The sequence below is a fragment of the Texcoconibacillus texcoconensis genome (genome assembly GCF_014202575.1).
Taxonomy (GTDB): Bacteria; Bacillota; Bacilli; order Bacillales; family Salisediminibacteriaceae; genus Texcoconibacillus; species Texcoconibacillus texcoconensis.
Window position 1 is genome coordinate 1 of record NZ_JACHHB010000010.1, and the last position, 57,671, is coordinate 57,671.

A 57,671-nucleotide genomic window follows, 5' to 3' on the forward strand; every position below is an offset into this window, starting at 1 on the left:
CTCACGGTGGACACCCTTGCCATTCGCTAACAGTTCCCACTGCCAAGCCTGTAGTGGACTTTCACCACCTAGCTGTCAGACATGCCGGGCACACCAGAAAAACAGCCATGTGCTTAGCATATGGCTGTTTTCTAAAAGGGTTGGATTGGGTGTTACTCGATAATCTCTCCAGGCTCATAGTCTAATTCTGCTAATTCTGCAATTCGTTGTACAACGTCGGTGTTGTCCATAACTCCGTTAAATGATTCAGACCCAATGCCGTCTGCAAATATAGGGACCATGTTCCCGGTATGTCCCCCTGTTTCATAACTATTAGCCCGAATTTCTCTATCCATCACACCTGCACCGTAGTGGCGAGCGATGAAACTTCCTAATTCCCATGCCTGTTCATGAGGAAGAAGTAACTCTCCTTCTTGATTATAGATATACTCGTTGAAGTTTGCGATCTCTTCGTCTGTTAAGGATACGCCTGCATACTCTTCTACAACCGATTTGACGGATTCCGACGCATATTCGCCTGCCTCATCGTCAAATTCCATCTGGTTGACCATATACTCCGGAGAAGCGCTTACCTCTCTTAAACCTTCCTTATCCATCGTCTCAGAAGCCGCAACGCCCATTGTTTCATGATCAGCCAATACGACAACGAGTGTATCATCACGACCTTCAGCCCAATCCATGACGTCCCCTACCGTATAATCAAACTCAATCGTTTCTTGCCAAATGTTTGTAAAGTCTGCTGCGTGTGATGCATGGTCAATTCTGGCACCTTCGACCATTAAGAAGAAGCCGTCTTCATTTTGTGATAAAGAATCCAATGCAATTTCCGTCATTTCGTTTAAACTAGGCTCGTTTGAATCGTACAAATCATAATCTGTTTTATAGTTCATAAACGATGGGTGGAACAATCCTAATAATTTCTCAGTATCTTCTTCTGCTAATAACTCATCGCGATCTTCAACAAATGCATAACCTTCATCAATAAATTCCTGGATGAGATCGTTACCACCTTGATTTTCAGGAATGAAATCTCCTTTTCCACCACCTAACAACACATCATATTCATTTTCAAATAAATGTCGGGCAATTCCAGGTGTTTCTGATCGGTGATCTACACTTGCACCAAATGAAGCAGGGGTTGCATCTGTGACTGTATTATTCGAAATAAGCCCAACGCTCTTTCCATTTTCTTTAAACAAATCAGCTACACTATCTAACGGTTCACCATCAGGTCCAGTACCGGCTCTACCGTTATCGGTTTTCGTTGAAGATGAGATTGCTGTACCTCCTGCTGCTGAGTCTGTTGCCCAATGGTCATTAGAAAATGTATTCATCCAAGCCGCGTCCGTTAGTTCTGCCATATGGAGTTCACCTTCCATTCCATGTTCCAATAACCTGGCAACTTCCATCTGGCCTGCAGCCATTCCATCTCCGATCATCATAATGACGTTTTTAGGCATGGCATCATTACTTACTTGCTCAGCTTCTTGCTCTTCCTTCTCGTCCGTACCCTGTTCGTCTTCTCCTTCTCCCTGATTATTACACCCGACTAGTAGGGTCCCACTTAAACCTAATAACGCTAAAGATGTAAACCATCTATTCATCTCAACATTCCCTCCTTTATTTGTTTTGTGTTTAGATTCTCCATCGTTATTTAGACATATACATCCATACAAAAAGACTCATTCGCAACGGCTGACTGTTGACAGCTGCGAATGAGTCTTTATGGTGGGGGCTGTAACGTTTCTAGCTGATGTTCAATGAGCATCATCACTTGAAGTATTACACCCCAAATTCATTTACTTTTAATGGTGCGGGTGCGTTCAAGTTTTCTAAACGTTCTTCTACGTCTGTGACGCGTTCAATATCTGCACCAAGCCCTTTTAATTTCTCTGCAAAGTCAACGTACCCACGGTCAATATGCTTGAGCTCTGTGACACGTGTGTAACCTTCTGCAATCAAACCTGCAAGTACCAATGCTGCACCAGCGCGTAAATCCGTTGATGATACTTCAGCACCTTGCAATTGACATGGCCCTTGAACCATTGCACTACGTCCTTCGACTTTAATATCTCCATTCATGCGACGGAACTCTTCTACATGCATGAAACGGTTCTCGAAAACTGTTTCCGTGATTACACCCGTTCCTTCTGCTTTGAGTAAAAGTGCCATCATTTGCGCTTGCATATCCGTTGGAAACCCAGGATGTGGCATCGTCTTTAAATCGACAGAAGATAATTTCTCTGGCGCAGTGACCTGAATGCCATCTTCTACTTCTTCGATATTTACGCCCATTTCACTCATTTTTGCGATTAATGGTCGTAAGTGTTCTGGTTCAGCATTCTGAATCAATACATCTCCAGCTGTAATCGCTGCGGCAACCATAAACGTTCCCGCTTCTACGCGATCAGGAATAATATGATGGTTGGCGCCGGTTAATTTATCGACCCCTTCGATACGGATCGTTCCTGTTCCTGCGCCTCTTACTTTCGCTCCCATCGCATTTAAATAATTAGCGAGGTCAACAATTTCTGGTTCTTCAGCGACATTTTCTAAAACAGTCGTTCCTTCAGCCATTGTTGCGGCCATCATAATATTTTCTGTTGCGCCAACACTTGGAAAGTCGAGGTATATCTTCGTCCCTTTTAGACGATCTTTGACACTTGCTTCGATGAAGCCGTTTCCAATTTCAACTTCTGCTCCCATCGCTTCAAAACCTTTTAAATGCTGATCAATTGGTCGAGAACCGATCGCACAACCTCCTGGTAGCGCAATACGAGCGTGACCGACACGAGCGAGAAGCGGTCCCATAACGAGGAAGGACGCTCTCATCTTGCGGACGTACTCAAATGGGGCCTCCGTCTTCAATTGCTTTTGTGCGTCGACGGCTACTGTTCCGTTTTCATATTGAAGATCAATATTTAAATTCCGTAAAACTTGGTTAATCGTGTATACGTCAGCAAGAGCTGGTGCATCATAAATCTTGCTCTTCCCTTCACTGGCTAAAATGGATGCAGCGATGACGGGCAAAACGGCATTTTTAGCACCTTCCACTCTAACTTTTCCGTTTAATTGCCTGCCACCGCGGACGATGATTTTTTCCAACGTATTCCCCTCCGCGTCCAGTTTCTATATTATTAGTATTCAGTCGTTATAATTGGTGTTCCTATTGTAACGTTTGTTTCGCCGCCCAATCCTCTACCTTCTTGCCTAACAGCAATTTGCAGATTCATGTCTTCGCCGTTCGTTGTCAGGCCTGTCTTAGGCAAATTGGAAGAATGAGCAGAGATTGATGCAAATGTTGATTCCGATAGTTGCTCGATATGATTTCCATCATAGGCATTGAGTAACTCTTCAGCTTGGTCTGTTACCGAATCCCCTTCTGCAACTTTTGCTTCACCTTCTATACGTAGGTACGTATTTTCGGGTGTTTGCCAAGGATAAATGGCTTCATCAATCATTTCTATTTGTTGTCCGATTTGATTTTCATTTAAGGCGTTTGTATGTTCTTGTTCAACTAGGACATACGCTGTGTAAGTTGAACTGTTTGGCGATGGTTGATAAGCAACGAGCGTCATGCGTTCTTGCATACCTGTAGAGGCATCCTCATTTTTACCAATTCGCTTAATGCCGTGATCTTCGTTCCAGTTAGGGTCTTCCTTCCAATCTAATTGTGGATAATCACGGCTCATTTCGTTCAACCAATTTTGAACATCACGCTCAGACGCCTCTTTATCAACGACTTCACGTGTATACGTATGCCAAGAATTAACTTCAATGTTTTCTTGCTCAGCTGTATCAAGTAACGTCGTTAGTGTATGTGTAATGGGTTCTGATTGTGATGAAGATTCACTGTAACCAAAATTAGGATTAATGGTACTAACAATAACAAATGTTAAGATTGCGATTCCACCAAATAATTCTTTTTTACTTACCATGATAACTCCTCCCCGCTTTCATCATTCAATGAACGTTTTATTTATTAGCAGTTTTGCTTTTTTTGCGGAGTGGCATACATGGAAGTTGCAGTTAAAAGGTGACATCTTTTGCAGGTACCATCTTAAAGCCATTATATACAGTTTTTTAAAGCAAATGCCTAAGCATTAACGACCAATTGAAATAATTTAACACAAATTGGCTAACTAAATGTGTTAACGCTAAAGTGACAAGGATCATCAATAATTTTGCCTTTGGACCTTCTGGATCTTTGACAAAGAGGTCGAATTTAAATGATTGAATTGCCCACCAAACGAGGATCAGGACAGCGAGCGTCACTGATATGTTAAAAATCGCATCTTGTCCTAAATCTTGAAGCATTCTCTAGACCCTCCGAGCGTGTCTTTTCTCTTCATCGTTTTTTGTCCGTTTTTAGCATTTAAGAAATCATCTTGTCGAAAATGTTTAGTACATTATGATTTCTTAAATCCATAAACGTCTTTTAAAATAAACGATCACAAAATTAATGATATCGAATTTCTACTAGGAATGCTATAACATTTTTGCGAATGTTTAGCTTTTGTTACCATTTTCTTAAATTTTTCCTTTGTAAATTTGAATAAACAAGCCAGTCACTCGACTTTTCACCTATATTTAAAGCAGATAAAATATTGTCGAAACATATTTCATAAGACTTCGACAAATTAAAACACCCCTTGTCGCTAGGAAGCGTTCCCTAGCGGCAAGGGGTGTTTTTTTCTAGCGGAAGGTCGCCGATGAGCGAGCGCCCTGGACGCCTTCCGCTTTTCTTACTGTCTAGTTTTAGCGCCTACGAGCTCGAGGTCATTTCAGACCGTTAATGAAAGCCATAAAGCGGCTTTCTGCTTCTCTGCGTTCCAAAGAGCGTTTACTTCGGCGCATAGGCTTCGATTTGCCTCGACGGATACGCTACAAAGCAACGCTAGAAGAGGAAGAGGCAATGCTTGCTCCTGCGCCGCAATGCTTGCTCGTCGCAGATAAACCGTTGTCGCTCGTGACCGAGGCGCTTTCGCTTTTCTTCCTGTCTAGTTTTAGCGCCTACGAGCTCGAGGTCATTTCAGACCGTTAATGAAAGCCATAAAGCGGCTTTCTTTTAACGGTCTTCCAATGCTTGCTCCTGCGCCGCAATGCTTGCTCGTCGCAGATAAACCGTTGTCGCTCGTGCCCAAGGCGCTAAAACTTTTCTTTGTCCAGCTGCGGGCGCTATCGGCTCGAGGTTGCTTCAAAGCGACATTAGAAGCAAAAAGCGCTTCTTTATGTCGCTTCTCCAGCACTTGTCGCCGATTACCGAGCGCCCTCCGCTTTTCTGTCTAAAAGAACCATTGTAGGTTGTTGAAGTAATTGGTCAATACGTTGGCAAGGAGTCCGAATCCGATTGTTCCGACTAAAGAAATTGTTACGACAGCTGATACCGGTTTTGGTACCGATAACGTTTGGTCATCGTTTGGCTTTGGATCACGCATGAACATTTGTTTCATGATACCAAAATAGTAGAAGAAAGATACGATACTTGTGAAAATCATGATCACTGCAAGCCAGAGCATTTCAGCTTGGATTGCACCGACGAAAATGTAAAACTTACCGAAAAAGCCAGCGGTAATCGGTAAACCAGCTAAAGACAATAAGAAAATCGTCATTGCAATCGCCAAATATGGCGCTCGCTGGTATAAACCTGAAAAACTCGTCAATGCATCATCTTCGGTGTCTTCAGTGACAAGCGTAATAATCGCAAACGCTCCTAGCGTCATAAGTAAATATGCGACAGCGTAAAACGTGATCATGCTCATCGTCATGTCTAGTGATACCATCGTTGCGACAGGCACGAGCAAGTAACCAGCTTGCGCAACTCCTGAAAACGCCATAAGACGCTTCACTTTTCTTTGTACAATCGCAATCATATTACCAACGATCATCGTGATCGCAGCAAGCAGCGCAAAGATGAAGGCCCATTCATCATAAACAGACTCAAAGCCTACAAAGAAAACGCGCAACACGATGCCGAAACCTGCAATTTTCGAAACGACCGATAAAAATGAAGTAACTGGTGTTGGTGCACCTTCATAGACGTCTGGCGCCCACATATGGAATGGTACAACGGAAATTTTAAACCCGAAGCCTGCGATCATGAACATAATCGCCATCGTCATGATGTATGGATAATCAGCAAACAGTGTTGGCACTGCTTCATTAATATCTACGAGGCTCGTCGTACCAGTTAAACCGTATACAAACGACATTCCGTACAAGATAAACGCAGATGCGGTTCCACCGAGTACAACATATTTAATTGCAGCCTCTGTCGACTTTCCGTTATATTTCTTAAACCCTGCCAAACAATATGCAGAAATACTTAGTAATTCTAAGCCAACAAATAAAGTGATCAAGTCTGCTGAAGACACCATAAGCATGGCACCTAAAGTAGCAAACAATAATAAGGAATAGTACTCACCTTGGTAGACGTCCCGATGGCGATCTACATAATACATAGAAATCGCGATGACACCGGCGACGCCTAAAAGGATAACAATTTTCAAAACCATCGCGAAGCCATCAACAACGAACATGTCACCAATTTGTCCTGTTTCCCGATTAAAGACAGCAACAAGTACTGTTGTAGCTAATAGCGAAAGAATGCTCAAACGCCCAAGAAACGGCTTGTTTCGGCTCATCCCCGTCATAAAATCTAGCGTAAAAATAACGAGGGCTAGGATCATTAAGACGATTTCCGGAGTCATTAAAGACCAGTTGGCATTATAGGCTGACATGTCTTTAACCCCCTATCTTCGACACGATGTCGATTACTGTAGTGTTAATTACGTCACTGAGAATGGATGGATAAACACCAATGAGGAGGCTTAGTCCTAATAAACCGATCATCGGTATATATTCCATCGGTCTTGCATCCGGCAAGCCGAGGTATTTCTCATCCATTTTCCCAAAGGTCGTACGCTGCATTGCCCAAAGAAGGTAGGCAGCCGTAAAAATAATACCGATCGCACCGACAACAGCGATGACGCGTGCTGCGGGAATGATTTCTGCTGATGCACCGAAAATACCGATGAACGCGAGCAATTCACTAACGAAACCGGACAGCCCTGGTAACCCTAAGGAAGCCATTGCTGCTGCAAGCATAAAACCTGCTAATACCGGTACCGACTTCGAAAGGCCACCCAATTCGGAAATCGTGCGCGTATTCGTTCGTTCGTAAATCGCACCGACCATGAAAAACAAGAGTGCTACGATAAAACCATGTGAAACGAGTTGAAAAACTGCACCTTGTATACCCGCCTCAGTTACCGATGCGACACCTAAAAGGACGATCCCTAAATGGCTAATACTAGAATATGCGATTAGCTTCTTCAGATCGGTTTGTACCAAAGCTATAAAGGCTCCGTAAAGAATATTCACAACCCCTAATATGGCGATAAACGTCGCAAAGTTCACTGCTTGATCTGGTAAAATACCATAGCTAATACGGAGTAGTCCGTATGCACCCATTTTTGACAGGACACCTGCCAACATCATCGATACACCTGTAGGGGCTTCTACATACGCATTGGGTAACCACGTATGAAGTGGAATGATCGGAAGTTTAACTGCGAAAGCAATAAGCAGTGCCAAGAAAATACCTGCTTTCAAACTATCAGTTAGAACGCCTGAAACTTCCGGATTTGAAAAAATGTCCGCCAAAGCGCTTATATTAAACGTCGCATGAGAAAAGGCTGTTGCTTCAAAAGCTTTATATGCCAAGGCTATAAAAGCCATCACCATAACAGCACTTCCGAGTCCATTGTAAATTAAAAATTTGATAGAAGCAGGCTCTCGTTCTTTTCCTCCCCATATACTTATTAAAAAGAATACAGGGATCAATGTTAATTCAAAGAATAGGAAGAAAAGAAATAGGTCCTGTGCTACAAATACACCCAATAAACCCGTCATCAATATAAGTATCCAAGTAAAGTATTCTTTCACTCGTTCTTTAATGTTAAAAGAAGCCGTGATAGATAGTGTTGTTATTAATGTGACCAATAAGAGTAGTGGCATTGATAAACCATCGACCCCGAGGTCATAGTAAATCTGAAAATCACCGAGATTGATCCATGAATAACTTTCTACAAACTGCATTCCTGATTGTGAGCGGTCAAATCCAATCCAAGCAAGAATTGATAAAATGAGCGTGATGATCGATGTCCCCGCAGCGATAGAACGAATCGCATTCTTTTGTTCTCGCGGTATTGCTAAGATTAATAATGCGCCAACGAGCGGGAAGAAAACGATCCAAGTTAATAGATTTGGGATCATCCGAAATACCCCCTTAGCATGAAGGCAAGTGCCACAACCGCAATTCCTCCGATGATGGTAACAACACCGTACGTTTGAAATTGACCAGTTTGTCGTTTACCAAGTCCACTACCGACTGAACGTGTCACGACAGCTAATAAGTTAACAATGCCATCGACGATGAAGCGGTCAATTGCGTAAAGGGCTTTACCGATACCAACACATGGACGTACAAATACGACAGTGTATAATTCATCCATAAAATACTTATTCATTAATAATCTATGAGCAGCACGGAATTTTCCTGGTAAGAAATCTTCGGAAATACTTCTTTTTCCGTAAATGACCCACGCTAGAAAGATCCCACCTATAGCTATGAGTAAGGAAACAACTGCAAGTCCAAAACCTCCGTGTGCTTGTTCTCCGACAGCTATACCTTCTGTTAAAAAACCTTCTAAAGCATGACCAGTAAATGGTGCATTCACAAACCCTGCAACAACAGCGAGTATACCTAACACAATGAGAGGTAATGTCATGAATCCATTGTTTTCATGCGGTTCATGGTCACCTCGAAACTCACCTGTAAACGCCTTAAAGAAAAGGCGGAACATATAAAATGCGGTCATGAACGCAGTAATAAGTGCGATAGCGAACAAGAAAGGATCACCATTTGCTAAGACAGAAGCAAAGATTTCTTCTTTACTCCAAAAACCTGCGAGTGGAAAAATCCCTGCGATCGCAAGTGCACCAATTAAGAACGTCACTGATGTCACTTTCATGCGACGCCAAAGACCGCCCATTTCACGAATATCTTGCCTATGGTGAACCCCATAGATCACGCTTCCAGCACCCAAGAAGAGAAGCGCTTTAAAAAACGCATGCGTCATTAAGTGAAATAAACCTGCCACATAACCAGCCGTTCCAAGTGCGAGCATCATAAACCCGAGTTGACTGATCGTGGAATAAGCCAATATTCTCTTAATGTCATGATTGACTAGCGCAATGGTCGCCGCGAAAATGGCTGTGATTGCACCGACATAGGCGACGATTGTAAGTGCTGTGTCAGATGCTAAGAAGAATGGATACATCACACCGACGAGATATACACCTGCTGCAACCATCGTTGCTGCGTGAATCAAAGCACTGACAGGTGTTGGACCTTCCATTGCATCAGGAAGCCAAACGTGCAGCGGGAATTGCGCTGATTTACCAACTGCACCTAAGAAAATACAAAGTGCAATAACAGTTACCATTGTGTCACTGATGAGGCCTGCTTCAACGGCTGCAAATGCGTCTGCGTATTCAAACGAACCTGTCGCATTAAATAGAAGAACAATCCCGATCAATAAACCAACATCCCCAACGCGCGTCGTTAGAAACGCTTTTTTCGCAGCGGAAGCAGCTTCTGGTTTATAGTACCAAAACCCAACGAGTAAGAAAGAACAAAGTCCAACTAATTCCCAGAAAATAAATAATTGTAAAATGTTCGGTGCAAGGACGAGCCCAAGCATTGAAAATGAGAAAAGACCTAAGTAACTGTAGAAGACATGGATGCGATCGTCTTCATGCATGTAATCACGGGAGAAGATATGCACAACAAGGCTAACGAGTGTGACAACGATAAGCATCATTGCATTCAGTGGTGTCACTTCGTAACCCATTGTTACCGTGCTTTCTCCAAATGTGATCCAATCGACAACAAATGTGTAGGTTTCCCCTCCGATCCTTTCAAACAAAACAGCAACCGCAAAAATGAACGATAATGCAAGTGCGGTGATGCCGACGTATGCGGCTTTTTCTCTAAGAACACGTCCGAAGAGTAAAAGCACGACAAAGGCGATAAGCGGGAAAACCGGGATTAACCAGGCGTTTTGTATCATACCATCACCTTTTCCTCTCTTAGTCTTTTGCTATAGCCTTATGAAGAGCGCAATAAGTCATGTTTAATCACGTCAATTGACGCTCGATTACGATAAAGAGCAATTAATATGGCCAACCCGACAGCCACTTCGGCTGCGGCAATGGTAATGACGAAGAGCGAGAAAACTTGACCGGTCACATTGGCAACAGGACCGACACTTGAGAAGGCCACTAAATTAATATTTACAGAGTTAAGCATTAATTCAATACAGACGAGCACAACGACAATATGTCTTCTCGTTAATACGCCATAGAGTCCGATACAAAACAGGATTGCTCCCAATGCTAAAAACAGTGTCACCGGCATCATTGTTCATCAGCCTCCTTCCGGGCAATGACGATTGCACCAATGAGTGCTGCAAGTAAGAGGATACCGACACCAAGGAAAGCGATCACATAATTGCCATAAAGCTCTAGACCGATGGCTTCCGCTGTACCGATAAACGGCTCCGTGCCGGCTGGGAGGTCCATCCCCAAAATCCCGATTAACATGATAGAAAGAAGACTACCAACGCCTATAAAACTAACAAATTTAAACACTTTGCTACGTTCAGGAACAAACGTTGTTGTACGGTGGTCTGTCATCATGACAGCAAAAACGAACAATACTGTAAGACCCCCAACGTAAACCATGATTTGTATAATACCTAGAAATTCAGCTCTTAATAAAAAGTAAAGACCTGCAATAGCAAAAGAGCAAAATGCCATTGAGAGAACACGGTGAGAAATTCGTTTTAATACGATGACGAGAGATGCACAACAAATCGCGATAAGTGCAAGGATGATAAACATGATCTCTTGACCTGTCACTTTTCCTCACCTGCCTCATCTTCATCGACTTCTTCTTCAATCGTGTAATTTCCGTAGACTTCGTTAGATGATAACCAATCGATATCTTTAAAGTGATTGGCACGGTCATATGACGATAGGTTATCGTAGCGGGCCGTCATAACAATCGCAGCTGTCGGACAAACTTCCGTACAAAAATCACACAAAATACAACCTTGAAAGTCGATGTTATACGTATCAATGACTTTCTTTTTTGGGTTATCGGGATGCGGCTTTCCTGTCAATGTAATGACATCTGTCGGACATGCGTTGACACACATGTTACAGACGATGCATTTATCAGGAAAAAAGCGGTGGATTCCACGAAAGCGCTCTGGCATCTCGACTTTCTCATCAGGGTAAAGGATGGTGAATTTTTTACTCCCAAAGAATTTAAGAGTTACACCGAAGCCTTTTAATAAGCGGAACATTTAATCACCCCATCCAAACTTTAATGATCGATGTAATCACAATATTTAACAGTGCCAGTGGAATGAGCACTTTCCAACCGAAGTTCATTAAATGGTCCACACGAGCACGTGGTAATGTTGCACGTAACCAGAACCAGACGAACATGAAGAAACACATTTTGAGTAAGAACCAAAATTCACCTGGCAAAAAGTCTGGGCCGAGCCAACCGCCGAAAAATATCGTTGTAGCAAGGGCCGAAATCGCAATCGCATAGACATACTCAGCTAGCATAAAAAACGCCATCCGAAAGCCTGAATATTCCGTGTGATAACCTGAAACAAGTTCAGATTCTGCTTCCGGTAAGTCGAATGGTGAACGATTTAATTCAGCAATAGCAGAAATCATATAAACAACAAAACCGAGAAACTGTGGAATGAAAAGCCACAAACCAATACTTTCCTGGAAAAAGACGATATCTCGTAAATTGAGGGATCCGACGAGAATCACGACGCCAACAATCGAAAGTACAAGTGGAATTTCATAACTAATCATCTGGGCCACGCCGCGCATGGAACCAAGGAGAGCGTATTTATTGTTTGAACTCCAACCACCCATAAGCACCCCGAGTGTTGTCACAGATGATAAACCAATGAAATATAGAACCCCAATATTTAAGTCAGCGGCATATAAGTTTTCACTCCATGAAACTGTAGCCAAAATCGCAAAAGAAGGAACAAATGCGATGATAGGAGCAAGAACAAATACTTTCCGGTCCGCTGCATGAGGAATAATGTCTTCTTTTATTAATAGCTTCAATACATCAGCAACGGTTTGAAGGATCCCCCATGGACCATGTCGGTTTGGGCCTGTGCGAAGTTGCATATAACCAATGACTTTTCGCTCAAACAGGATGGCTGCTGCTACCCCTGCAAGGATCAGTTGCAGCAGTACCCCGGCATATAATACCATTGGCATCAATTCCATCAGGCATCTACCTCCCCAAGTACGACATCCAAGCTACCAAATATTGCGACGAGGTTAGCAATCGGTTGACCAATTAGCAATTCTTCGAGTATTTCGACATTAACAAACGAAGGACGCCTTAGTTTAACGCGGTAAGGTTCTTTCTTTTTATTTGAAACGAGGTAAACGCCAATTTCGCCTTTGGATGCCTCAGCTCGTTTGTACACTTCACCTTCAGGAGGCTTAATCATCATGAGACGTTTTCCTTTTTTATGGATAATTTCACCTTCATCTGGGATTTGTTCACATGCTTGCTCAACAATTTTCAAAGATTCGTAGATTTCAGCGATACGAACTTTATAGCGCGCGAACACGTCCCCTTCTTCTCGTGTTGGAATATCAAAATCAAAACGATCGTAAATTGAATACGGCTCATCTTTACGAATATCAAATTTCACACCACTAGCGCGAAGTGCCGGTCCAGACAGCCCCCAGTTAACTGCGTTTTCTTTAGAAATGTAACCGACACCTTTGGAACGAGCCTGAAAAATCTCATTTCCTGTGACAAGTGTGTCATAGTCGTGAATGTTTTCACGTATCAATTCTACAGTCTCTTTGACGCGATCGATCCATCCTTCAGGTGCATCCCACTTCACGCCACCGATTCGCATGTAATTGAAGGTCATTCGCGCACCGCTAATTTCATTGAGACGATCAAGAATGTGGTCACGATCTCGAAACGCATACAAGAATGGACTTATTGCCCCCATATCGAGCATAAATGTTCCCCACCACAACAAGTGACTGGCGACACGGTTTAATTCCATTGTTAAGATACGTAAATATTCCGCACGTTCAGGAATTTCTAACCCCATTAACTCTTCCACAGACGCACAATAAATATAGTTATTAGTCATTGCATTCATATAATCGAGGCGATCTGTATATGGGATAAATTGCGAGTAAGCAAGGCCTTCTGCTAATTTTTCAGATCCGCGGTGCAAGTAACCAATGATTGGTTCAGCACTTGTAATCGTCTCCCCGCGAACCGTTACTTTTAAACGAAATACTCCGTGTGTACTCGGGTGCTGCGGTCCCATGTTCAATGTCATCTCTTCTGTATGAGTCGTCATTTAAACCTTCACCCCCCTATTCCAATCCCATAGCTTTTTTATCTGTAACGTAATCTTTTCTGAGCGGGTGACCTTCCCATTCGTCTTGAAGCAAAATTCGTTTAAGGTTCGGGTGCCCCGAAAAGTTGATCCCTAACAAGTCGTAAGCTTCTCGTTCGTGCCAATTTGCCGTTTTCCAAAGCGGTTGGACAGAAATGACCGACGGAGACGTTCTTGGTGTCTTAACTTTGAGATATAAATACTGGTCATGCGGAAATGAGTAAAAATTATACACAACTTCCATATGTTCTTCATAATCTACTCCCGTAAGACAACTTAAGAAATCAAAGCGGAATTCGTCACCATCACGAAGGGTTTCAGCAAGAGAGTGCGTCCAATGTTCAGACCAAATTGTAATAAACGGTTTTTCAAAATTCATGTCCGCCTCTTCAACTGCTTCTTCCCCATGCTGGTTTTGAATTGTTTCTTTCACAAGGTTTAAAAGGTGTTCACTCATGATCTGTCACCTTCTTTCCGCTTGCCTCCAAACGAATCTTTTGGCGAAGTTTATCAACACCGTCTAACAATGCTGGTGGTGTCGGCGGGCAACCGGGGATATACACATCGACAGGTACAACTTTATCAACACCGTTGACGACGCTGTAAGAATACTTATAAGGACCACCACATGTTGCACATGATCCCATCGCAATCACCCATTTTGGCTCAGGCATTTGGTCGTAAAGTGTACGTACAACCGGTGCCATCTTACTTGTCACTGTACCTGCAACAATCATCACATCCGCGTGACGAGGCGATGCTCGGAACATAACACCAAAGCGGTCAAAGTCATAGCGTGGCCCACCTGTTGCCATCATTTCAATCGCACAACATGCAAGACCGAACGTCAACGGCCACATTGATCGTGTTCTCGCCCAAGCTTTAACTTGCTCAACTGTCGTTAGAATAACGTTTCGGTCTAATTCGTCTTTGACACGCGGATCATACTGCACTGATTCTTGAAAACCTTTTAGTTCCATTCTAGCACCCTCTTTTTCCAAGAATATCCGAGACCTAGCGCAAGGATCAAAATAAAGATAAGCATCGCATTCAGTCCCACCCAACCTAGTTGACCAAGTGAAACAGCCCACGGATAAAGGAAAACGGTTTCAATATCAAAGATAATAAATTCAATTGCCACAATGTAGTAGGCAACATGAAACCGAATCTGGGCTTCCCCTGTAGGTTTAATCCCACTTTCATAGGTTGATAACTTATCGTCATATGGGTTTTTTGGACGAAGCAACCTACCGAATGTGAGAGAGACTACAGGAAGGGCAACACCAAAGAGCACAAAAATAATCACGTACGTGTAATTTGAAAAATATAAATCTAGCTCCATGCGTTCACTCCCCTCCATTCCCTTACTGTTTTATTATCACTTACATAACAAATTATAACAAAGTCGTTCACACAACGTCCATATTACTTAGGTTTTTAAACTTTTCATAGTTTCAACTTTCTGAATAGTGCAAAACGACTTTAAAGTATAGGTATTCAATATAAAAGTCGTTATTCCAAGGTTTGGACATTTCCTTTTAAATGATTTTATTTATAATTATTATCATTAAGAAAAGAATTAATTTTTAAATTATTTATTTTTCTTTCTTCTACTAACCCTTTTATTAAAGTATTTACAATGAAACAGCATGTCCAATTGTCATCACAAAGCAAATATTCCGTGGGAAATGTTTTGGACAGAAGTTTAATTGGGGGATCACTTCAAATACAATCACACAAATGTAAAAAAGCGTAAACTCCCTGCCTAATCATAAGGCATATATCATCGTTAAATAAAATGATATAAGTGACCTTATACGACGGTGTTTACGCTATATGCGAATGAATTTCATAATAGATAATGTAAATCTCATATCCGAACATGGATTGTGATTTTCACTGCAGGCGGACGCTTTCCCAAGGGCTTGTCTTCAGTTAAATTCAGCTCCACAAACCGTCGCTGAATTGGATCTTCAGACTGCGCTGATCCTTTGGGAGTCGCCGCCTTTCGTTTCAATCAGTTTCAAAAACGAATGTTAACCTTCGTGATAACTGATTAAATTCGTGATGTTTGTTAAAACCCTTCATTATGAAATTGGTTCATGCATTAAAACATTTTTATTTTCAACGATAAAAATGAGGCTGACATCGTCAACCTCATCTTATGGACCACATGTTTATTTTTCGGCAACGTCAAGTCGATTGATGGCACGCTTAAGGGCTAATTCTGCTCGTTTAAAATCGATATCGTCTTTTTTTGCTTTATCGAGTCGGCGCTCTGCACGTTCCTTCGCCGCTCTAGCTCTTGCAACGTCGATATCAGAAGGAAGCTCCGCTGACTCAGCAAGAACGTTTACTTCGTCTGAGCGAACTTCCATAAAGCCACCGTTAACAGCGATGAGCTGAATGTTCCCATCCTTTTTGGCACGAACAGCACCAATTGTAAGGGGCGTAACGAGCGGAAGGTGACCTGGTAAAATACCGAGACCTCCTTCTGACGTTTTGACACTCACCATTTCCACATCGCCTTCATAGACTTTGCCATCAGGGGTGACGACGTTTGCTTGCATCGTCTTCATCGTATACCCTCCTTCAACGGTGACCTAAGCGTGATTTACGCTTCGATCATCTGCATTTTGTAGCAGCCGTTTAGTCCATGTCCTTCGCTTTTTCGACCACGTCTTCAATCGGTCCTACGAGACGAAATGCGTCTTCTGGAATGTCGTCATGTTTTCCATCCAGAATCTCACGGAAACCTTTGATCGTTTCTTTAACCGGAACATATGAACCAGGTTGACCTGTGAATTGTTCCGCAACGTGGAAGTTTTGCGATAGAAAGAATTGAATTCGTCGAGCACGGTGAACGACGAGCTTGTCTTCTTCTGATAGTTCATCCATACCCAAGATGGCGATAATATCTTGTAGCTCTTTATACTTCTGTAACGTCTGTTGTACTTCACGTGCAACGTCGTAATGCTCTTGTCCGACGACTTCTGGTGATAGTGCTCGCGATGTTGATGCGAGTGGGTCAACGGCTGGATAAATCCCCATTTCAGATAAACGACGCTCAAGGTTTGTCGTCGCATCCAAGTGCGCGAACGTTGTCGCTGGGGCTGGGTCCGTATAGTCATCGGCAGGAACGTAAATGGCTTGAATTGACGTAACAGAACCTTTTTCTGTCGATGTGATTCTCTCTTGGAGCTGTCCCATCTCTGTCGCTAGTGTTGGTTGGTAACCAACTGCGGATGGCATACGTCCAAGCAAGGCAGAAACTTCTTGTCCGGCTTGTGTGAAACGGAAAATGTTATCGATAAATAACAGTACGTCTGCACCTTTTTCATCACGGAAATACTCTGCCATCGTAAGACCCGTTAATGCTACACGCATACGAGCACCTGGTGGCTCGTTCATTTGTCCGAACACCATCGCCGTTTTAGTAATAACGCCTGAATCTTTCATTTCAAAGTATAAGTCATTTCCTTCACGTGTACGTTCACCAACACCCGCGAATACGGAAATACCACCGTGTTCTTGAGCGATGTTATTAATAAGCTCTTGAATAAGAACGGTTTTTCCAACACCGGCTCCTCCGAAGAGGCCGATTTTACCACCTTTTATGTACGGTGCGAGCAAATCAACAACTTTGATCCCTGTTTCAAGGATTGCATCGTCTGTCGACAACTCTTCGTACGCAGGTGCTTCGCGGTGAATTGGGTCACGTCTTACACTTTCATCCACGGGTTCGCCAAGGTCAATTTCATCCCCTAGGACGTTAAAGACTCGGCTTAGCGTTTCGTCACCGACTGGTACCGAAATTGGAGCACCTTTATCGGCCACCTCTGTTCCACGCACAATTCCATCTGTAGACCCCATCGCAATCGCACGTACTGAGTCATCACCAAGGTGAAGCGCAACTTCCATTGTTAAATCGATGTCTACTTCACCGGGTTTCTCAGCTTTTTGCTTAATGGTCAGGGCGTTATAGATCTCAGGTAGCTCTCCCCGGTTGAACTGGACGTCTACAACCGGACCCACAATTCGTGTGACGCGTCCTATGTTCATCTTCTTTCCTCCTAACTTCCCTTATGAAGCACAGTTCAAGTTATTCAAGTGCAGATGCACCGCCGACGATTTCGTTGATTTCTTGCGTAATCGCGGCCTGTCTTGCACGGTTGTATGACAAGTTCAGTTCTCCGATGCGGTCGTCTGCGTTGTCTGTTGCAGAACTCATCGCAGTCATGCGCGCACCGAACTCACTCGCTTTCGCATCGAGTAACGAACCAAATATGATACTCTCCGCATAATGTGGTAATAACTGTTCAAGGATGACTTCTGCCGAAGGTTCATAAATGTACTCAAGCTGCCCTTTGTTCTCAGCTTCATCTTCTCCTTCGGTTTGAGTGGTATTCTCCTCACCATTTGTTACATCAGTCAATGGCAACAGTTTTGTCTCAGTCACTTTTTGACTAATCGCGCTAATGAAATGGTTGAAATGGATATAAATTTCGTCAAAAAACTCATCTGTAAACATTTCAACGGTTGTTTCAGCGATGTTTTTAATTTCGGCGTACTCTGGTTCATCGGCAACACCGACGATTTCTTGAACAACAGGCATATTGCGCTTCTTAAAGAAGTCACGCCCTACTCGCCCCATGACAATAATGCCATACTCATCTTGAGACTCGTGTCGTTCTTGAATCGTCTGATACGTATGTCGTAACAATGAACTGTTATAAGCGCCGGCTAATCCACGATCCGACGTGATGACGAGATAACCCGTTCGTTTAACTTCTTCCCGATCTTCAAGCATCGGGTGGGAAATCTCTTGATCTCCTGCGGCGATGCTACTGACGACCTCACGGATTTTTGCGGTGTATGGCAAAAACGATTCGGCCTTATTTTGCGCTTTCGTTAACTTCGCCGCCGACACCATTTCCATCGCTTTTGTAATTTGTTTCGTTTTCTTCGTGGAATTAATCTTCGTTTTGATATCCCGTAACGAGGCCATCGTTCTTCACCACCTTTTTATCTCGTAAAAGTCCGATTACGAAGCATCGAATGATTTATGAAACTCATCCATAGCTTTAGTCAGCTCTTTTTCGTCTGGAAGGTTTCCTGTATCTTTGATTTCATCTAATAGTGACTTATAGTTAGAATCAAAGAAAGTGAACAATTCTTGTTCAAAACGACGCACATCCTCGGTTTCAATTTCATCGAGATAACCTCTTGTTAAGGCGTAAAGAATGATGACTTGTTTTTCAACAGGCAGTGGTTCGTGGAGACCTTGTTTCAGTACTTCAACGGTGCGTTGACCGCGAGCAAGTTTCGCTTGGGTCGATTTATCCAAATCAGAACCAAACTGAGCAAATGCCTCTAATTCACGGAATGATGCCAAGTCTAGTCGTAGGGTTCCGGCTACTTTTTTCATCGCTTTAATTTGTGCCGAACCACCAACACGTGAAACGGATAGACCTGCATCAATCGCTGGGCGCACACCCGCGAAGAACAAGTTAGATTGTAAGAATATTTGTCCGTCTGTAATCGAAATGACGTTTGTTGGTATATAGGCAGAAATATCCCCCGCCTGTGTTTCAATAAATGGTAGCGCAGTTAAAGAACCTGCTCCTTTATCATCACTAAGCTTCGCCGCTCGCTCAAGTAAACGAGAGTGAAGGTAGAATACGTCACCTGGGAATGCTTCACGACCTGGTGGACGACGTAAAAGTAATGAAAGTTCACGGTAAGCAGACGCTTGTTTTGTTAAATCATCATAGATAACAAGAACATGCTTGCCGTTATACATAAATTCTTCACCCATTGATACACCAGCATATGGTGCTAGGTAAAGCATTGGCGCAGGCATCGACGCACTTGCGGAAACAACGATTGTATAGTCCATTGCTCCGTGCTTTTCTAGTGTATCTACTACACCTGCTACTGTTGATTCTTTCTGACCAATTGCAACATAAATACAGATCATGTCTTGGTCTTTTTGATTGATGATTGTATCCATCGCAATCGATGTTTTCCCTGTTTGACGGTCACCGATTACAAGTTCACGCTGACCTCTTCCAACTGGAATAAGAGAATCAATTGCTTTTACACCTGTCTGCAATGGCTCATGAACAGATTTACGGTCCATAACGCCTGGTGCTGGGCTTTCAATCGGGCGTGTTTTTGTTGTTTCAACAGGTCCTTTTCCATCGAGTGGTTGACCTAGTGAATTGACAACGCGACCGAGAAGCTCTTCACCAACAGGGACTTCCATAATACGTCCAGTACGTTTTACCTCATCGCCTTCACGAATTTCTGTAAATGGGCCGAGGATGACGATACCGACGGTGTTTTCCTCAAGGTTTTGTGCCATACCCATAACGCCATTGGAGAACTCTAATAATTCTCCGGCCATAACATTTCCTAAGCCATGGGCTGTAGCAATACCGTCACCGACGCGAATGACCGTTCCGACATCATTCACTTCGATTTCAGATTGATAGTCTTCAACCTGCTTTTTAATCAGCGAGCTGATTTCATCGGCTCTGATGCTCATTTCCTTCACCCCTATCTGCTTACATTCCCGTGCATCATACGTTGTTGAATTTGATTCAGTTTATTAGCGACGCTTGCGTCATAAATGCGGTCACCAATGCGAACTTTAACACCGCCAATGATTGATTCATCGACGATATTTTTAACGATCAACTGTTGGATCCCTTCGCGCTTCGCAAATGTATCAGCCACCGCTTGTTCCTCATCAGGTGACAGTGGTTTAGCAGAATATACATCTGCTTCTGAAATGCCTTGCTCTCTTTGCGCGAGTTGTTTAAACTCATAGGCTACGCCTGTGACATAAGCCTCTCTGTTATTGTCAATGAGTAAAAACAGCAAGTTCATCGTCGCTTCACTTACATCATTTTCAAAGTTTTTACGAATCAGCGTTTTCTTCTCATCCACGCTAACTTTTGGATGTTTGAAAACTTTATTAACGATATCAGTTGAAGTAAATACTTTGCTGACACCTTTTAATTCTTCATTGATTAGCTCGAGGTTGCCTTGCTCCTTTGCCAATTCGAACATCGCTTGCGCATAACGGATGGCTACAGGGTCTCGGCTCATAAGTCTTCGCCTACTTCTTTTAGTGTTTCTTCAATCAGCTTTTCTTGCTCTTCTTCGTTCAGTTCTTTTTCAATCACTTTCGAAGCGATGAGTACAGACAAGGACGAAACTTGCTCGCGAAGCGCGGTAACCGCTTGGTCCTTCTCGCGATTGATTTCAGCAAGGGCATTTTCTTTGATTCGCTCAGCTTCTTGACGAGCGTCTGATTTTATATTTTCTGCTTGTTGTTGACTTGTTTTCTTAGCATTCTCAACAATTTCTTTCGCTTCTTTACGTGCTTGTTGTACAGCCTCTCGCTGCTCTTCTAAGTATTTTTCAGCCTCTTCACGGTTTTTCTCCGCTGAGGAAATTTGTTCAGCTACATGGTCCTCACGCTTTTGCATCATGTCCATGATTGGACCGAAGGCGAACTTTTTAAGGAGCAACAAGAGAATAAAAAATGCAGCTAGTTGGAACAATGCATCCAACCACGTAAACTCATCGATCATCGGTTTTTGCCCCCTTTACGATCATACATAAGGAATGGCGAAGATTGTATCTAGACGTTCTCCGCCATAACAAATTGTTGTTCTTTAAAGTTAGAGTAATAGGAATGCAATGACGATCGCAAGGATCGGTAATGCCTCAACAAGTGGGATACCAATGAACATAACTGTTTGTAGTGGGCCACGGAGTTCTGGTTGACGAGTAATCCCTTGTAATGTACTACGTACAACGATTGCCACCCCAATTGCAGCACTTAATGCTGCAAAACTTGCTACGATTGCTACTGCTAAAGCTTCCATGAAAACATCCTCCTTTAATAAATCTTTCTTTAATGTAAAAGTGTTATTTTTTATTGAACGCTCTTAATGAGCTTTGTTCCTAAAAACATTTAGTGTTCTTCATTTACTTTGTGGGACATGTAAACCATCGTCAGCATACAGAAGATAAAGGCTTGCAGGCTTCCGATGAATACACTGAACCCTTGCCATACAACAAGTGGTAGAATCGCACCCGCTGCAGCAAAAAAGCCAAATGATCTTAAACCGACGAGCATTCCCATCAACACTTCTTTAGCGTATACGTTACCAAATAGACGCATACCGAGTGTCAATGTGTTGGAAAAGTCTTCGATGATTTTAAATGGAAATAAAAACCAAATTGGACGGAAGTAGTCTTTTCCATACTCTTTAGCACCTTTTAATTTCAGGCCATAATAGTGAGTCAATAGAATGACCATAAGGGCTAAGGAAATCGTTAATATTGGGTCAGACGTTGGTGATTTCCACCAAACTTCGTGTCCAGGTTCTCTTACTAACTCAAATGGAACACCAAGCATATTCGCTACAAATACGTAGAGAATAATCGTAATACCTAGCATAACGAAATGTTTTCCTTCTTTCCAATCCATCACGTTACTAATAATGTTTTTGATGAATTGAATGAGATACTCCAAGGCATTTTGAGCTCCTGTTGGGTACATCCTGACGGTCCTTGACATGAAAAAACTAACAAGAAAGACTATAATACAAGCGACCGTAATCATGAGGATATTTGATAGATTAACAGCTAACCATGGTACATCAAATAAGTAAATCACCGGACTTGAATGATCCAAACGCTTTCACCTCTTTCTCCTGTCTGGCTTCTTACTCTAGCTTTCTAATCATTATTAGAAAGCTTTGAACCTTCTTCTTTCATCCATTTATTTCTATGAAAGAGTGGTCCAAACATTATAATGATATAGGTTATCATTAAACCTATGATCACACCGTGAAGATCAAAGTATGTATAAAATTGAACAGCAATATATATGGTGATGAGTGCTGTTACAATGCGAAACACCGATCCTGGTGTAAAACGAATCCTCTTTCCAACCGCAGCATCACCAATTTTTTTTACTTGTCGGTATGTAGTAATTAAATGAAGCAGACTGACTCCTGCTCCTAAGGCAACACCTAAGAAGAAAGGTTTATTTTCTAATGTTAGCGCCAATATAAGCGCTAACAAAATCACTAAGACCGTACACAAGCTGAATCGCTTCGCCATGTCATGAAAATTGGTCATGATGAGTTATCTCCTAAAAAATGCCGAATAACTTGGGTGATGCCAAAAATCGCTCCACTCAAACCAACAAAAAAACCAATTAACAATAGCCAAGGGTCCGTATCAAAACGAGCGTCTAACCAATATCCTAATAGCACCCCACCGACAACAGATCCTATAAAGTAAGAGCTAATCGTCGACATGAGGGCGACCTTTTTTACAGTGTGTCTAAACTTCCCTTGTCCAGACATCGCTCGTCCACCCCAAGTCAATGACTTTTATATTGCTATAGGTCATTCATACCTAATGAAGGAATCGATTCATGATTTTACTTTGTCATCGTACAATAGAGGGGTTGTGATGTCAACGATTTCTCATACTCTCCCCCCTCTAATCACCGGTGTGAACACGCTTTCGTAAGCGTTATCAATACCTGTTCACAAAACTGTCATTGACTCGTCTCTTTCGATAGTTATTATTATACATAATTTTCTATGATATGTCTCTAAAAATTTGATGATTTTTTATAATCTAAATTTTCTGATATTATATTTTAACTAGACACATTTTCTTTCGGTTCTTGAATTAAAATTTCTCGTTCAATGGCATCTTCTTTTCCATCATTGATTGCATAGATGAGCGCTTTATACACCCCTTCAGGAATATCTTTATTTTCTACTTCTGCTTCTAACATCCCTCTTTCTAAATCATGTTTTGTATCTAAATAATCAATGAACTGAAAAGTATCTGGGTCATATAGAGCAATACCAAATTCTTCGGCACCACCAGGTAAATAGACTTCGTAATGGTATGTTTCTGGATTTGACGTTTGTTCAAATAAAAATGCCATCAACCTTGGATATTCCGGTTCTTCAACAAAGAACAAATAAGGAATACGATGTGATTCACTGCCACTTTCTAAGATGACTTCATCATGGTACATGCCTGATTCAAAAAGAGCCGGCCAAACATCCATTGTTAAGTCAATCGTTCTCGATTCTCCTGGTTCTAATTCGAACGAATACGGAACTTTCCACTGCACACCGTCTGGTACTTCAAATGGTGGTTTCACCGAGTACGTCTTTTTTTTATCAGATTGATTATCTACGGTAACTGAGGCTGTTTTTTCCAAACGTCGATCTTCGCGCATCCATTTCCCAAACGAAGCTGCGCCAGGATAGACGAGCGTTTCTAATTTAAGCGCTTCTTGAATTTGCAGTCGTCCTGCTCCTTGTACATGTGGTGGATATTTCATACCCGCTTCGTCTATTAATGGTTTTGCGGAGTTCATGAGCGCTGCTTTCACTTGCTCCGGTGTCCAATCTGGATGTTTCTGTTTAATAAGCGCCGCTGCACCTGCTACATGCGGGGCTGCCATACTTGTGCCATTTAACCCTAAGTATCCGTCTGGGATGGTGCTTTCAATGTCGACACCTGGTGCAACAATGTCTGGTTTAACTCCCCATGTATGAGTTACAGGACCTCGCGAACTAAATGGTGCGATCGCATCCTCTTCTTCACGGTATACAGTTCTTATATCTTTATGACCGTTTTTCACATGTTCTTTTAACCATTCGCCGTCTTCATGTGACATAGAGACGACTGGAATATCGACAGGTTCTTTTAGGGATCCAGAAAATTCCCCTTCATGTTGGTTGTAAATAATTACCGCTTCTGCCCCGGCTTCAAGCGCATTTTTTGCTTTCATCGTAAATGAAGTCACACCACGTTCTAATAAAACAATCGCTCCATTCACATCCACTTCTTCAAAATCTTCTTCACGGCCCCATTCAGCATACTGAATTCGGTGATCGCGTTTAAAATTCCACGGTGCAGCTTGTTGAATCGGTTGTATACTCATTTCTCGTTGTCTTTCATCATCTAAAACGAGATACGGTATTGTTAATGGTGGTGTAGATGCGCCAACTGAAATCGCGTTCGTCGATGTCCCTGGTGAACCAACTGTCCACAAACTTGGACCACTATTTCCATTAGAAGTGACTGCAACAACCCCTTCATCAACTGCTTTATCCAAGGCCGTGCTCGTGGGCCAATCCGGTCCGTTTACTGTATTGCCTAAAGATAAGTTAATAATGTCAACCTCATCTTCAACAGCTCGCTCAATCGCTTCAATAACTTGCTCGGTCGTCCCCATTCCATTTGGTCCAAGGGCTCTGTAACCGTATAACTCAGCATCTGGAGCAACACCTTGCAAGCGTCCATCTGCGGCAATAATGCCAGAAACATGTGTGCCATGCATCGTCGGTGGACCTTGTTTTTTCTTCGTTTCCATCGGATCACTATCGTCATCAATCACGTCATAACCACCTTCTAAACGTCCAGACAAATCAGGGTGCTTATAGTCGATGCCTGTATCGATAACAGCTACTTTCACCCCTTTTCCTGTAAGTTTTTCTCCCTGACCATCTTTCTGACGGTCTTTTTCTCCTCCGCCGATAAAAGGCACACTCTGGTCTAGGGCTGGTGCATATGTAACGACAGGATCAACGCGTTCTATTCCAGGCATTGCTTGCAGTGTTGTAATATCTTTTTCATTAAGTTTCATTGAAAAGCCATTATATAGGGTTTTATACGTTTTTCGAATTTCTGCTGTCGGTAATACTTCTTTAACATATTCTGCTGTTTCAATCGGGTTATCAGAGGCTTCAATCATTGCAACAATTTCAGTATCGTCATCATCTGGTATCGGTGGTCGTTCAGGAAATTCCACCGCATTTACGTGACTAGGTAGGATTGAAAATAAGAACAGAAGAGTGACGATTGCAAGCTTAGCCATAGTTTTCATCCATTTCACGTCCTTATGCAAAGGGTCTCAATCCTATCCTGTCCCCAAAAATAACATTTCATGTATGAAAGAGATGCGGAAGTTATTGGAAGGAAGACGATAAGCAGGGATGCGGTGGTGGTGATGACGGGGGCAGTGGACATTGAATCCGTTATTTGTGACAAAAGGTGCTTTTTTTAGTATTAAAAAAGCTGACCCACTTTATGTGAATCAGCTTAATCAGCTTACTTTATTTCGGATCAAATAACTCTGGGCGTTCTGTACGAAACCCGTAATAGTAATCCATTGCTTGTACAATCCGTTCAGATGCTTTGCCGTCACCGTATGGATTTGATGCTTGCGCCATTTGGTTATAGGCCTTGTCATCATTTAATAATTCCTTTGCTAAGGAATAAATGTTTTCTTCTTCTGTTCCTGCCAATTTTAACGTTCCTGCCGAAACACCTTCTGGTCGCTCTGTTGTGTCACGCAACACAAGAACAGGTTTTCCTAATGACGGCGCTTCCTCTTGGATACCGCCTGAATCAGTCAATATAATCGTCGATCTGTCAGCAAAGTTATGGAAATCTTCCACACCTAATGGTTCAATCAAGTGTATTCGTGGGTCATTGCCTAGTTCCTCATCGGCTACCTCTCTTACTCGAGGGTTAAGGTGAACAGGATAAATGACTTGTACATCTTGTTCTTCTTCAACGATCCGTTTAACTGCTCTAAACATCCCTCTCATTGGCTCACCTAAGTTTTCACGTCGATGCGCTGTTAATAAGACGATTCGGTCATGACCGACTTTTTCTAAGACAGGATGTTGGTAATCAGCGTTCACCGTTGTTTTGAGGGCATCAATCGCCGTATTTCCTGTGGTAAATATATCGGACTCTTCTTTTCCTTCTGCAAGTAATTGGTTTTCTGCTTTACTTGTTGGGGCAAAATGAAGATCCGCTAACACGCCTGTCAGTTGTCGGTTCATTTCTTCCGGGAATGGAGAATATTTATCCCATGTTCTAAGCCCTGCTTCTACATGCCCGATAGCAACTTGATGATAGTAAGCCACTAATGATCCGACAAATGTTGTTGTCGTATCACCATGCACTAAGATGAGATCAGGTTGTTCTTTTTGAACGACCTCTTCTAACCCTTGCAGTATGTTTGCAGTTACGCTTGTTAACGTCTGTTTTTCTTTCATTATGTTTAAGTCGTAATCAGGGGAAACATTAAATATCTCTAATACTTGATCAAGCATTTCCCGATGTTGACCTGTCACTGTTACAATCGACTCAAAACGATCTGAATGCTTTTGAAGTTCTAAAACGAGAGGGCACATTTTTATCGCTTCAGGTCTTGTTCCAAACACGGTCATTACTTTCTTTTTGCTCAATATTCACCCTCCTTTCAAGTAAGGCAGGTCTTTATTTTGTCCCGTATAAACGGTCGCCTGCATCCCCAAGACCAGGGACGATATAACTCTTTTCATTTAAGCCTTCATCCATCGCCGCTAAAAAGATATCGACATCTGGGTGTGCTTCTTGGACGACTTCGACGCCTTCAGGTGCAGCGACAAGACACATAAGCTTAATATTTTTAGCGCCTCGCTTTTTAATACTTTCGATTGCTACAACAGCCGAGCCACCTGTAGCGAGCATCGGATCAGTCACGATAAATTCACGTTCATGTGAATCCTTCGGTAACTTCACATAGTACTCGATTGCTTCAAGCGTATCTGGGTCACGATAAAGTCCAACATGACCTACCTTTGCAGCAGGAATGAGGTCAACAATTCCGTCCATCATACCAAGGCCTGCACGTAGAATTGGTACTACGCCTAATTTTTTACCTGCTATGGTCTGACACTTTGCGGTTGAAACAGGCGTTTCTACTTCCACTTCTTGTAGAGGTATATCGCGCGTAATTTCAAAAGCCATTAAAGCTGCTACTTCATCGACGAGTTCGCGGAAATCTTTCGTTCCCGTTGATTTATCACGAATGAATGTCAATTTGTGTTGAATAAGAGGATGATCAAAAACATAGACTTTACCCATAAATTATGCGCTCCTTTATCGGGGGTGATTTTGTTGAAATATAGACGTTTTCCTTTTAAAACTCTTTGCGTATTCTACAGAAATTTAGACAATGCTGCAAGTTGCATTTATGCCATTTTCCTTCTTTATCGTATCACAAAATACGAAGCATCTAGATGACATTTTTCGAAAACGTTCTTTAAAATTTTATTGTCGAACTTTTCTTGAAAACATCTGCCTTTTTTCTAGGATTCAACATTCAACACTACACTAAACACCCTTTGTTTTTTTGAACAAAATACAAAATCCCCATGCCTTTCGGGTATTGCGTTATTCATAAAATACGCGCTTTAAGCGAAGGCACAGCATCTCGGTGCTTATATTCAAACAAAAGCGCCAATGACCGCGTACTCCATAAAAAAGCCCTCTTCATACAAGAAAAATACTTGTAGATAAGAGGGCCTTTTCGTGTTTCTGACTTAGACAAAGTTTACTTCGTATAGAGGGTGACGCTTCGTTAATGCTGAAACACGATCTTTGGCTTCTTTTTTTACACTTTCCTCATCTGGATTTTTTAAAATCAGTGCCAGTATTTCAGCTACTTCTTTCATATCTTCTTCTTTAAATCCTCTTGAGGTAACTGCAGCTGTACCGATTCTCAGACCACTAGTCACAAAAGGACTTTCTGGGTCAAACGGAATCGCATTTTTATTTGTTGTGATACGCACATCATCTAAAAGTGCTTCAGCACGCTTACCTGTTAAGTTCAAACGACGTAAATCGAGAAGAACGAGATGATTGTCTGTTCCACCCGAAACAAGATCGACACCGTTATCGGAAAGGGTTTGTGCGAGTTGTTTGGCATTGTCGACAACTTGTTTTGCATACGATTTGAAATCTGGCTGCAATGCTTCACCTAAAGCGACCGCTTTCGAAGCGATGACGTGCATAAGTGGCCCACCTTGTAAACCTGGGAAAATCGCTTTATCTATTGCTTTAGCATAGTCAGCTTTACAAAGAATCATTCCACCACGTGGACCACGTAACGTTTTGTGTGTCGTCGTCGTGACAAAGTCAGCATATTGAACAGGGCTTTGGTGTTCCCCTGTTGCGACAAGACCCGCAATATGGGCCATATCGACCATTAAATACGCATTCACTTCGTCTGCGATCTCACGGAATGCTTGAAAATCAATGGCTCGTGGATAAGCACTTGCACCAGCAACAATCATTTTCGGTTGCTCTTTGCGTGCTTTTTCGCGGACGTCATCGATATCGATGTAGCCAGTATTTTCGTCAACACCGTACTCCACAAAGCGATAATGCTTACCACTAAAGTTAACAGGACTTCCGTGTGTTAAGTGACCCCCGTGTGATAAATTCATACCGAGAACGGTGTCACCATGATCAAGCGCTGCATAATAAACTGCCATGTTCGCTTGCGCACCTGAATGAGGCTGTACGTTTGCATGTTCAGCTCCAAATAATTCTTTCGCGCGGTCTCTAGCTAAATCCTCAACAACATCGACGTGCTCACATCCACCATAATAACGTTTGGATGGGTAGCCTTCTGCATACTTGTTTGTTAATACTGATCCTTGCGCCTCCATCACGGCAGGTGTTACAAAATTTTCTGATGCAATTAACTCAATGTGGTCTTGTTGACGTTTTCTTTCATCACTAATCGCTGCAAAAACTTCTGGATCTTGTCGTTCAATGCTCATCGTTCTTCCCCTTTCATGGCAATGTACACAAAGTACATGTTTTCTCATTCATTTACGTGAACTAGTATATGACATTATTCATAAACTGCACGAGCTCCGCCAATCAACTTTGGACGCGTTCGCGCCAAAGTGACATGTGCAGAACCTATGGAGTTACACGAACTGCGAACGGGAACGGCCACATGCTTTAAATGCATACCTATCAATGTGTCGCCAATATCGACTCCTGCATCAGCACGGATATGTTCGACGACAACGGGGTGTTGAAATTGTTGATATGCATGTGCCGCCATTGATCCACCAGCTTTTCGGACCGGTTTTACGTTTACTTCATCTAAACCTAATGTCGCCTTCGTCTCGTTGTCAATAACGAGTGCGCGGTTTAAGTGTTCACAACATTGGAAGGCGAGCGCAACGCCCGTTTTTTCGTGAAAGGACGCGAAAACATCATACAAAGTACGTGCAATATCATCAGTGCTTGCGGTACCAATATGATGGCCGGCCACTTCACTCGTGCTTGTACCAATAACGAGTAGATCGCCTTTTGTCAACTGCGCGTCCGCTTGTAAGTCGGAAAGAATCGTCTCAAGTTGAGAACGCCATGCTTTCGCCTCTTCATGCACTACGCTCACCCCCTGACATCTTAAAGATTTTCACCTTCGTATTGCTTAATCTTTGTGATTCGCTGACCATGTCTACCTTGATCTTCAAACGCTGCATCGAGCCATACTTTTGCTATTTCTTGCGCAAGGCCTGGGCCGATAACGCGTTCACCCATTGCTAACACGTTGCTGTCATTATGCTCTCGGGTCATTTTTGCACTATAAACGTCATGAACAAGTGCACAACGAACGCCTTTTACTTTATTAGCAGCGATCGACATTCCAATCCCTGTTCCACAAATAAGAATGCCTCGATCGTACTCTCCATTTGCTACTTTTTCTGCTACAGGAATCGCATAGTCCGGATAGTCTACGGATGTACTGCAATTACAACCGAAATCGTCATAAGCAATCCCTTTTTCATCCATCATTGATTTGATTTCTTCTCGAATATTTCTTCCACCGTGGTCTGAACCAATTGCTATTTTCATGTTTGTCCCTCCTAAATGATGTTAAACGCTCTACATTGAGAAGCGATTGATCGTTTGCTTTAACTCGTTTGCTTGTTCTGATAATGATTCTGCTGATGCGGCGATTTGTTGCATGACCGCAGTTTGCTCTTCTGTTGACGAAGTGACCTCTTCCGTACCAGCCGAAGTCTCTTCTGCAACCGCAGCAACATCTTGCGAATCTTGCGAGGTTTGCTTAAATGCTGACATTTGTTTATCGACAAGTTGTAAAATTTCCGAAATCGATTGCGTGACTTGTTCAACAGATGTATTTATTTCAACAATCGCCTCGTTTGTTTTTTCCCCTTTTTTCGCCTCATCATTCGCTCGTTCTACTTGTGCAGTAATTTGTTTGACGACATTAGATACTTCGTCCTGAATACTTGAAATCAATTCCGATATCCCTTGAACAGATTGTGAACTTTGGTCAGCAAGCTTGCGAACCTCATCGGCAACTACGGCAAAACCTTTTCCGTGCTCTCCAGCTCGAGCTGCTTCAATTGAAGCGTTTAGTGCTAACAAGTTCGTTTGTTCTGCCATATCTCCGACGACCGAGATAATTTCTTCCACTTTCTTCGCCTGATTCTCTAGACGATAAACAGCTTGTAACGACGTTTCATTATCTGTTGCTAATGTTTCAATACCGTTGACGAGTGATTGAATGACTTTTTCACTTTCTCCGAGTGTATCGACCATTTGATGAGCCAGTTGATCAGATGATTGGGCATTTTTTTGTACTTTTTCAGCGACGTTTGTTACATCTTCAATGGACTGTGCTGTATTTTGAATGGAATGCGCTGAATTATCAGCTCCTATCGCAATTTGCTCAACGGTTTGACTAATCGTCTCTGACTGTCTTGCGGCTAAATCAGATGCGCCTTTTATATCTTCTACTTTTTCGTTTGTCTTATCGAAATTATTTTGAATATCAGAGACCATTTCACGCAAACTGGTTACCATATCATTATAAGCAAGCGCTAGACCGCGTAGTTCGTCATCTGATTTAGGAACTTTGACATTTTCAGTGATATTTCCATTGGCGACTTTGCGAGCAGAAGATTGCAATTCACGTAAAGGTTTTACAAAGACCGTCGCACCGATAAATCCTAGAAGACCTGTCCAAAAAATGCCTTTTGCAAGCGTTAATAGTAATAATGCAGCTTCACTTATACCTAATAAGTCCGTAAGAAAATCGTTTAAAACGAGAATGAAAAAGGCACTCGTCCCATATGTAATCGAAGCAACAACACAAATCCCGACTACGATCTTTTTTCTAATTCCGTAACGATATTTTTGTTCCGCCATTTTTCCACCTCTTCATCGTCAACATTTAACCCTCTAATAACTTCGATATCAATTTTTCGATCTCCTTCTCCATTTCACGATAAGTTTTTTGATAAATATCGACATTTCCTCCAAATGGGTCAACGATATCATATGACGGTAATTCACTTTTCAAGCGATCGATGGCTTCTTGGTGGGGTTTTATTTGTTCAAGTAATTCCATTTCCATCTTTTCTTGATCGCTCACATTATTCGTTTCATTGTATTCATCGACTTCTTTTTGATTGTTGGCGAGGTATTCTGATCGTTTTAATTCAATTTCTGTTAAGTGTTGGTGTAATTCTTCCCGTTTTTGCTTCGTATGTGCATCTTCATTTACGTACTCTTTAAGCGTGTATACATGGTCGCTATTTTTAGGATATTGCTCTTTAACCATCCTTTTATGTGATTCGGTCATCGTCAAAACAAGATCAGCCCACGCTAATAGTGTCTCTGTTAGTGCACGACTCTCGTGATCAATAGATAACCCTTCTGTTTCTAGTACCTGTTTCGACCCTTGAGAAAGAGGCATTCCATCCATTGCGTGAACGCCTGCTGAACGTATATCCATCTTATCATTTGACAGTTTTTCCTTTAATATTGCTTCAGCCATCGGGCTTCTACATGTGTTTCCAGTACAAACAAAAAGGATGTTTTTCATGTATGAAACCTTCCTTTCAAACCGATTCTTGTTTTCACTTATTTCATAGCCGAGTTATAGACTTAAGTTTATTTTGCAAAACATTTTGTTCAATTGCAAACCTTTCCTTTTTCTTCATGGCTAATGCACATTAATATGTTGATATGTATCTATCATAACTCAATTTCAAAGTGTAAATAAAATTTTCAAACCGAACGCAATAAGCACACCTCCCCCTAACATTTCACTATGTGATCCAAACCAATGGCCCACATATCTTCCAAAACCTAAACCAAACCACGTCAAAAACATACTAATGAGACCAAAGCTAGCGACCGTAACAACCGTTTCTGCACCGAGCATACCGAGGCTTAAACCGACCGAGAAACTGTCGATACTAACACTAAAAGCGAACAACATCAGTCCCCAACCGAATGGTTTTAAGACTTGGACATCAGAATTAGAGAATGAACTGGCAATCATTTGTATGCCAATCAGCAGTAAAACGAGACCACTAATTATATAAGCAAAAACCCCGATATATTGCGATAAAACTTGCCCCAAAACAAGGCCTATTAAGGGCATGATCACGTGAAAAAGTCCGACGGCCACTCCGACGTTAAACACTTGTCTATAGTCGATGCGCATCATCCCTAGGCCTACCGAAAGTGAAAATGCATCAAGACCCAACGCCAATCCCATAATAATGAGTGTAAACCATTCCTCCATGTGCAGACGCTCCTTTGAACAAGCTACTCTACTATATGCATGTTCAAAGGGGAGTCATGCCTAGAATTCTTAAGATCTGTTACTCTGTCGGTTCAATCACTTTCTGTCCTCCAGCAGCTTTAAGTAAACGGTTCATAACTGCTTGTCCTATCTCTTGTTCTGCAAACACTTCTCCATAAATGACATCAACTTCATATTCATCAAACATACGAAGCGTGTTGTAAATTTCGCGAGCAACCGTTTGTAAATCGCTGCGATTTCCTGCGGTTAATACGACATCACTATCAAATTGATCGGCATTTCCTTCTGTCGTCATAACACCTACCTTCAATCCCTCGTCTCTCGCTTCATTTACGTAAGATTGTAGAAATGAAGGTGAGCCATCAACGAGGACAAAACGCGCATTAGGGGCATAGTGCGTGTATTTCACCCCCGGTGAGCGTGGACGCTCTGATGATTCTGATAGTGCTGGGTCAAATGTCACATCACCAACGACATCACGTATCGCTTCAGCAGTAATTCCACCGGGACGCAAAATCATCGGAATAGCGCCCGAACAATCAACAACCGTTGACTCTAAACCAACGCCTGTAGGCCCACCGTCCACGACACCTGCGATTCTCCCATCTAAATCATCTAAAACATGCTGAGCTGTTGTAGGACTCGGGCGACCCGAACGATTTGCACTCGGAGCTGCAACAGGTGTTTGGCAAGCTCGTAAAAAAGCGCGTGCGACAGGATGATCAGGCATCCTTACCGCGACTGTGGATAACCCCGCAGTAACCGCAGGAGAGACATTTCCACAGTTCGGAAGCACAAGTGTAAGCGGACCTGGCCAAAATGCTTTAATTAAAGCTCGGGCTGTATCATTAACCTCATTCGTTAAAGATGTAAGTTGATGTTCATCAGCAATGTGGACAATGAGTGGATTATCACTCGGTCGACCTTTTGCTGCGAAAATTTTCTCTATTGCTTGTGAAGAAAAAGCGTCCCCTCCCAAGCCATAAACCGTTTCTGTCGGAAATGCGACGACCTCTCCTTGCCTTATCCACAAGGAAGCCCTTTCAACCTGTTGATAACTTTCGCGGCTATCCACACCTTTATCCACAATCCACAATTGCGACTGTTGTGCACTCATTATTCTCCCTCCTCATCGTTTTGATTTTCTTATCTGTTTTCTTCCTTGTCAAATCAATGTTTTATTTATCCACGAAAACAAGGGACTTATCCACAGGTTGTGGGCAAGTCCCTTTCATTTACACTTCTCATAACAACAGAAAAGTTATTCACAACGGGGCTGTTAGCTAGTTAAGGAGCAGACACAAACCTTTATATCCTCTTCTTCATGTTGTTGATAATGTGTTGTTTCTTTAATATGTTGAGGAATATTTTCTCGCTCTAGCAATTCAAATCCTGTTTTTAAAAATAATGAAGCTTGTCCTTTCGTAAATAGATACAATTGGCGATATTGTTCTTGTTTCGCATAAGCAATCGCTGCTTCGAGAAATTCTAACACGAATGTGCTCGATACACGCTGACCATCAATGACGAGTGATCGTAGCATGGCATCTTCTTGAACGGGCACGATGCCAACTGTTGCAAGAATTGATTCGTCTTCTCCTTCTGCGATAATAAAATTTCGCCAAACTTCATCTAAATCTTCTTGTGGTAAACCAACTTGTGCAAACTGCTTTTGCATACCTAGTACATCCGCTTGTTTTGCTTTTCTTACGACGACACTCATTTGACCATCTCCCTCATCGTTACTGTATTTACTACGAACATATGAGAGGGTGTCGTCATTTATGAATAGGTTGTCCACATTTTTCATTTATTCGAATGAATTCCATAATTAAAAATAAAATGTTCAACTCCGAATAATTAAATGTGGCTTTCACTTCAGACGGACGCTTTCCCGAGGGCTTGTCTTCAGCTAACTTATGCTCGGCTAGGCCTTGCATAAGTGGATCTTCAGACTGCGCTTGAACCTCTGGGAGTCGCCGTCTTTCGTTTCAGCCACTTTTCATCATCCGTATATGAAATAGAAATTTAATATAAATTATTCGTTTTATTGCTCGTGATACTTCATTATGAAATTAATTTATTCATCTGTTGAAAATAAATTGTTAAATAAATCAACGAAGAAGAATCGAACCTCTGTCTCTTCTTGCTCACTTTGTTCGGTAGATGCTTGTTCACCTTCTTCATCAAATACTGCATCTCCATTGGAGAAGTCAAGGAAGCATAATGGTGGAAACAATACGCACCACCAATTATCTCCTAGTCCATCGCCGATTTCAATCACAATTGCATCGTACACACCAGCTGAATACACATTCCCACCATAGACTTTCGTCGGAAACTGCGCTTCATCAAAACGGACTTCATAATCATCATTTAAATCTGCTTTTTCTAATGTTTCTCCAACGATGTCTTCAAGAAGTCCGATACCTTCTTCTATTTTTTGCTCAGCAACATCTGGATCTCCGATACCTTGAAGCCATTCTGTCACATGTTGATTCACTTCATCACGAACCGTTCTTTTCACTTCTTGATCCAGTGCTTGATTACTGTTGGCGAGAATCCGTAAGCGAACAGCATCTTCAGGTATAACCTCTTCAGAAGCACCAGATGCATTGGCTTGTTTTTGAATGAGTGCCATTCGGTCTAATTCCCACGTTAACGTTAAAACAATTAAACATGCCATAAGATAAATGATTGCTTTTTGATTCATCGTTCTCCCTCCCTGTTATCCACCAGTCTCGGTTTTCAGGAAGGGATATAAACGTAGGATCGTATGACAAAATTCGCACGTTACTCGATGGTCAATCAAATTATCATTTACTGAGACAAAGGCTCGACAAACACCATACGCTCACGCCCGTTTAGATCATTCTCAATATTTACTGTACGGTCGGGAAACGCTTTTTGAAAAAGAGATTGCACTTGTTTCCCTTGTCCATCACCAATTTCAAGGGCGATGAACCCAGTTCGGTTAAGAAGTTCAGGTAACCCTTCTGCAAGCTGGCGATAACACCTTAAACCGTCTTCTTCAGCAAACAATGCTTGGTTTGGCTCATGATCTTTCACGTGTACTGCAAGGTCATCTCGCTCTGCAAATGGAATATAAGGTGGATTACTAACGACGACATCCACGAAATGACCACTTTCCTTGATCGGCGTTAATAAATCACCTTGTCGAAAAGAAACCGTGGCATCAAGTTGGCGCGCATTGTGTTTTGCTACATGTAATGCTGATTGCGATAAATCTGTCCCTGTAACATTGCATTGTGAAAGTTCTAGCGCTAACGTTATCGCAATCACACCGCTACCTGTACCAATATCAACCATATCCAACGGCCTTTTCGCCCCCATTGCCTGTACGCGTTCAATCACGCCTTGTACGAGCTCTTCTGTCTCGGGTCGTGGGATCAGTACGTGCTCATTCACATGAAATGTGCGTCCAAAAAAAGATTCTTCTCCAGTAATATGTTGGACAGGTCGTCCGGATGCGACTTCTTGAATGTTTGCTTGAAACGACTGCCACGCGGATTCTAATAATGGCGAGCGCATTTCAGCCATGAGCGTTGCCTGCGACCAGCCTGTTTCGTATTGAAGAAGACGCATGGCAATTTGACGTGCATCTGAACGATCGGACAAAAAAGAAGAAGCCCAATTGAGGGCTTCGTATACGTTGACGGATTCAGCCATGATTATTCGCCTGCCTCTTCCATAAGTGACGCTTGCGCTTCTACCGTCAACGCTTCAATAATTTCGTCTAACTTTCCTTCAAGAATTTGCTCCAGTTTTTGGACTGTTAACCCGATACGGTGGTCCGTCACACGACTTTGTGGAAAGTTGTACGTGCGAATTCGCTCAGAACGGTCACCAGAACCAACCGCAGATTTACGGTTTTCCGCGTATTCTGCTTCCGCTTCTTTTTTGTACATGTCATGAATACGTGCACGCAATACTTTCATCGCTTTTTCTTTGTTTTTAATTTGCGACTTTTCATCCTGACAGGAGACAACAACCCCTGTCGGTTCGTGTGTTAAACGGACAGCGGACATCGTTGTATTAACACTTTGTCCCCCTGGTCCACTTGAAGCAAACGTATCAACGCGGATATCTTTTTCGTTGATATCTACTTCTACTTCTTCCGCTTCTGGTAGGACAGCAACCGTTGCTGTTGACGTATGAATCCGTCCACCTGATTCCGTAGATGGAACACGTTGTACGCGGTGTGCGCCATTTTCGTATTTCATCTTTGAATACGCGCCCTTCCCGTTGATCATGAAGCTAATCTCTTTGTAACCACCGATGTCATTTTCATGGGCTTCAATGATCTCTGGCTTCCACCCATTCGTTTCAGCAAAACGAGCATACATACGGTACAAATCGCCAGCAAAGAGGGCGGCTTCATCACCACCAGCTGCTGCACGGACCTCAACAATAACGTTTTTGTCATCGTTTGGATCTTTCGGAACAAGGAGCACTTTCAAACGTTCTTCTAATTCAGGAATTTTTTCTTCAGCTTCGGAAATTTCCATCTTGACCATTTCTTGCATTTCATTGTCCAATTGATCTTGGAGCATTTCTTTCGCTTCGTCTAGTTGTTGTTTCACTTGCTTGTATTCGCGAAACGTTTGAACCGTTTCTTCTAAATCAGCCTGTTCTTTCGAGTAATCACGTAATTTGTTGGAATCACTAATCACTTCCGGGTCCATTAGTAATTCATTTAAATGTTCATAACGTTCTTCTACAGCTTCTAATCGGTCGAACACCGTCGATCACCTCATTTATTCCATAACATTATAATTATAGTATAGGTTCAAGTGACAGTCAAAATCAACTTCTGTTAAGAAACGCATCCAGAAAGTTCATTTTAGAGGGATATGATATTTTACGTAAAACGCTTGTCATCATCCACATTATCAGCAAGCTTTTCCGATTTTGTCTTAAATAAAACGGTAAAAAATATTTGTGTTTTCTTAAAGATTGATTGTGGGATAGTAAGGGTACAGGTAGAAAAATGGTTAATGGAGTCTTAACAATTAATAAATAATTTTTAGGGGGAATAAAGCCATGAAGTATGTCATCGTTGGTGGTGACGCTGCTGGAATGAGCGCGGCGATGCAAATCGTTCGTAATGATGAAGAAGCGGAAATTATCACCCTTGAACGGGGCGGAATTTATTCCTATGCCCAATGCGGGCTTCCTTATGCGTTAAGCGGTAAGATTGAATCAACTGAGCACCTCATCGCACGTGACATTGAGACTTTTCGCGAAAAATACGGTATTGATGCACGTGTTTATCATGATGTTGAAAAAGTTGACCCCGAAGAAAAAATTGTCTATGGAACGGACCATGAAAGCGGGGAGCATTTTTCAATCTCTTATGACCGTTGCTTAATCGCGACAGGGGCTAATCCGATCACACCACCATGGGAGGGGCGAGATTTAAAAGGCATCCATCATTTGAAAACGATCCCTGATGCACAAAACATTCTTCACGACCTTGATGAAAGCGTCAAAGATGTCACAATCATTGGCGGCGGCTATATTGGCCTTGAAGTTGCTGAAAACATGAAACAAATCGGCAAACAAGTTCGGATCATTGACATGGCTGATCGTTTGGCCCCGATGTTTGATGAAGAAGTGAGTGAGGCGATTTTAAAAGAAGCAGAGCGGAACGATGTCACCTGTCTACTCAATGAAAAAGTGACCCACTTTTCTGGGAGTGAGCGTGTCAAATCGGTACATACGGATAAAGGTCGTTATGAGACCGATTTGGTGGTTATTGCAACAGGTGTAAAACCGAACACAGATATAATAAAAGACACAGAAGTTCAACTTCACGAAAGCGGCGCCATTCGCATCAATGCGTATATGGAAACAAACAGCAAAGATTTGTATGCAGCTGGCGATTGCGCCACTCAATTTCACCGTTTAAAACAAAAGGATGATTTCATTCCCCTTGGTACGCACGCAAATAAACAAGGTCGTATTGCAGGTGTGAACATGATTGGTTATGCAAGTACGTTTAAAGGAATCGTCGGTACTGCGATCTTGAAGTTTTTTGATTTGACGATTGGAAAAACTGGGTTAACAACCCATGAAGCCATGTCTTTAAATATCGATTATGGCTATTCTTCTTTTAAAGGTGAAGCGAATGCTGGTTATTACCCAGGAAAAGATCCACTAACCCTTCACATGACGTACGAAAAAGGGAGTGACCGCTTATTAGGTATACAAGCTGTTGGTAGAGATGGGGTCGACAAACGAATTGATGTGGCGGCGACCGCTCTTTTCCATAATATGACCGCTAATGAATTAGAAAACTTAGACTTAAGTTACGCGCCGCCATACAATGCCGTTTGGGATCCATTACAACAAGCAGCTCGAAGACGATAGAAGCGAGGGGTGCTTGAACATCGGCGACAATGGTTTTATCAGCGACGAGGAAGTAGAAACGGCGCAGGATCACTTGGATGCGGACATTCATTCCGTTATTAAGGTAAAAAGCGCCTTTTATAAGGGGTAAATGGACATTCATTCCGTTATCACCTCAAAAACGACCATTAATACTTGTTTTTAGAAAAATAACGGAACATATGTCCTCGATAACAGTAAAATTGGCCCTTTTCAAGAGAATAACGGAATACATGTCCGCCATACCGCTCAAACAACCCTGGTTCACTTAAACCCAAAAAAGGTCTGACATCCTGCCTTAACAAGAGGAAATCATCTCTCTCGAAGTAGGTGTCAGACCTTTGATTTATGAGCGGTCGTTAATAACAACCTGATATTCATATCGCGGGAGAACATCGATCAGTCTTTGCTCCAATGCTTCAACCTGCTCATTCTGTTCATCCTCACTGACATTGTCATCAAACATAACGTTCACCCATGCGCGATGACCCATGATGATGACTGAACCTGGATGGACACCTGATCTTTGCTCGACTTCAGAAGCAATACGATTTTGATCACCATTGTAATCTGGTCGATCGCCGTGTACACTCCGAAAGCTCTTCCCTGTCGTATTCTCTTCGGCAAGCGAATCCATCGGTTGGCGACGTTTTTCAGCGGCACCATAGTTCACCGGACCAGGACCTAACATACTGTATTGATAATCACTAAACTGTGAAGAAGGATTCCCTTCCCCTGCACTTTGCCCTTCAACTTCTGGCGTTTCTGGATTTTGACACGCCGTTAGTAATACGGCGATTGCACAACACTTTAGTAGGAGTACCTTCATTATGTCACCTCCTACCGCTAGCTTGCCCTTCAAAATCCAATTTCAAAACAAAGAGTTACACAGTGGAGGATGGCAATGAGTTGCTCTTCTGATGGAGTTGTGGCGCTCCTGGGACTTCATGACAATGACGACAGCGAGGCTCGTACGATTCAGAAGCTCCCACTAAAATAACAGGGTCATCATATGATGCTGGCTCTCCATTTATGAGTCGTTGCGTTCGCGAAGCTGGTGATCCACAAGAAAGACAAATGGCCTGTAACTTGGTCACTGTTTCAGCTAAAGCGAGTAAATTCGGAACTTGTCCAAACGGCTCTCCACGAAAATCTTGGTCGAGACCTGCAACAATGACACGCATTCCACTGTTTGCGAATTGCTGTACAACGGACACGACATCATCATCAAAAAATTGTACTTCATCAATCGCAACCACTTGGGTCATCTCTTCCAAACATTCAAGCATTTGCTTTGAATGTTCAATAGGCGTAGCGCACACTTTCGTCCCGTTATGTGAGGCGATTTCCTGTTCACTGTAACGGTCATCTATTTGCGGTTTAAACACCTGAACATATTGTTTCCCAAAGCTTGCACGCCGAACACGACGTATGAGTTCTTCGGATTTTCCAGAAAACATACTCCCGCAGATGACTTCAAGCCACCCTTCTTGTCTTGTTAAGTGCATTCTCCATTTCCCACCTTCTGCGAATCAATTCCTACCAGTTCAAATATGTACGATTTTTTAACCGCACATGAATTTCAATATTATACTATCTAATTAAAACAGGTCACAATACGACTTTTGTCATAGGTGACCGTTGTATCGTTATGACATTTGACAAAAAAAACAGGCAAGTTTCGATCGCGTATGATCCGCTTGCCTGTTTTCCGTATGCTGTTGATTAGTCGAGGTTGTATTTCTTCTTAAAGCGATCCACACGACCACCTGCGTCAACAAACTTCTGGCGACCTGTGTAGAATGGGTGAGAATCAGAACTAACTTCCACGTTAATTAGTGGATAGTTGTTGCCATCTTCCCACTCAATTGTTTCATTAGAAGACATTGTTGAACCGCTTAAGAACGTAAAACCTGTACTTGTATCCTTAAATACAACCTTTTGATATTTAGGATGGATATCTGGTTTCATACTTTTCATCTCCTTTTTGCCCTGAGTCATTTTCGAAACAGAGTTTATTTCATGTGATGACCGAACCTATGGTGTTTTCACACATGAGGTGATTATATCAACTGTCCTATAAATTTGCAACCTAATACAGAAAGTAAGTTTTCCCACCGTTTATTTATGACTTGGATCGTTGCTTGGCAATTTTTCCTTGTTCAAAAGAGTCAAAGAAATCGTCATTCGTCTTTGTCTCTTTCACTTTTTTCACGAAACGATCAATAAATTCTGGCTGATCATTCATCGTCTTGCGCATTGCCCAAAGGTTTTCAATTTGACTTTTCGGAAGTAGTAGTTCTTCACGACGCGTACTGGAGCGACGAATATCGATCGCTGGGAAAATACGGCGTTCCGCAAGCTTACGGTCAAGGTGAAGTTCCATATTGCCTGTCCCTTTAAATTCCTCATAAATGACATCGTCCATACGCGAACCAGTTTCTGTCAATGCTGTGGCAAGAATCGTCAAACTTCCACCTTCTTCAATGTTTCGCGCGGCACCGAAAAAGCGCTTCGGACGATGGAAAGATGCAGGGTCAATACCCCCAGATAACGTACGTCCACTTGGTGGAACCGTTAAGTTGTAGGCTCTCGCTAAACGAGTAATACTATCCATAAGAATGACAACGTCTTTTTTATGTTCGACAAGGCGCATCGCGCGTTCTAAGACGAGTTCAGCCACTTTCACATGGTTCTCCGGAACTTCATCAAAGGTAGAACTAACAACTTCACCTTTGACAGAACGTTCAATGTCCGTTACTTCTTCTGGTCGTTCATCGATTAAAAGAACCAATAGCTCCGTATCTGGGTGGTTTTGTGCGATACTATTGGCTACTTCCTTCAATAACACCGTTTTCCCCGCTTTTGGCGGTGCAACAATTAAACCACGTTGGCCAAAGCCAACTGGAGAAATCATGTCAATAATTCTTGACGAGATCATTCGAGGGTCATATTCTAACTTCATTTTATGATCAGGATATAAAGGTGTAAGCTGTGGAAAGTGAGGTCTGTCTCGTGCTGACTCTGCATCTTCTCCATTAACCGCTTCTACTTGCAATAACCCGTAATAACGTTCGTTTTCCTTCGGTGGTCGAACTTTACCAGAAACTTTATCTCCATTTCGGAGTTCAAAACGGCGGATTTGCGAAGCAGAAATATAAATGTCTTGCGAGCTAGGCTTGTACGTATGTGGACGCAAAAAGCCAAACCCTTCTGAAGGAACAACTTCTAAGATCCCTTCCATAAACATTAATTTTTCATTTTCCGCTTGTTTCTTTAAAATCGCAAACACTAATTCTTTTTTCGTCAATTGACTATAATAAGAAACTTTATATTTTTTAGCCAATTCATATAAGTCTTTGAGCTTCATCGTGTCTAGCTCTGACAAAGTTACGCCCATATCAACACCACTCTCTTGAAGTAATTGCTTTTTATTTTTCAATCATTATTATTTAAACTTGGAACATGCTTTACGTTTTGGGAACTGATAATAGAGTGAAGGAAATGCTGTGAGGTCAGCTATTCAAGGAACGATGTACTTTTATCAGCACATCGCCCCTCTTATTTTAAGCACAATAATTGTGGAATTCAAGCCTTTTGTATATAGATTGTATCATAAAAAAACGGAAAAATTGTAACTCTCTTAATATTAACGGATGACAAGATCAGGCTTTTTGTTTAAGCGGTGCTTTCCATCAACAAAACGTACAGTACCAGATTTCGCACGCATAACGAGCGATTCCGTTCTCCCAACCTCTCCTTGGTAACGAACACCTTGTAGCAGTTCACCATCGGTCACGCCCGTTGCTGCAAAAATGGCATCGTCCCCTGAAACGAGATCATCCATATAAAGCACTTTATCTGTGTCTTCAATGCCCATTTCTAAACAACGTGCGTATTCTTCGTCCGTTTTCGGGAGTAGCTTCCCTTGTAATTCACCACCAAGGCACTTTAACCCAACAGCTGCTAGAACGCCTTCCGGTGCTCCACCCGATCCGATGAGGAGGTCGACGCCTGTATCTTCATCAAATGCCGTATGAATAGCTGCTGCGACATCGCCATCTTGAATCAACTTAATTCTGGCACCAGCTTCGCGTATTTCGTTAATCGTCTCCTTGTGACGATCTCGCTTTAAAATCGCAACGACGAGGTCCTCGATGTTTTTCCCTTTCGCTTTTGCGACCGCTTGCAAATTATCAGAAACGGGTGCATTAATGTCAACTTTACCAACAGCTTCTGGGCCTACAGCGATTTTATCCATATACATGTCTGGCGCATGGAGTAAATTTCCTTTATCAGCAATTGCAATGACTGCTAATGCATTCCATTCTCCATTCGCGACAATATTTGTTCCTTCTAGCGGGTCAACTGCCACATCGACTCGAGCACCATATCCATTACCAAGCCGTTCACCGATATAGAGCATCGGCGCTTCATCCATTTCACCTTCACCAATGACGACGGTTCCTTTCATCGGTACCGTATCAAATACATCGCGCATGGCTTCTGTCGCTGCATCGTCAGCCGATTCTTTATCACCGCGTCCCATCCATCTAGCAGAAGCAAGTGCAGCTGCTTCAGTAACTCGAACAAGTTCCATCGATAAACTTCTCTCCATATCTCATTATCCCCCTATATATACGATTGTAAAAGATATCAAGCTACATTTAGCTATTTTGCATTTCTTCCTCTTCCATATAGTCGATATGTTCACGCCATATGTTCGCGCCTAGGTTACGAAGCTTTTCCTCAAATGAATCATAACCGCGATCTATATGGTCAACTCCAGTAATCTCTGTCACACCTTCAGCCATTAACCCAGCAACGACTAAAGCGGCGCCTGCTCTTAAATCACTAGCTCTTACTGCCGAACCATGTAAAGACTGATTTCCATTAACAAGTGCCGAGCGACCTTCTAATTTAATATCCGCTCCCATGCGGCGCAATTCATCTAAATGTTTAAAACGTGCATCGTAAATCGTATCTGTAATAATGCCTGTGCCCTTTGCTCTCGTTAACAAACTGGTGAAAGGTTGTTGTAAATCGGTCGGAAATCCTGGATAAACAAGTGTTTTCACATCGACAGGTTCAAACTGCTCTGGTGTGCGAATCGTAATTTGATCTAGCCCAACTTCGATATGTGTACCCATTTCTCTTAATTTTGCTGTTAAGGACTCTACGTGATCAGGGATCACATTATCAATGACGATTTCTCGACCTTTGGCAGCTGCAGCGATCATGTACGTCCCTGCTTCAATTCGATCTGGAATCAATGTGTGACGACAACCAGATAACTCATCAACACCGTCAATACGAATCACATTCGTACCAGCACCTTTAATACGTGCTCCCATACTCGTCAACAGCGTAGCAACATCGATAATCTCAGGTTCCTTTGCGGCATTTTCAATGACCGTACGCCCTTTGGCTTTGACAGCTGCTAACATAATATTGATCGTTGCTCCTACGCTGACAACATCTAAGTAAATTCTAGCTCCCGTTAGCTCCTCAGCCTGCAAATACATTGCGCCATGTTCATTCGTCACCTTTGCTCCAAGTGCTTCAAACCCTTTAATGTGTTGGTCAATTGGACGAGGTCCTAAGTTACAACCGCCAGGAAGGCCGATAACAGCTTTGTTAAACTTCCCTAACATTGCGCCCATCATATAATATGAAGCACGTAGCATTTTTACTTTTCCATTCGGTAATGGCATCGGGAACATATTTTCTGGATATACGCGTAATGTATCATCTTCAAGTTTTGTTTTTCCGCCAATATCCTCTAGTAAATCGGCTAAAATTTCTACATCTGAGATCTCTGGGAGGTGGTCAATCGTGACAGGACTATCTGCTAAAATTGCTGCAGGGATGAGTGCAACCGCACTATTTTTTGCTCCACTAACCGTGACCATACCTTCTAACGGGTGGCCACCTTCGATGAGTAATTTTTCCATTGCGATATTCCTTTCATTCTAGGAGTTTACAATTATGATCTAGTGTTAGCCAAAACCGAATCATTCAGTCGTAGCCGTAGCATAACGACTGAATGATTTTCCATTAGTTGCATTCTCATCCTATTATAACAAATATTTTACACGAAGTTGTAAATAACCACCTGTTTTCTTCCTTACTTTGATTGAACCGTTTGTTCCCAATCTTTTAAGAATTTTTCTATCCCTTGATCTGTTAATGGATGCATTGCAAGTTTTTGAATAACGCCGAAAGGAATCGTACCGATATGAGCTCCGCGCAATGCCGCTTCTCGGACATGCGTCGCATGGCGAATCGAGGCTGCAATAATTTTCGTATCGATTGCATGGGTCGTGAACACAGAGGAGATTTCTTCAATTAAATCAAGGCCATTGTGACTGATATCGTCAAGACGGCCGAGAAACGGTGAAACGTACGTTGCACCTGCACGAGCAGCTAAAAGTGCTTGATTCACTGAAAAGACGAGCGTGACGTTGGTCGATATATTCGCTTCCGTCAACGACTTGACCGCTTTCAACCCTTCTAATGTCATTGGCACTTTAACAGTTATATTCGGTGCAATCGCCGCTAATTCCTTCCCTTCTTTCACCATTTCGTCTGCTTCAGTTGCAATAACCTCCGCACTGACAGAACCGTCAACGACCTTCGTGATTTCACGCAAACGGTCATGAAAGTCGATCCCTTCTTTAGCAACGAGAGAAGGATTTGTCGTCACCCCAGATAACACACCTAGGTCATTTGCTTCTTTAATTTCTTCAAGGTTGGCTGTATCAATAAAAAATTCCATCGATTTCTCCTCCTCATATTTACGGATTGTGCCCTTTACAGAAAACGCTTCCTGTTATCTAAAGATTGCGACATATTTCGATAAAAGGAAAGTTGACGCGTGAATAGGCGAACTATTCGCGACGTCAACTTTTTTACTTGTCCATTATTACGCTTTGTTGGAAGAACCAAATTCACGCATTTTGTCCATAACCGTTTCTTTGATTGCTTCACGAGCTGGCCCTAAATATTTACGTGGGTCATACATTTCAGGATTTTCATCAAGTACTTCTCTTACACGCTTCGCAGAAGAGATTTGGTTCTCTGTGTTTACGTTAATTTTCGCAGTTCCAAGAGAGATTGCTTTTTGGATATCTGCAGTTGGGATCCCTGTTCCTCCGTGAAGAACAAGTGGTACACCCGTTAACTCGGACACTTCTTGCATACGATCGAAGCCAAGGTTTGGTTCACCTTTGTAAGGACCGTGTACAGAACCGAGTGCAGGCGCGAAACAATCAACTTTTGTTTCACGAACGAGCTCGTCACATTCAGATGGGATTGCGTAAGCTGCTTCTGCATCGTCAACGATGAGGTCATCTTCTTGACCACCGATACGACCAAGTTCAGCTTCAACAGAAACACCGATGACATGAGCAACGTCAACAACTTGTTTAGTGATCGCGATATTTTCTTGTAACGGATGGTGACTTCCATCGATCATAACAGATGTGAAACCAGCATACATCGCTTCAACACACTTTTCAAAGCTTGAACCGTGGTCAAGGTGAATCGCTACAGGAACTGTAATTCCATAAGCTTCAATAAGAGATTCAACCATTGTTACAACTGGTTTAAATCCTCCCATATAACGGGCAGCACCTTCGGATACACCGAGGATGACTGGAGATTTCTCTTCTTCTGCAGCTTGAAGGATCGCTTGTGTGTACTCCATGTTGTTCAGGTTGAATTGACCAACAGCGTATCCTTGGTCTTTCGCAGTGTTAAGCATGTCTTTCATAGAAACTAAAGGCATTCTTTTTGTCCTCCTTTAAAATCACGAGCTGAATTTCGCCATAACATAGAAAAGACGTTATATAGATGCTAAGGATATCATCATTTATTATACCAATGATGATCCTTCTATATGTAAAACTTCACGAGAAAAACAAAACGTTCTTTCGCTTTTTCACAAACTTTTCCATGCGCTGACACCACATTCATTATACCATACAAGACTCGATTCACGGGAGGATATCAAAAAATCTTGTAAAATTTTGTCGAAAGCGCTTTCTTTCCTCGTTGTCATCATCGCTAACTTATGTTTTTATGCGCTTCTCAAAATGGTCAGCCACATTTTGGCGAATCGTATCAATATCAAACGGTTTGGCAAAGTGATCAATCGCCCCATGCTCTTTTGCCTCATTAATCATTTCTAACTCTCCGTAAGCTGTCATCATAACGACATCGACTTTTTCATCAATTTTTTTAATGTTCTTTAATATTTCTAAACCATCCATACCTGGAATCTTCATGTCGAGCATGACAAGGTCAGGACTTTCATCTTCGACAATTTTCAACGCTTGCACACCATTAGAAGCTTCCAATGTTTTGTATCCGTCTTTTTCAAAAACTTCACTCAATAACATACGAATACCAAACTGGTCATCAACAATTAATAGTTTTCGTTCTTCCATGTTTGTTCCCCCCTTTTCCGAATGGATAAACATATAAATATTGCTCATTTTTCCGTATTAATCCACCAAACTCTTTTCGACTTATTGACGAAAAACTCCTTCTTTATTTTTATAAATTTTTTGTGAACTGCGAACGGTTCGTTTTCTAGTCCATGATTTAGTATAATGTCGTTACGATCATTTCATCAGAAAGGGGTACACCATTGCTTTCTATATATATGACGCAAGTACAAGGACTTATGCAAACATTAAAAGATGAACAAGATGAGACGATTGAAGATGCAAGTCGACTCATCGCTCAAAGAATCGTTGGCGACGGAAGCGTTTTTATTCATGGCATTGATCAAATGGAGGCCATTGAAACGTACGCGATACAAGGTGAGCAGACACTCAATAGCATGGAGTCACTTCGACAAAAAGACCACTTTACAAACGTATGTGAATTAGACCTCGTTTATGTCTTTTCTCCATTTGCAAATGATGAAAAGGCACGAGAAGTTGCCAGTTTCGCAAAGAAGCAAGGTGCTCATGTGATTGGCATCGCATCGGTCGCACCTGAACAGGGACAACAATTTTTTGACGAGTGTGATTTGACCCTTGACCTCGGCGTTAAACATGCCCTCGTGCCAACTGAAAACAAACGAATCGGCGCACCGCATGTGCCTATGGCTTCAATTGCCTACGACTGCATTTATTTAACAGTGACAGAAATGATCGAAGAATTCACTGGATGACTTGAAACATACTATTATGAAAAAAAGCCTCTGTTCTCGCTAAAACGAGCGAAAACAAAGGCTTTTTTTGTTATCCATGTATCACTTCTATCCTTCTTGCTGCGTTGCACCTATAAATTCACGGAATAACGGTTGCGGTCGTGTCGGACGCGACAAAAATTCCGGGTGAAACTGTGATGCAACGAAGTAAGGATGGTCCTGAATTTCAATAATTTCTACAAGACGCTCATCTGGACTAACCCCTGAAAAGATGAACCCTGCTTTTTGCATGTCTTCGCGGAATTCATTATTGAACTCATAACGATGGCGATGACGTTCATAAATCACTTCTTCACCATATGCTCGGTAAGCATGTGTACCTTCCTTGATCTTACTAGGGTATAAACCAAGGCGTAATGTTCCACCGTAATCTTCAACGTTCTTCTGTTCTGGTAATAAATCGATAACAGGGTACGGTGTAGATGGATCTAATTCAGCTGAATTGGCCCCTTTCATTCCGAGAACATTGCGGGCAAACTCTACTGAGGCTAGCTGCATTCCGAGGCAAATGCCTAGGAACGGCACTTTTTCAGTACGGGCATACTCAATCGCGGCGATTTTTCCTTCAACCCCTCGATCACCAAATCCTCCAGGGACGAGAATGCCATCTACGTCTTTCAACTTCGCAGCTACATTGTCCTTTGTTAACTCTTCTGCATCCACCCACTCAATTTTGATGTCTGTATCATATTGAAAGCCAGCGTGGCGCAATGCTTCAGCCACGGACAAATAAGCATCTGGCAGTGCTACATATTTACCGACGAGTGCAATCGTCGTCTTCTTCGAAAGTGACTTGACACGATCGACAAGTGCATTCCACTCGGTCATGTCTGCTTCACCTGCATCCATATTAAGAAAGCGACAAACATACTCGTCAACTTGTTGCTCTTGAAGGTATAGTGGCACTTCATATAACGTGTCCGCGTCGCGCGATTCAATGACTGCATCTTTTTCAATATCGCAGAATAACGCAATCTTATCCTTCATTTCCTTTGGAACAGGATTCTCCGTCCGAACGACAATCATGTTCGGCTGGATTCCTAGGCTTCGCAATTCTTTTACGCTATGTTGTGTCGGTTTTGACTTCATCTCTCCTGCTGCTTGTAAGTAAGGGATGAGCGTACAATGAATGTACATGACATTGTCAACACCGACGTCACTTTTAATTTGTCTGATCGCTTCTAAAAACGGCAAGCTCTCAATATCTCCGACGGTACCACCAATCTCAGTGATCACAACATCAGGAGAACCTTCTTTTCCAGCACGAAAAACGCGGTCTTTAATTTGATTTGTAATGTGCGGAATGACTTGCACCGTGCCACCAAGATAATCTCCGCGACGTTCTTTTTGTAACACCGTCGAATACACTTTGCCGGTCGTTACGTTACTATTTTGACTTAAGTTAATGTCAATAAAACGTTCATAATGGCCTAAATCCAGGTCGGTTTCCGCTCCATCATTTGTGACATACACTTCACCATGTTGATACGGACTCATCGTACCTGGGTCTACATTAATATAAGGGTCAAACTTTTGAATCGTGACGGTTAAGCCGCGATTTTTTAACAACCTTCCTAACGATGCAGCGACAATCCCTTTTCCTAATGATGAAACTACACCGCCTGTAACAAAAATATACTTTGTCGACATACGCTTCCCTCACTTTCTCTTCTTTACACCACACAAGAGGGGGTTATTTACGCTTGTACATGTAGTATGTACAAAACACAAAAAAACAAAAGTGAGACACCACTCCAAATGCAGAGGGGGCACTTTTGTTTTTATTTAAGTATTTACGTTTATTATACTTCTTTTAACCATGATTAACACGTGGCAAAAGAACGTTTTGGTAAAGCCCAAAATAGATTCTAGCCTTTTCCAAATTGAATGTCAAGGACGACCTTTTTAAATGAGGTCGTCGTCTTTATCTACTTTTTCTAAGGAATCTTCCAATCCTGATTCTCTCGTTGGCTCAACATCTGTGTCTTCATCGTTTGCTAATTCATCGAGCTCATCTTCAATATCTTCAAACTCATCAACATCACCAAGCAAGAGATCGCCCTCTTGTTCAGCACTTGCTTTCTTATCTTTTTTCTTATTGTAGGCGCGTTTTGCTTGTGATAATTCTTCTTCACTTTGGTCAAATGGATACCATTTTCTAAGTCCCCACTGCGTGTCCCCAAGGTTAAGAAAACGACCGTCTAATGTCATTTCCGTATATAATTGAGCAATGCGTTCCGATGCTTCTTGTTCAGAAAACCCTTTTACTTCTACAACACGTTTTAGTAAGTCATTGTACTCAAGTGGCGCATTTTCTTCGTTTAAAAATTTGAGAGCGATTTCTAACATTGACATTTCTTTTAATTTTTCTTCGTTAAGGGCATTTGTACTCAAGAACAGCACTTCCTTTCCAAGTAATCATAATATCTTCAATTCGTTGAATGATTGAGTTACTGTGCGTCTTCTTTCATTGCAACTTTCATTAAAACATAAATGAATTGTGAGTGCCAGCCTTGGTCGATACTCTTACTATTTCTCATTTATATAATATGTCCATAAAGGTTTATTTTACCATATAATTTTGTTCTAATTTTCTCCAACTGGTCTATTAATTACTTCACCATGAACGGTTATATCTTCATGTTCTAATATAGCGTCTACATCTTCAAGTTCTTCACCATGTACCACAATTTTTGCATTAGGCCATAATTGCAAATCCCCTTTAAATATTGCAGTTCCTTCATCAACCTTCAAATTTCCATTTCGCACCTTAACGCATTGATCAAATACTGCATCTTGGCCTATTGTGACATTTCCACCTGGCATTATTTCTAATTCTTGTTCAAATGTTGCATCTTTAACTATTGTGGCATTTTTATTTGGCATTAATTTTTCTTCATTTAAGAAGGCGCATGGCCCTTGGACCGTTGAATTCTCCTTTGAAACAATGTCTGCAAGCGTGCATTTTTCTGGTTCTTCTCCATTTCCAGGCGGATCATCATCGATTTCTCGCGTCACAAGACGAGTCCTTGGTTTTGCGGTAAATTGTTGAACATTCACATCGGTTTGTTTTAAAGTAACAAGGTACGATTGATTATCACTTTCTAATATTGAAAAGTCCTCAACATCAGTTAAATATACACCTGTGTTAGTCGTGAGCGTTTGGTCAGCTTCATCATATGTGATAATGAGGGCGTCTCCAGGACGATCGATGGTAAAAGTGTTACCTTCTTGCGCAACGACACCTTCGCCGATTCCTGACTGAATAGCATCAGTAATCTCACTTGCTGCGATTCGATACTGTGTGCGAGATGAAGAGGTTTCCTCTGTTTCAGTAGCGACATTCAGTCCTGTCGACAAGAGTAAAAACGCGGAAGCAGTCACGATCGTTAGTAAACTGAGGGCTGCAAGTAACTCTACTAAAGTGACACCGGACTGATCAGTTTTAAACGAGCGTTTCACTTCACTCCCCCCTTGCCCCCCATTGGACGACTTCCCATTCCTCTAAACGAACAAATGTCTCATCAGCATCTTTAAAAGGATCTACTTTAACATCGATTTGCACTTCGAGATTGTATGTTTGACTATCGTTATGTACACTGACACCTGTCGTGTTCAATAAGACCTCCGCTCTATTTTCTTCTACTTGTTCATCACATGTCGCATCAACGGAAACTGTGCTTTCAAGCTGATCACAAAATGCTGATAGGTCAGATTGCTCTGATAAACTTTCCGCATTTTCAATTTCTGCAAACGCTGTTTCGATATGAGCTTCTGCGTCATACTTTGCTTGCAACTGTTCGTACACCGTTTGATGACTGCGTACTTCATTGACCAAATAGGCAGCAAGAGCCATAAATACGAGCATCAATACTGTGATAACGAGGAGGGCACTCGGTAATGCAACGCCTGTCTGTCCTTTTACTCTTCTGTACATTGATAGGTGCCCTCCTCGATCACATCAACATCATCATACAAACGTGTCTTCAGCTGAGCTTCAACATTTGTACTGCTTTCTGGGCTTACCCTAACTTCGATTTCATACAAATCGGCTTCCCCGCTAGCGCTCTCTATTTCAACCGCTGTTACGTTATCGTCACACAATCTGTCTTCATGTAATAACGCTGTAAATTGTTCTTGGCTATTTGCTGCGCGAATCTCCTCTAAGTAATCTTGCGCAGTCAGCATCGCATCAAGACGTGCTTCATTATTGACACTGGTCTGTACACCATTTGTCATCGCAAAGCCAAAGACTCCTACAAATGTACCAATAATCGCGATAGCAATAAGTACTTCAATCAGCGTAAAAGCGCCTTCGTTTGACGATGTTTTGTTCATCATTTCCCTGCTTTCTTCGATTTTAACCATCGTGAATTTGTTTATAACTATTGTACTAGAAAAAACGCCGTCTTTCTTTAAAAGAGACGACGTTTTTATGAAGGGTTAAATATTTCTTCGGTATTTTCCTCCAATTTCATAAAGGGCACTCGTGATTTGACCTAGGCTTGCGACGCGAACAGTATCCATCAATTCACCAAATAAATTACCGCCATTTGTCGCCACTTGTTGTAAACGTATGAGGGCTTCTTCAGCTTCACTTTGATAGGCTTGTTGAAATGCTTTTAAACGTTCAATCTGTTCTTCTTTTTCCTCTTTTGTTGCTCGTGCCAATTCTAGATCAAACGATTCTTCATCGATTTCTTTCGGATTCAAATACGTATTCACGCCAATGATTGGTAGTTCCCCACTATGCTTTTTGGATTCATAATACATCGATTCTTCTTGAATTTTCCCTCGTTGATATTGCGTCTCCATAGCACCGAGGACGCCCCCGCGGTCATTTATGCGTTCTAATTCCATCAAGACGGCTTCTTCAACGAGATCGGTTAATTCTTCAATAACAAATGAACCTTGGAGTGGATTTTCATTTTTCGCTAAGCCAAATTCCTTCGTAATAATCATTTGGATCGCCATCGCTCTGCGTACAGATTCTTCGGTTGGTGTCGTAACCGCTTCGTCATAGGCATTTGTATGCAAGGAATTACAATGGTCATAGATCGCTAACAACGCTTGTAAGGTTGTGCGAATATCATTGAAATCAACTTCTTGCGCGTGCAAAGAGCGACCAGACGTTTGAATGTGGTATTTTAACTTTTGACTTCGTTCATTGGCGCCATACTTTTCTTTCATTGCAATCGCCCAAATACGACGAGCGACACGGCCAATGACAGCGTATTCTGGGTCAAGTCCGTTGCTGAAAAAGTACGATAAGTTAGGCGCAAAGTCATCAATATCCATGCCACGGCTTAAGTAATATTCCACGTACGTAAACCCGTTAGCGAGCGTGAAGGCAAGCTGGCTAATTGGATTCGCTCCCGCTTCTGCAATATGATAACCAGAAATTGAGACAGAATAATAATTGCGAACGTGTTCATCAATAAAATACGCTTGAACATCCCCCATCATTCTGAGCGCAAACTCAGTCGAGAAAATGCACGTATTTTGTCCTTGATCTTCTTTTAAAATATCCGCCTGCACGGTGCCACGAACGGTTTGTAACGTGTAGGATCGAATGTCCTCGTATTCTTGTTCATTCGGTGAGCGCCCATGCTCTTCTTTAAATTTGTCAACTTGTTGATCGATGGCTGTATTAAAAAACATCGCTAAAATAATTGGTGCAGGACCGTTAATCGTCATCGATACGGACGTCGTCGGCGCACACAAATCAAATCCTTCGTAAAGCTGTTTCATATCTTCAAGCGTACAAATGCTTACACCAGACTCACCGATTTTCCCGTAGATATCAGGACGGTGGTCAGGGTCTTCACCGTATAATGTGACAGAATCAAATGCCGTACTTAAGCGCTTAGCTGGATCATCTTTTGACAAGTAATGAAAGCGTCGGTTCGTACGCGCAGGTGTGCCTTCACCAGCAAATTGGCGTTTTGGATCTTCACCTTTACGTTTGAACGGGAAGACACCTGCGGTAAACGGAAACGCCCCTGGTACATTTTCCTTTCTGAGCCACGTGATGATATCTCCCCAATCGTGATAATGAGGAAGAGCGATTTTGGGAATATCAAGCCCTGATAACGTCCTTGTTTTTAATTCTGTCGTGATGTCTTTTCCACGAATCGTCGTAGAAAAGGAGTCTTGGCGGTAACGTTCTTTTAAAGACGCCCAATCGGCAAGTTCTCTTTTCGTATCATCATTCAATGAATCTTCGTAAGAACGCTTTAAACCTTCTAAGTCTTGTACAGTGGCACTTCCTTGTTCATTCTCAGTCAACGCGGTCATTGCTCCATCTAATTGATATATCTTCCTTGCCCGTTCCGCTTCTCGTTTCGTTTCTTCATGATAATGTCGGATCGTTTCTACTGTCGTTCGCAAATAATGAACCTGATCGGCTGGGATCGCACCTTCCCGCTTTTCAAACGATTCCCCTTCGCCAAATGTTGTTTCCCACTGTTGGCCAAAACGGGTAGCTAATTGATTCATCAGTTCATAGAACAAACGGTTCGTTCCTGAATCGTGAAATTGGTTTGCCATCGTCGGAAAAACAGGCATCGTTTCAGGGGACACATCCCACTTTTCTTGACTTCGTTGCATTTGTTTTCTGACATCGCGAAGGGCATCTTCTGATCCTTTACGGTCAAATTTATTAATCGCAATCAAATCTGCAAAGTCGATCATGTCGATTTTTTCTAATTGTGATGGCGCCCCAAACTCACTTGTCATAACGTAAAGGGAGACGTCTGCTACATCGGTTACTGCGGCATCACCTTGCCCAATTCCACTCGTCTCAACGATAATCGCATCGTAGCCTGCTTTGCGCGCGATTGTAATCGCATCACCGATCCCTTGTGATATTTCTTCGCGTGATGTGCGAGTGGCGAAACTGCGCATAAATACACGCGGTGAATGAATCGCATTCATCCGTATTCGGTCACCTAGTAACGCCCCACCAGTTTTTCGTTTTGTCGGGTCGATCGATAAAATCGCGACCGTTTTGTCTCGGTAGACATGTAAATAACGACGGATAAGTTCATCTGTTAAAGAACTTTTTCCCGCACCGCCTGTCCCTGTAATTCCAATCACCGGTGCTTTTGTGTCCGACTTTTGCTCATTTTCCCAGTCTCTTACCTGATCCACTTGTTCGCCCGTTTGCACTTGACCATATGCGTGCAGCTCTGCTGTTGTTAACCACCGAGCGACTTTTGTAGGGGCCTCACAGGTCACATCCGTTGCCTTAGGCGGCTCGACATCTGTGACGGAAAAGTCGCATGCCTTCAACATTTCATTGATCATACCTTGTAACCCGAGCTTGCGTCCGTCCTCTGGAGAGAAAATTTTTTCGATGCCGTAGTCATGCAGGTGTTTGATTTCTTGCGGAATAATCACCCCGCCACCGCCACCAAAAATGCGAATGTGTTCGGCACCTTTTTGCCTTAGTAAATCGAACAAATATTGAAAATATTCTACGTGTCCGCCTTGGTAAGAAGAAATCGCAATTCCTTGCACATCTTCCTGAATGGCTGCAGAAACGATTTCTTCAACGGAACGATTGTGTCCTAAATGAACCACTTCCGCACCACTCGCTTGTAAAACACGACGCATAATATTAATCGACGCGTCATGACCATCAAACAAACTGGATGCCGTCACAAAACGGATGTCATTTTTAGGTTGATAAGGTTTCATATTTGCTCCCCTTTCAATAAACGTTTAGAAAGGACTTTCAATATCGTGAAAACGAGCAAGCAATTGCTTTACTTGCAGTTTGACGTACTCATCAATCGTCATTTGACTTGCTAGCGCCCAACGTCGGAAAGACCACATATGTCCTGTGACGAGAATGTTATGACACAAAAGTTCACGCTCTTTATCGCTATATATGTTTCCTGGTGTGCATTGCTCGATCTCTTGTTCAAGACGACGTTTCATTTTTAACTCTTTTTCTAATACATACGCTCTTGCTTCATCAGGTAACGACTTGCTTTCTTGATAGAGGACAAGTACTTCGTCTTGCAGTTCATCCATTAAATAGATATACGATTCAATGACTTGTCTTAAACGTTCATACCCTGTTAAGTTTTCATCTATCGATCGCTCCCATTTATCGATGACTTCATCATAGACAGCATCACAAACGAGAAATAAAATATCTTCCTTTGAACCTATATATTCATACAACGTGCCAATACTGAAGCCAGACTGCTTCGCAAGCGCTCGTGTCGTCGTTTTATGAAATCCATTTTCCTTAAATAATGTCACAGCGGCTTGAATCATTTCGCTTCGACGCTGTTTGATTAATTGATCATCTTTCACTAGGGAAGGGATTTGCTTTTTATCCACTTCTTTCACTCCTCTGCTTGTTGTTCTATACGTTCACACCACTCGTGAAACAAATTTTCCGCAGCTTGAGAAGGAGCTAATTGGCGGTCACGCACTTTTGTTAACTGTTGATTTTTGTAGTCCGCCATTTCTTCCAATTTGCTCATCACCATTGATTGAAAGCGGCGAATCACAATGGTCTCAACTTGGCTGAGCCTTCGCTCTGTATGTTCACTACTTGAATGTAAAAACTCACGATGGTGCAAAATTGCTGAATAAAGCTTTTCCATCCCCTCTCCTGTCGTTGCAACCGTCTCATGAGTTGGAGGGCGCCAATCGGCATCGTGATACGTCAAATCTAATAAGTATGAGAGTTCGTTCTGCAATTGTGAAACACCTGGTAAATCTGCTTTATTAATCGCAAAAACATCGGAAATTTCCATAATTCCAGCTTTAAAGGCTTGAATGACGTCTCCGCCTGATGGATAAAGAACAAGCGTCACTGTATCTGCTGTTTTGACGATATCTAGTTCCGCTTGACCGACCCCGACAGTCTCTACAAATATGACATCAAAACCGTAGGCTTCCATGACGATGAGTACATCTTGGCAAGCTTCCGAGAGTCCGCCGAGGCTTCCAC

At 42.2% G+C, this 57,671-nt stretch carries 59 protein-coding genes (1 of these 59 running past the window's edge); 3 read left to right on the forward strand and 56 right to left on the reverse strand.

Annotation, left to right across the window (positions count from 1 at the left end; all coding sequences use genetic code 11):
* Nucleotides 1-152: 152 nt before the first annotated feature.
* The 4 genes from HNQ41_RS10995 to HNQ41_RS11010 all read right to left on the reverse strand — a co-directional run bounded on the left by HNQ41_RS10995 (nucleotide 153) and on the right by HNQ41_RS11010 (nucleotide 4,317).
* The gene (locus tag HNQ41_RS10995) at nucleotides 153-1,604 is read right to left on the reverse strand and encodes an alkaline phosphatase (RefSeq protein WP_246421640.1); all 1,452 of its coding nucleotides are present in this window, start codon (nucleotides 1,602-1,604) and stop codon (nucleotides 153-155) included.
* 178 nt (nucleotides 1,605-1,782) lie between these two features.
* Complete coding sequence (gene murA, locus HNQ41_RS11000; RefSeq protein WP_184664490.1) at nucleotides 1,783-3,105, reverse strand: UDP-N-acetylglucosamine 1-carboxyvinyltransferase; 1,323 nt, start codon at nucleotides 3,103-3,105, stop codon at nucleotides 1,783-1,785.
* Nucleotides 3,106-3,137: 32 nt separating this feature from the next.
* A complete protein-coding gene (locus HNQ41_RS11005) occupies nucleotides 3,138-3,938 on the reverse strand; it encodes a YwmB family TATA-box binding protein (protein ID WP_184664492.1) in 801 nt (266 codons plus the stop codon).
* 145 nt (nucleotides 3,939-4,083) lie between these two features.
* Complete coding sequence (locus tag HNQ41_RS11010) at nucleotides 4,084-4,317, reverse strand: DUF1146 domain-containing protein (RefSeq protein WP_184664493.1); 234 nt, start codon at nucleotides 4,315-4,317, stop codon at nucleotides 4,084-4,086.
* A gap of 550 nt (nucleotides 4,318-4,867) precedes the next feature.
* Between HNQ41_RS11010 and HNQ41_RS11015 the strand changes: the two genes are divergently transcribed.
* Complete coding sequence (locus HNQ41_RS11015; protein WP_184664494.1) at nucleotides 4,868-5,044, forward strand: hypothetical protein; 177 nt, start codon at nucleotides 4,868-4,870, stop codon at nucleotides 5,042-5,044.
* A 241-nt stretch (nucleotides 5,045-5,285) separates the two neighbouring features.
* On the opposite strand, the gene HNQ41_RS11020 is transcribed toward HNQ41_RS11015, so the two are convergent.
* The 35 genes from HNQ41_RS11020 to prfA form a co-directional block, all read right to left on the reverse strand.
* Nucleotides 5,286-6,740, reverse strand: a complete 1,455-nt coding sequence (locus HNQ41_RS11020; protein ID WP_184664495.1) for an NADH-quinone oxidoreductase subunit N — start codon at nucleotides 6,738-6,740, stop codon at nucleotides 5,286-5,288.
* Nucleotides 6,741-6,744: 4 nt separating this feature from the next.
* On the reverse strand, nucleotides 6,745-8,277 hold the full coding sequence (locus tag HNQ41_RS11025) for a complex I subunit 4 family protein (protein WP_184664496.1): 1,533 nt from the start codon (nucleotides 8,275-8,277) through the stop codon (nucleotides 6,745-6,747).
* On the reverse strand, nucleotides 8,274-10,136 hold the full coding sequence (gene nuoL, locus HNQ41_RS11030) for an NADH-quinone oxidoreductase subunit L (RefSeq protein ID WP_184664498.1): 1,863 nt from the start codon (nucleotides 10,134-10,136) through the stop codon (nucleotides 8,274-8,276). The genes HNQ41_RS11025 and nuoL overlap by 4 nt, the downstream gene beginning before the upstream one ends.
* Nucleotides 10,137-10,174: 38 nt before the next feature.
* On the reverse strand, nucleotides 10,175-10,486 hold the full coding sequence (gene nuoK, locus HNQ41_RS11035) for an NADH-quinone oxidoreductase subunit NuoK (protein WP_281394013.1): 312 nt from the start codon (nucleotides 10,484-10,486) through the stop codon (nucleotides 10,175-10,177).
* Nucleotides 10,483-10,986 carry an NADH-quinone oxidoreductase subunit J gene (locus HNQ41_RS11040; RefSeq protein WP_184664500.1) on the reverse strand — a complete coding sequence of 168 codons (504 nt, stop codon included), beginning with the start codon at nucleotides 10,984-10,986 and terminating at the stop codon, nucleotides 10,483-10,485. The genes nuoK and HNQ41_RS11040 overlap by 4 nt, the downstream gene beginning before the upstream one ends.
* On the reverse strand, nucleotides 10,983-11,435 hold the full coding sequence (locus tag HNQ41_RS11045) for a NuoI/complex I 23 kDa subunit family protein (RefSeq protein WP_184664501.1): 453 nt from the start codon (nucleotides 11,433-11,435) through the stop codon (nucleotides 10,983-10,985). The genes HNQ41_RS11040 and HNQ41_RS11045 overlap by 4 nt, the downstream gene beginning before the upstream one ends.
* 4 nt (nucleotides 11,436-11,439) lie before the next feature.
* Nucleotides 11,440-12,399: an NADH-quinone oxidoreductase subunit NuoH gene (gene nuoH / locus HNQ41_RS11050; RefSeq protein ID WP_184664502.1), complete on the reverse strand. Its 960-nt coding sequence runs from the start codon at nucleotides 12,397-12,399 to the stop codon at nucleotides 11,440-11,442.
* Nucleotides 12,399-13,511, reverse strand: coding sequence for an NADH-quinone oxidoreductase subunit D (locus HNQ41_RS11055; RefSeq protein WP_184664504.1), 1,113 nt, complete (start codon nucleotides 13,509-13,511; stop codon nucleotides 12,399-12,401). The genes nuoH and HNQ41_RS11055 overlap by 1 nt, the downstream gene beginning before the upstream one ends.
* Before the next feature lie 16 nt (nucleotides 13,512-13,527).
* Nucleotides 13,528-14,007, reverse strand: a complete 480-nt coding sequence (locus HNQ41_RS11060; RefSeq protein WP_184664505.1) for an NADH-quinone oxidoreductase subunit C — start codon at nucleotides 14,005-14,007, stop codon at nucleotides 13,528-13,530.
* The gene (locus HNQ41_RS11065) at nucleotides 14,000-14,530 is read right to left on the reverse strand and encodes a NuoB/complex I 20 kDa subunit family protein (protein ID WP_184664506.1); all 531 of its coding nucleotides are present in this window, start codon (nucleotides 14,528-14,530) and stop codon (nucleotides 14,000-14,002) included. Before HNQ41_RS11065 ends, HNQ41_RS11060 begins: the two co-directional genes overlap by 8 nt.
* The gene (locus HNQ41_RS11070; RefSeq protein ID WP_184664508.1) at nucleotides 14,521-14,892 is read right to left on the reverse strand and encodes an NADH-quinone oxidoreductase subunit A; all 372 of its coding nucleotides are present in this window, start codon (nucleotides 14,890-14,892) and stop codon (nucleotides 14,521-14,523) included. Before HNQ41_RS11070 ends, HNQ41_RS11065 begins: the two co-directional genes overlap by 10 nt.
* Before the next feature lie 835 nt (nucleotides 14,893-15,727).
* Nucleotides 15,728-16,129, reverse strand: a complete 402-nt coding sequence (locus HNQ41_RS11075; RefSeq protein WP_184664510.1) for a F0F1 ATP synthase subunit epsilon — start codon at nucleotides 16,127-16,129, stop codon at nucleotides 15,728-15,730.
* A 70-nt stretch (nucleotides 16,130-16,199) separates the two neighbouring features.
* A complete protein-coding gene (gene atpD, locus HNQ41_RS11080; RefSeq protein WP_184664511.1) occupies nucleotides 16,200-17,612 on the reverse strand; it encodes a F0F1 ATP synthase subunit beta in 1,413 nt (470 codons plus the stop codon).
* Nucleotides 17,613-17,652: 40 nt separating this feature from the next.
* A complete protein-coding gene (gene atpG, locus HNQ41_RS11085) occupies nucleotides 17,653-18,558 on the reverse strand; it encodes an ATP synthase F1 subunit gamma (RefSeq protein WP_184664512.1) in 906 nt (301 codons plus the stop codon).
* A gap of 36 nt (nucleotides 18,559-18,594) precedes the next feature.
* Entirely contained in the window at nucleotides 18,595-20,100 is a 1,506-nt protein-coding gene (atpA, locus tag HNQ41_RS11090) for a F0F1 ATP synthase subunit alpha (RefSeq protein WP_184664513.1), read from the reverse strand.
* A gap of 11 nt (nucleotides 20,101-20,111) precedes the next feature.
* Nucleotides 20,112-20,666 (reverse strand): F0F1 ATP synthase subunit delta, encoded by a 555-nt coding sequence (locus HNQ41_RS11095; protein ID WP_184664514.1) that lies wholly within the window; start codon nucleotides 20,664-20,666, stop codon nucleotides 20,112-20,114.
* Nucleotides 20,663-21,154, reverse strand: coding sequence for a F0F1 ATP synthase subunit B (gene atpF, locus HNQ41_RS11100; protein ID WP_184664515.1), 492 nt, complete (start codon nucleotides 21,152-21,154; stop codon nucleotides 20,663-20,665). The genes HNQ41_RS11095 and atpF overlap by 4 nt, the downstream gene beginning before the upstream one ends.
* A 90-nt stretch (nucleotides 21,155-21,244) precedes the next feature.
* Nucleotides 21,245-21,451 (reverse strand): F0F1 ATP synthase subunit C, encoded by a 207-nt coding sequence (gene atpE / locus HNQ41_RS11105; protein WP_184664516.1) that lies wholly within the window; start codon nucleotides 21,449-21,451, stop codon nucleotides 21,245-21,247.
* Nucleotides 21,452-21,540: 89 nt separating this feature from the next.
* Complete coding sequence (gene atpB / locus HNQ41_RS11110) at nucleotides 21,541-22,266, reverse strand: F0F1 ATP synthase subunit A (protein ID WP_184664517.1); 726 nt, start codon at nucleotides 22,264-22,266, stop codon at nucleotides 21,541-21,543.
* A gap of 44 nt (nucleotides 22,267-22,310) precedes the next feature.
* Complete coding sequence (locus tag HNQ41_RS11115) at nucleotides 22,311-22,715, reverse strand: ATP synthase subunit I (protein ID WP_184664518.1); 405 nt, start codon at nucleotides 22,713-22,715, stop codon at nucleotides 22,311-22,313.
* Nucleotides 22,712-22,945, reverse strand: coding sequence for an AtpZ/AtpI family protein (locus HNQ41_RS11120; RefSeq protein ID WP_184664519.1), 234 nt, complete (start codon nucleotides 22,943-22,945; stop codon nucleotides 22,712-22,714). Before HNQ41_RS11120 ends, HNQ41_RS11115 begins: the two co-directional genes overlap by 4 nt.
* Before the next feature lie 302 nt (nucleotides 22,946-23,247).
* On the reverse strand, nucleotides 23,248-25,491 hold the full coding sequence (locus HNQ41_RS16780; protein WP_281394014.1) for a S8 family serine peptidase: 2,244 nt from the start codon (nucleotides 25,489-25,491) through the stop codon (nucleotides 23,248-23,250).
* Nucleotides 25,492-25,729: 238 nt separating this feature from the next.
* Nucleotides 25,730-26,878 (reverse strand): non-hydrolyzing UDP-N-acetylglucosamine 2-epimerase, encoded by a 1,149-nt coding sequence (wecB, locus tag HNQ41_RS11130; protein WP_343043360.1) that lies wholly within the window; start codon nucleotides 26,876-26,878, stop codon nucleotides 25,730-25,732.
* A 28-nt stretch (nucleotides 26,879-26,906) separates the two neighbouring features.
* Nucleotides 26,907-27,536, reverse strand: coding sequence for a uracil phosphoribosyltransferase (upp, locus tag HNQ41_RS11135; RefSeq protein ID WP_184664520.1), 630 nt, complete (start codon nucleotides 27,534-27,536; stop codon nucleotides 26,907-26,909).
* Nucleotides 27,537-27,994: 458 nt separating this feature from the next.
* Nucleotides 27,995-29,239 (reverse strand): serine hydroxymethyltransferase, encoded by a 1,245-nt coding sequence (gene glyA, locus HNQ41_RS11140; RefSeq protein WP_184664521.1) that lies wholly within the window; start codon nucleotides 29,237-29,239, stop codon nucleotides 27,995-27,997.
* 74 nt (nucleotides 29,240-29,313) lie between these two features.
* Nucleotides 29,314-29,862, reverse strand: coding sequence for a TIGR01440 family protein (locus tag HNQ41_RS11145; protein WP_184664522.1), 549 nt, complete (start codon nucleotides 29,860-29,862; stop codon nucleotides 29,314-29,316).
* Between the two features lie 20 nt (nucleotides 29,863-29,882).
* Nucleotides 29,883-30,332 (reverse strand): ribose 5-phosphate isomerase B, encoded by a 450-nt coding sequence (gene rpiB / locus HNQ41_RS11150; RefSeq protein ID WP_184664523.1) that lies wholly within the window; start codon nucleotides 30,330-30,332, stop codon nucleotides 29,883-29,885.
* Between the two features lie 30 nt (nucleotides 30,333-30,362).
* Nucleotides 30,363-31,655: a methyl-accepting chemotaxis protein gene (locus HNQ41_RS11155; RefSeq protein ID WP_184664524.1), complete on the reverse strand. Its 1,293-nt coding sequence runs from the start codon at nucleotides 31,653-31,655 to the stop codon at nucleotides 30,363-30,365.
* 25 nt (nucleotides 31,656-31,680) lie between these two features.
* Nucleotides 31,681-32,334 (reverse strand): low molecular weight protein arginine phosphatase, encoded by a 654-nt coding sequence (locus HNQ41_RS11160; protein WP_184664525.1) that lies wholly within the window; start codon nucleotides 32,332-32,334, stop codon nucleotides 31,681-31,683.
* A 165-nt stretch (nucleotides 32,335-32,499) separates the two neighbouring features.
* The gene (locus HNQ41_RS11165) at nucleotides 32,500-33,042 is read right to left on the reverse strand and encodes a manganese efflux pump MntP (protein ID WP_184664526.1); all 543 of its coding nucleotides are present in this window, start codon (nucleotides 33,040-33,042) and stop codon (nucleotides 32,500-32,502) included.
* Between the two features lie 79 nt (nucleotides 33,043-33,121).
* A complete protein-coding gene (locus tag HNQ41_RS11170) occupies nucleotides 33,122-34,180 on the reverse strand; it encodes an L-threonylcarbamoyladenylate synthase (protein ID WP_184664527.1) in 1,059 nt (352 codons plus the stop codon).
* A 162-nt stretch (nucleotides 34,181-34,342) separates the two neighbouring features.
* Nucleotides 34,343-34,786, reverse strand: a complete 444-nt coding sequence (locus tag HNQ41_RS11175) for a GNAT family N-acetyltransferase (protein ID WP_184664528.1) — start codon at nucleotides 34,784-34,786, stop codon at nucleotides 34,343-34,345.
* 357 nt (nucleotides 34,787-35,143) lie between these two features.
* On the reverse strand, nucleotides 35,144-35,776 hold the full coding sequence (gene spoIIR / locus HNQ41_RS11180) for a stage II sporulation protein R (RefSeq protein WP_184664529.1): 633 nt from the start codon (nucleotides 35,774-35,776) through the stop codon (nucleotides 35,144-35,146).
* A gap of 107 nt (nucleotides 35,777-35,883) precedes the next feature.
* The gene (gene prmC, locus HNQ41_RS11185; protein WP_184664530.1) at nucleotides 35,884-36,753 is read right to left on the reverse strand and encodes a peptide chain release factor N(5)-glutamine methyltransferase; all 870 of its coding nucleotides are present in this window, start codon (nucleotides 36,751-36,753) and stop codon (nucleotides 35,884-35,886) included.
* Between the two features lie 2 nt (nucleotides 36,754-36,755).
* Entirely contained in the window at nucleotides 36,756-37,826 is a 1,071-nt protein-coding gene (gene prfA / locus HNQ41_RS11190) for a peptide chain release factor 1 (RefSeq protein ID WP_184664531.1), read from the reverse strand.
* 301 nt (nucleotides 37,827-38,127) lie between these two features.
* Between prfA and HNQ41_RS11195 the strand changes: the two genes are divergently transcribed.
* Nucleotides 38,128-39,456 carry an FAD-dependent oxidoreductase gene (locus HNQ41_RS11195; RefSeq protein ID WP_184664532.1) on the forward strand — a complete coding sequence of 443 codons (1,329 nt, stop codon included), beginning with the start codon at nucleotides 38,128-38,130 and terminating at the stop codon, nucleotides 39,454-39,456.
* Between the two features lie 364 nt (nucleotides 39,457-39,820).
* On the opposite strand, the gene HNQ41_RS11200 is transcribed toward HNQ41_RS11195, so the two are convergent.
* From HNQ41_RS11200 to HNQ41_RS11240, 9 genes are all read right to left on the reverse strand, one after another.
* Entirely contained in the window at nucleotides 39,821-40,303 is a 483-nt protein-coding gene (locus HNQ41_RS11200) for a hypothetical protein (RefSeq protein WP_184664533.1), read from the reverse strand.
* A gap of 55 nt (nucleotides 40,304-40,358) precedes the next feature.
* A complete protein-coding gene (locus HNQ41_RS11205) occupies nucleotides 40,359-40,982 on the reverse strand; it encodes a thymidine kinase (protein WP_184664534.1) in 624 nt (207 codons plus the stop codon).
* A 217-nt stretch (nucleotides 40,983-41,199) separates the two neighbouring features.
* Nucleotides 41,200-41,445, reverse strand: coding sequence for a type B 50S ribosomal protein L31 (locus HNQ41_RS11210; RefSeq protein WP_184664535.1), 246 nt, complete (start codon nucleotides 41,443-41,445; stop codon nucleotides 41,200-41,202).
* A gap of 154 nt (nucleotides 41,446-41,599) precedes the next feature.
* A complete protein-coding gene (rho, locus tag HNQ41_RS11215; RefSeq protein ID WP_184664536.1) occupies nucleotides 41,600-42,874 on the reverse strand; it encodes a transcription termination factor Rho in 1,275 nt (424 codons plus the stop codon).
* 249 nt (nucleotides 42,875-43,123) lie between these two features.
* Complete coding sequence (glpX, locus tag HNQ41_RS11220) at nucleotides 43,124-44,092, reverse strand: class II fructose-bisphosphatase (protein ID WP_184664537.1); 969 nt, start codon at nucleotides 44,090-44,092, stop codon at nucleotides 43,124-43,126.
* Between the two features lie 49 nt (nucleotides 44,093-44,141).
* Nucleotides 44,142-45,428 carry a UDP-N-acetylglucosamine 1-carboxyvinyltransferase gene (locus tag HNQ41_RS11225; protein ID WP_184664538.1) on the reverse strand — a complete coding sequence of 429 codons (1,287 nt, stop codon included), beginning with the start codon at nucleotides 45,426-45,428 and terminating at the stop codon, nucleotides 44,142-44,144.
* 173 nt (nucleotides 45,429-45,601) lie between these two features.
* Nucleotides 45,602-46,252 carry a fructose-6-phosphate aldolase gene (gene fsa, locus HNQ41_RS11230; protein ID WP_184664539.1) on the reverse strand — a complete coding sequence of 217 codons (651 nt, stop codon included), beginning with the start codon at nucleotides 46,250-46,252 and terminating at the stop codon, nucleotides 45,602-45,604.
* Nucleotides 46,253-46,399: 147 nt separating this feature from the next.
* Nucleotides 46,400-47,263 carry a class II fructose-1,6-bisphosphate aldolase gene (fba, locus tag HNQ41_RS11235; protein ID WP_184664540.1) on the reverse strand — a complete coding sequence of 288 codons (864 nt, stop codon included), beginning with the start codon at nucleotides 47,261-47,263 and terminating at the stop codon, nucleotides 46,400-46,402.
* A gap of 283 nt (nucleotides 47,264-47,546) precedes the next feature.
* Complete coding sequence (locus HNQ41_RS11240; protein WP_184664541.1) at nucleotides 47,547-47,924, reverse strand: response regulator; 378 nt, start codon at nucleotides 47,922-47,924, stop codon at nucleotides 47,547-47,549.
* Between the two features lie 203 nt (nucleotides 47,925-48,127).
* On the opposite strand from HNQ41_RS11240, the gene HNQ41_RS11245 reads away from it, so the two are divergent.
* Nucleotides 48,128-48,658 carry a DUF2529 family protein gene (locus HNQ41_RS11245; protein ID WP_184664542.1) on the forward strand — a complete coding sequence of 177 codons (531 nt, stop codon included), beginning with the start codon at nucleotides 48,128-48,130 and terminating at the stop codon, nucleotides 48,656-48,658.
* An 87-nt stretch (nucleotides 48,659-48,745) separates the two neighbouring features.
* On the opposite strand, the gene pyrG is transcribed toward HNQ41_RS11245, so the two are convergent.
* From pyrG to meaB, 8 genes are all read right to left on the reverse strand, one after another.
* Nucleotides 48,746-50,347: a CTP synthase gene (gene pyrG / locus HNQ41_RS11250; protein WP_184664543.1), complete on the reverse strand. Its 1,602-nt coding sequence runs from the start codon at nucleotides 50,345-50,347 to the stop codon at nucleotides 48,746-48,748.
* A 255-nt stretch (nucleotides 50,348-50,602) separates the two neighbouring features.
* Nucleotides 50,603-51,091 carry a DNA-directed RNA polymerase subunit delta gene (gene rpoE, locus HNQ41_RS11255; RefSeq protein ID WP_246421642.1) on the reverse strand — a complete coding sequence of 163 codons (489 nt, stop codon included), beginning with the start codon at nucleotides 51,089-51,091 and terminating at the stop codon, nucleotides 50,603-50,605.
* A gap of 192 nt (nucleotides 51,092-51,283) precedes the next feature.
* The gene (locus HNQ41_RS11260; protein ID WP_184664544.1) at nucleotides 51,284-52,159 is read right to left on the reverse strand and encodes a PilW family protein; all 876 of its coding nucleotides are present in this window, start codon (nucleotides 52,157-52,159) and stop codon (nucleotides 51,284-51,286) included.
* 1 nt (nucleotide 52,160) lies between these two features.
* The gene (locus HNQ41_RS11265) at nucleotides 52,161-52,634 is read right to left on the reverse strand and encodes a hypothetical protein (RefSeq protein ID WP_184664545.1); all 474 of its coding nucleotides are present in this window, start codon (nucleotides 52,632-52,634) and stop codon (nucleotides 52,161-52,163) included.
* The gene (locus HNQ41_RS11270) at nucleotides 52,619-53,035 is read right to left on the reverse strand and encodes a type II secretion system protein (protein ID WP_184664546.1); all 417 of its coding nucleotides are present in this window, start codon (nucleotides 53,033-53,035) and stop codon (nucleotides 52,619-52,621) included. Before HNQ41_RS11270 ends, HNQ41_RS11265 begins: the two co-directional genes overlap by 16 nt.
* A gap of 105 nt (nucleotides 53,036-53,140) precedes the next feature.
* Complete coding sequence (gene icmF, locus HNQ41_RS11275; RefSeq protein WP_184664547.1) at nucleotides 53,141-56,398, reverse strand: fused isobutyryl-CoA mutase/GTPase IcmF; 3,258 nt, start codon at nucleotides 56,396-56,398, stop codon at nucleotides 53,141-53,143.
* A gap of 24 nt (nucleotides 56,399-56,422) precedes the next feature.
* Nucleotides 56,423-57,052 (reverse strand): TetR/AcrR family transcriptional regulator, encoded by a 630-nt coding sequence (locus HNQ41_RS11280; protein WP_343043359.1) that lies wholly within the window; start codon nucleotides 57,050-57,052, stop codon nucleotides 56,423-56,425.
* 5 nt (nucleotides 57,053-57,057) lie between these two features.
* Nucleotides 57,058-57,671, reverse strand: partial view of a methylmalonyl Co-A mutase-associated GTPase MeaB gene (gene meaB / locus HNQ41_RS11285; protein ID WP_184664548.1) — the 3' portion only. The gene runs 343 nt beyond the window's last position; only the last 614 of its 957 coding nucleotides appear in the window; its start codon lies beyond the right edge, outside the window; its stop codon occupies nucleotides 57,058-57,060.

Bases quoted from the DNA above. Each gene is read 5' to 3' on its own strand.
- HNQ41_RS10995 (WP_246421640.1), bottom strand. From the start codon at position 1,604: ATGAATAGATGGTTTACATCTTTAGCGTTATTAGGTTTAAGTGGGACC.
- HNQ41_RS11005 (WP_184664492.1), bottom strand. From the start codon at position 3,938: ATGGTAAGTAAAAAAGAATTATTTGGTGGAATCGCAATCTTAACATTT.
- HNQ41_RS11010 (WP_184664493.1), bottom strand. From the start codon at position 4,317: ATGCTTCAAGATTTAGGACAAGATGCGATTTTTAACATATCAGTGACG.
- HNQ41_RS11020 (WP_184664495.1), bottom strand. From the start codon at position 6,740: ATGTCAGCCTATAATGCCAACTGGTCTTTAATGACTCCGGAAATCGTC.
- HNQ41_RS11025 (WP_184664496.1), bottom strand. From the start codon at position 8,277: ATGATCCCAAATCTATTAACTTGGATCGTTTTCTTCCCGCTCGTTGGC.
- nuoL (WP_184664498.1), bottom strand. From the start codon at position 10,136: ATGATACAAAACGCCTGGTTAATCCCGGTTTTCCCGCTTATCGCCTTT.
- nuoK (WP_281394013.1), bottom strand. From the start codon at position 10,486: ATGATGCCGGTGACACTGTTTTTAGCATTGGGAGCAATCCTGTTTTGT.
- HNQ41_RS11045 (WP_184664501.1), bottom strand. From the start codon at position 11,435: ATGTTCCGCTTATTAAAAGGCTTCGGTGTAACTCTTAAATTCTTTGGG.
- nuoH (WP_184664502.1), bottom strand. From the start codon at position 12,399: ATGGAATTGATGCCAATGGTATTATATGCCGGGGTACTGCTGCAACTG.
- HNQ41_RS11055 (WP_184664504.1), bottom strand. From the start codon at position 13,511: ATGACGACTCATACAGAAGAGATGACATTGAACATGGGACCGCAGCAC.
- HNQ41_RS11060 (WP_184664505.1), bottom strand. From the start codon at position 14,007: ATGAGTGAACACCTTTTAAACCTTGTGAAAGAAACAATTCAAAACCAG.
- HNQ41_RS11065 (WP_184664506.1), bottom strand. From the start codon at position 14,530: ATGGAACTAAAAGGTTTTCAAGAATCAGTGCAGTATGATCCGCGTGTC.
- HNQ41_RS11070 (WP_184664508.1), bottom strand. From the start codon at position 14,892: ATGGAGCTAGATTTATATTTTTCAAATTACACGTACGTGATTATTTTT.
- HNQ41_RS11075 (WP_184664510.1), bottom strand. From the start codon at position 16,129: ATGAAGACGATGCAAGCAAACGTCGTCACCCCTGATGGCAAAGTCTAT.
- atpD (WP_184664511.1), bottom strand. From the start codon at position 17,612: ATGAACATAGGACGCGTCACACGAATTGTGGGTCCGGTTGTAGACGTC.
- atpG (WP_184664512.1), bottom strand. From the start codon at position 18,558: ATGGCCTCGTTACGGGATATCAAAACGAAGATTAATTCCACGAAGAAA.
- atpA (WP_184664513.1), bottom strand. From the start codon at position 20,100: ATGAGCATCAGAGCCGATGAAATCAGCTCGCTGATTAAAAAGCAGGTT.
- HNQ41_RS11095 (WP_184664514.1), bottom strand. From the start codon at position 20,666: ATGAGCCGAGACCCTGTAGCCATCCGTTATGCGCAAGCGATGTTCGAA.
- atpF (WP_184664515.1), bottom strand. From the start codon at position 21,154: ATGATCGATGAGTTTACGTGGTTGGATGCATTGTTCCAACTAGCTGCA.
- atpE (WP_184664516.1), bottom strand. From the start codon at position 21,451: ATGGAAGCTTTAGCAGTAGCAATCGTAGCAAGTTTTGCAGCATTAAGT.
- HNQ41_RS11115 (WP_184664518.1), bottom strand. From the start codon at position 22,715: ATGACCAATTTTCATGACATGGCGAAGCGATTCAGCTTGTGTACGGTC.
- HNQ41_RS11120 (WP_184664519.1), bottom strand. From the start codon at position 22,945: ATGTCTGGACAAGGGAAGTTTAGACACACTGTAAAAAAGGTCGCCCTC.
- HNQ41_RS16780 (WP_281394014.1), bottom strand. From the start codon at position 25,491: ATGGCTAAGCTTGCAATCGTCACTCTTCTGTTCTTATTTTCAATCCTA.
- upp (WP_184664520.1), bottom strand. From the start codon at position 27,536: ATGGGTAAAGTCTATGTTTTTGATCATCCTCTTATTCAACACAAATTG.
- glyA (WP_184664521.1), bottom strand. From the start codon at position 29,239: ATGAGCATTGAACGACAAGATCCAGAAGTTTTTGCAGCGATTAGTGAT.
- rpiB (WP_184664523.1), bottom strand. From the start codon at position 30,332: ATGAAAATAGCAATTGGTTCAGACCACGGTGGAAGAAATATTCGAGAA.
- HNQ41_RS11155 (WP_184664524.1), bottom strand. From the start codon at position 31,655: ATGGCGGAACAAAAATATCGTTACGGAATTAGAAAAAAGATCGTAGTC.
- HNQ41_RS11160 (WP_184664525.1), bottom strand. From the start codon at position 32,334: ATGAAAAACATCCTTTTTGTTTGTACTGGAAACACATGTAGAAGCCCG.
- HNQ41_RS11165 (WP_184664526.1), bottom strand. From the start codon at position 33,042: ATGGAGGAATGGTTTACACTCATTATTATGGGATTGGCGTTGGGTCTT.
- HNQ41_RS11170 (WP_184664527.1), bottom strand. From the start codon at position 34,180: ATGAGTGCACAACAGTCGCAATTGTGGATTGTGGATAAAGGTGTGGAT.
- HNQ41_RS11175 (WP_184664528.1), bottom strand. From the start codon at position 34,786: ATGAGTGTCGTCGTAAGAAAAGCAAAACAAGCGGATGTACTAGGTATG.
- spoIIR (WP_184664529.1), bottom strand. From the start codon at position 35,776: ATGAATCAAAAAGCAATCATTTATCTTATGGCATGTTTAATTGTTTTA.
- prmC (WP_184664530.1), bottom strand. From the start codon at position 36,753: ATGGCTGAATCCGTCAACGTATACGAAGCCCTCAATTGGGCTTCTTCT.
- HNQ41_RS11195 (WP_184664532.1), top strand. From the start codon at position 38,128: ATGAAGTATGTCATCGTTGGTGGTGACGCTGCTGGAATGAGCGCGGCG.
- HNQ41_RS11200 (WP_184664533.1), bottom strand. From the start codon at position 40,303: ATGAAGGTACTCCTACTAAAGTGTTGTGCAATCGCCGTATTACTAACG.
- HNQ41_RS11205 (WP_184664534.1), bottom strand. From the start codon at position 40,982: ATGCACTTAACAAGACAAGAAGGGTGGCTTGAAGTCATCTGCGGGAGT.
- HNQ41_RS11210 (WP_184664535.1), bottom strand. From the start codon at position 41,445: ATGAAACCAGATATCCATCCTAAATATCAAAAGGTTGTATTTAAGGAT.
- rho (WP_184664536.1), bottom strand. From the start codon at position 42,874: ATGGGCGTAACTTTGTCAGAGCTAGACACGATGAAGCTCAAAGACTTA.
- glpX (WP_184664537.1), bottom strand. From the start codon at position 44,092: ATGGAGAGAAGTTTATCGATGGAACTTGTTCGAGTTACTGAAGCAGCT.
- HNQ41_RS11225 (WP_184664538.1), bottom strand. From the start codon at position 45,428: ATGGAAAAATTACTCATCGAAGGTGGCCACCCGTTAGAAGGTATGGTC.
- fsa (WP_184664539.1), bottom strand. From the start codon at position 46,252: ATGGAATTTTTTATTGATACAGCCAACCTTGAAGAAATTAAAGAAGCA.
- fba (WP_184664540.1), bottom strand. From the start codon at position 47,263: ATGCCTTTAGTTTCTATGAAAGACATGCTTAACACTGCGAAAGACCAA.
- HNQ41_RS11240 (WP_184664541.1), bottom strand. From the start codon at position 47,924: ATGGAAGAACGAAAACTATTAATTGTTGATGACCAGTTTGGTATTCGT.
- pyrG (WP_184664543.1), bottom strand. From the start codon at position 50,347: ATGTCGACAAAGTATATTTTTGTTACAGGCGGTGTAGTTTCATCATTA.
- HNQ41_RS11265 (WP_184664545.1), bottom strand. From the start codon at position 52,634: ATGTACAGAAGAGTAAAAGGACAGACAGGCGTTGCATTACCGAGTGCC.
- HNQ41_RS11270 (WP_184664546.1), bottom strand. From the start codon at position 53,035: ATGAACAAAACATCGTCAAACGAAGGCGCTTTTACGCTGATTGAAGTA.
- icmF (WP_184664547.1), bottom strand. From the start codon at position 56,398: ATGAAACCTTATCAACCTAAAAATGACATCCGTTTTGTGACGGCATCC.